A 40979-nucleotide genomic window follows, 5' to 3' on the forward strand; every position below is an offset into this window, starting at 1 on the left:
GAAGGCGGCGTCGGCGGCGAGGAGGACGAGTTCGTCCTTGCTGGTGACGTACCGGTACACGGACATCGCGGAGACGCCGAGCCGGGCGGCGACGGCGCGCATCGAGAGGGCGGCGAGCCCTTCGGCGTCGGCGATCTCCAGGGCCGCGTGGATCAGTCGGTCGCGGCTGAACTCCACAGACGTGGTGGCGGGTTGGGACGTCGATGGGGCGGTGGCGACCACGGTGCCGATCCTGGGGTGGGCCTCCACCAGGCCTTCCTGGCGCAGCACGGTGAGGGCCTTGGTGGCGGTGGCGAGGGCGACGCCCCAGTCCTGGGCGAGCCGCCGGTTGGAGGGGACGCGGTCGCCGGGGGCGAGTTCGCCGCTGGTGATGCGGCGCCGGAGGTCGGCGGCGATGCGCCGGAACGGCGGGTCCGTCTCGGGGGCCATGGTGTCGTCCTTCTCCGCCGTCGTCGCCGTGACTGTACTAGCGCAGACGCTACCAGGGAGGATCGCCGGATTCGGCCCGCTGTACTAGCTCAGATAGCGCTTTTACCTGCATGTTTGTACGTTGCAAGCACAGTCTGTACGTCGTACATTCAGAGACCTCGCGGCGTACGGGAACGCCGCGCCGACACCCTTGGGGGCCCACGCGTGCAGAACGTCCTCGTCTCCGGCGGCGGAATCGCCGGTACCGTCCTCGCCCACTGGCTGGCCCGCCGCGGCTTCGCGCCGACGGTCGTCGAGCAGGCCCCCGCCCCGCGCTCCGGCGGTCAGGCGATCGACATCCGCGGCACCGCCCTCGACGTGATCGACCGGATGGGCCTCACCGAGCGGGTGCGCGCCGTCCGCACCCGGATGCGCGGCATGTCCGTGCTCGACGCCGACGGCACCGAGGTGCACCGCTCGACCGAGGCGACGTTCAGCAGCGGCCGGCTCGACAGCGGGGACGTCGAGCTGCTGCGCAGCGACCTGCTCACTCTCCTGCACCAACACGCCCTGGACGGCGTCGAGTTCGTCCACGGCGACAGCATCGCCGCACTGCGCGAGGACGAGCGCGGCGTGCACGCCTCCTTCACCCACGGGCAGCCCCGCACCTTCGACCTGGTGGTCGGCGCCGACGGCCTCCACTCGCGCGTGCGCCGGCTGGCCTTCGGCCCGGAGGGGGAGTTCCTGCGCCCGCTCGGCACCCACCTCGCGGTCTTCTCCGCCGACAACTTCCTCGGCCTGGCGGACTGGCAGCTCTGGCAGCGCGACGGCGACGCCGGCTACGGCGTCTACCCGGTGCGCGGCAACCGCGAGCTGCGGGTCTGCTTCGGCTGGGCGGACGACGCGCCCGCCGAGCGCGACCCCGCGGCGGCGCGCGAGCGGGTCGCCGAGCGGATGGGCGCGCTGCGCTGGGAGACGCCGCGCCTGCTGGACGCGCTGCACCGCTCGACCGACTTCTACGCCGACGTGATGGCCCAGGTCCACCTGGACGCGTGGTCCACCGGCCGCACCGTCCTGGTCGGCGACGCCGGCTACTGCGCCTCCCCGCTCTCCGGCCAGGGCACCGGCCTCGCCCTGGTCGGCGCCTACGTCCTCGCCGACGAGCTCGCCGCAGGGCCGGACCACCGCGCCGCCTTCGCGCGCTACGAGCGGCGGATGCGCCCGTTCGTCGCCCTCAACCAGGCCCTCGCCACCGAGAACCCCGGCGGCCCGGCGGCCGAGGAGTCGGTCGAGCGGGCGAAGAACGCGATCACCCTGGACGCCGCGTAGGCCCCCGCAGCGGGTGCGGGGCGGGCACGGGGCGGGGGGTGCGGGTGCCGGGCACCCCGCTCCGGCCCGATACCCTTGGGTTTCATGACCGAGGTATCCCGTCCCGTCCGCGTCCGTTTCGCTCCGAGCCCCACCGGCATGTTCCACGTCGGCGGTGCCCGCTCGGCGCTCTACAACTGGGCGACGGCACGACAGCAGGGCGGTGTCTTCGTCCTGCGGATCGAGGACACCGACGCAGCCCGCAACAAGCCCGAGTGGACCGACGGCATCATCAGTGCCCTCGCCGCGATCGGCATCCACGAGGGCGACCCGGGCTTCGAGGGCCCGTACTTCCAGTCCGCCAACGCCGACAGCCACCGCGCCGCCGCCGAGAAGCTGTACGCGGCCGGCCGGGCCTACTACTGCGACTGCACCCGCGAGCAGGCCGCCGAGCGCTCCGGCTCCGCCCAGACCGGCTACGACGGCTTCTGCCGCGAGCGGGGCCTGGAGTACGCCGAGGGCCGCGCGCTGCGCTTCCGCACCCCGGACGAGGGCACCACCGTCGTGGTGGACCTCATCCGCGGTGAGCCGGCCTTCCCGAACTCCGCGATCGAGGACTTCGTCATCGCCCGCGGTGACGGCAGCCCGGTGTTCCTGCTGGCCAACGTGGTCGACGACCTGGAGCAGGGCGTCACGGAGGTCATCCGCGGCGAGGAGCACCTGTCGAACACCCCGAAGCAGCAGCTGCTGTGGGAGGCGCTCGGCGCCGTCCCGCCGGTCTGGGCGCACCTGCCGGTGATCGTCAACGAGAAGCGGCAGAAGCTGTCCAAGCGCCGTGACAAGGTGGCGCTGGAGGACTACCTGGCCGAGGGCTACCTGCCCGAGGCGATGGTGAACTACCTGATGCTGCTGGGCTGGGGCCCGAAGGACGACGTCGAGATCCGTCCGTACGCCGAGCTGGAGCAGCTGTTCCGGATCTCCGAGGTGAACGCGGCCTCGGCCTTCTTCGACGTGCAGAAGCTGCGCTCGTTCAACGGCGAGTACATCCGCGCGCTGTCGGTGGACGCGTTCATCGACGCGACCGCGCCGTACCTGGCCGCCGACCGGGCGCCGTGGCCGGCCGAGTCCTTCGACGCCGCGGCCTACGCCGAGCTGGCGCCGCTCGCGCAGTCCCGGATCGCGGTGCTGAGCGAGATCGTCGAGCAGGTCGACTTCCTGTTCCTGGCCGAGCCGGTCCAGGACGAGCAGTCGTGGGCGAAGGCGATGAAGAACAAGGACGTCGCGCTCGCCCTGCTGGGCACCGCCCGCGAGAAGCTCGCCGCGCTGGAGGCCTGGCAGGCCGCCGCGCTGAAGGAGGAGCTGGAGGCCGTGGCCGCCGAGCACGGGCTGAAGCTGGGCAAGGCGCAGGCGCCGATCCGGGTCGCGGTCACCGGCCGCACGGTGGGCCTGCCGCTGTTCGAGTCGCTGGAGGTGCTGGGCCGCGAGCGGACCCTGGCCCGTCTGGACGCGGCGGCGGAGCGCCTGGCTGCCTGACGCGCACGGCAACGCCTTCCGAGGGCCGTACTCCGCTGGTGCGGGGTGCGGCCCTCGGGCGTGCTCGGGGCCCTGGCGAAGTGGAAATTGACCCATGATTTCGAAAGGAGAATGCACCTCGGAGACGGTCGATCGCGTCCCTAGAGTGATCATCACAAGGTCGCGGCAGGGGAGCCGGGACCGCCCGAGACCGGGGAGACCACCGTGAACGCCGCACCGCTGAAGCCGCTGCTGACCCGCGCTGCCACCGCCGAGACCACCAGCGACCCGAGCAGCGTGATGACCCTGCTCGCCGACTGCGGCACCGACGGCAGCCCGATCACCAGCTACCGCTCCACCTTCGCCAAGGGCGCGGTCGGCGCGCCGGCCCACTTCCACACCCGGGCCTCCGAGCTGTTCTTCGTGATCGGCGGCTCGCTCCAGGTCCTGCTGGACGAGAAGGTCGAACTGCTCGGCGCCGGTGACTTCCTGCTCGTCCCGCCGCACACCCCGCACGCCTTCGCCGCCGCCCCCGGCTCCGAGGCCGACGTCCTGTTCGTCTTCACCCCGGGCATGCCGCGCTTCGACTACCTGCGCCTGCTCGGCCGGGTGATGCGGGGCGAGGCGAGCCCGCAGGAGATCAAGGACTCCTCCGAGCGGTACGACAACCACTACGTGGAGAGCCCGCTGTGGCGCGCCACCCTGGAGGCGGCGGCCGGTGCCGAGGTGTGAGGCCGGCACGGTTGCGCAGGAAGTCGGACCGGCCGACTTCCTGCGCGGCGGGTCCTACTTGACGTACACGGAGGAGCCGAACTCCTGGGTCGTCCCGCCACCGGGGGGAACGACCGCGATCACGTTGCCGGTACAGTTCGGGCCGCTGTACACGAGGGCGAACCCGTCGGTCTCGTTGAACACGATGAGCGGGGCGATCGTCGAGTTGTAGCAGCCGCTCGGGTTGGTGATGACCGTGTCCGGCGCGATGACGAGTTCTCCGGTGGCGGCGAGGGCCGTGGTGGGCAGGGCGAGGGCCGCGGTCCCGGCGGCGGCGAGGGTGCCGAGAACGGTCGCGAGACGTCGCATGGATGCTGCTCCTTGGGGGAGAGGGGGTGGGTGCCGGGGCGTCGGTGCCCCGAACACAACGTCTCCGCCGCCAGGAGTGGCCGCAATCCGCGCGCGCCGAGCGGGCGATACGCATGCATACGAATGGGTGCGGGCGGCTACCGGCTGCGAAAGTGGGTGTCCGGGAAGTCGGCGGGCTCGCGCAGCACGAGCGTGGACAGCACGGGCCAGTGCGCCGTCAGCCCGGTCACCACGATGCAGCCGGTCTCGTGGGGGAACCTGGGGAGGCGGGTGCCGAAGCAGTCCTGGCGGTGGTGGACGTGCACGGGGATCCGCAGGGGGCCGAGCCGCGCGTCCCGGCTGAGGTAGGGGACCCGGCCGACGTCCTCGGCGGGCCGGTCACTGTTGACCAGGAAGGTGTGCAACTCCTCGGTCGGATCGAGGTATTGCGGAAGGTGCGGGTGCTCGGGCGACGAGCGGACGGTCGACACCGTGGCCACCGGTCCGCCGCCCGGAAGGTGGTAGCCGACGTCGATCCGGTACACGAAGCCGTCGACGCCCTGCCGCCCCACGGTGACGACCCACTCGGCGGGCGCGTCCCGCAGGACGGCCGCCGGCTCACCGAACGCCAGCGCCGTCTCCCGGTCGGTGGGAATCCGGAAGCCCTTCGGCGGCCTGCCTCGGAACACCCTTGCCTCCTCGACTGGTTGGGCGACCCGAGCCTAGTGGTCGGCGGGCCGGGGGAAGGCGGCCCGGAGGATGCGCTCGCCGACCGGGTTCATGCCCGAGCCCTTGGCGTCGGTCGCGTTGACCGAGTAGACGAGGGTGCGGGACAGGTCCCTGGTCGCCGCGACGAGCGTGCTGTAACCGGGCCGGGATCCGGTCTTGAGCCAGATGACCTGCCCGGAGGCCTCGTCGTGGTAGCGCTGGAGCCCCGCGCTCATCACGGCGCCCTCGATGTCCGGCACGGTGAACATCTCCCGCTCCAGGAGCGGCTGGGGCACGAGCTTGCCGCTGAACAGCGCGACGAGGAACCTCTCCAGGTCCGCGGTGGTGGAGATCATGTCGCCCGCCGCCCAGCGGTCCGACATGTTCCACTCGGTCGCGTCCACGAGCCTGCCGTCCGCGAGCCGCTGGTAGCCCCGGTTGTGGGCGCCCTGGATGCGGGGGTCGGGGCCGCCGGGGAAGGAGGTGTGCCGCATGCCGGCCGGGCGGAGGATGCGCACCTGCGCTTGGTGTTCGTAGGTGTCCCCGGTGATCCTCTCGATCAGCAGGCCGAGGACCGTGTAGTCGATGTTGCTGTACCGCTGCTTCCTGCCCGGGCCTTCTCCCGCTCCCCGGTGGGCCCTTGGCGACCGACGCCGCGACGACGTCCTCGGGGCGCAGCGTCCGGAAGCGGTTCTCGTAGCCCTCGGCGTTCTCCGGTCCCAGGGAGGAACCCGGCTGGAGTCCGCTGGTGAAGGTGAGCAACTGCCGTACGGTGATCGGCTCGAAGGCATCGGTCAGCAGGCCGGGCAGGTACTGCTGGACGGTGCCGCCCAGGTCCACCCTGCCCTCGGCGGCGAGCTGCAGGACGACGGCCGAGGTGACCACCTTGGTGGTGGACCCGGCCCGGAACCGGGCCTCCTCCACCGCCCTGCGGCCGCTCTCCAGATCGTGCACCCCCGCGCTCCCGCGCCAGCTCCCGTCGCTGCCGCCGACACGTACGAGCGCCGCCGTCGCGTCCGCGCCGGGGAGCCCGAGCAGGGCGTCCTCCAGCGACTCCACGTCCTGGCCGGGAAGCCGGCTCGCCGCAGCCTGCGCGGTGGCCACGACGGTCAGCGGAACAGCGGTACCGAGGCCCAGTACGAGCGCGGCGGCAAGGGCGGTGCGGACGCGGATACTCACGTGGCGCTCCAGGGGGTGAACCGACTTGTTCGTACCGAGCCATCCTGCGAAGCGTGAGGAGGCCCCGGATCATCACGAAGGATGACGCCACCCCTGAGAGCCCCCTCATTCAACTGCGCCTGGCAGCAGCGCCGTTGTCGGGCTGACCGAGGTGTGCACCACGCCGGAGGCCCCGGCCGTGCGGAGGCTTCCGCGCGGCCGGGCCCATCCGATCCCGTGGTGCGGGGCGGGAGGTTGCCGGGGGTGCGACCCCGAAGGCAGTCGCCGACGGCGGACACGCGCGGCGACACCTGGGCGGTGTGTAACATAAATGGTACGCTCTGGTGGAGGTTGATGGAGGGAGTGGCACGTGATGACCCAAGGCGCCTTTTGGGACGACCTCATTCGGGATCTTCAGGACCCCGACTTCCTTCGCGAGTACGTGGTTGAGTCGATGCGGATCGCCACGATCGACCGCATCGTCAACGAGCTCGACGAGGCTCGCGAAGCGGCCGACCTCTCGAAGGCGGCCCTGGCGAGAGCCATCAGCGCGGAACCGGCGGTTGTTCGGCGCCTCTTCTCGGCAGGGCACGTGAATCCGACCTTGGGGACGCTCGCGGAGGTCGCGGCGGCCCTGGGAATGCGCATTACGTTGGAGCCACTGCCCGATGCCGAGCGTGAGTCGATCACCACTCCACTCCTGGACGGGCAGGCGGCGGACGTGCAAACGCTGGCGGAGCACCTGACCGCCATGCGCGAGACGAAGTCCCATTCTCGCTCCGCCGCCTGACCCCGCCCGGACGCTAGAGCGTCGAACGAGGGTTGCGTTTCCGGTATTCGGAGCCGAGTTCCCGGACATCCTCGTAGTCGGTATCCGACAGTACGGTTTTGAAGGGTCTGTCCAGTCCGGAGACGACCACGAGCAAGGGCTTCGCAGCCCCGGCGGCCTCGTAGTCGAGGAGGCAGAAGAGCCGGTAGTGGTGTCTCTTCGGCCCGTCCACCCGGACCTCGAACCAGCCGGCCATGTCGCCCTTCATGGCCTCCCAGTAGCCGCCACCGGCAAAGTGCTTCGGGGGTGCGGCCGCGACGGCGACGAGCACGGCGCGCATCTTGGCCCTGACGCCGGGCGGGCAGACCTCGTTCAGGAAAGCTCTCCCCGGAGCCTGCTGCTCGGGATCATCGTCATGATGGCGTTGGAAGTAGACCACTTCAAGCTCGTCATCACTCGACGGTTTGGCCTTCACTTGAGGATGCGCCACGGGGGGTTTCGTCCGGCGCCGATCTCGTGAATCTGGTGTCACAGCTGGATCATCTCGCAACGGGCCAGGCGTGGCCGACTGTTGTGGCGAACCAGTACTCCTCCATCCACCGGCAATCCGGAAGCCTGTGAAGGCGGTTGTGGCATCGACTCGGCCGCGCGGAAGCCTCCGCGCGGCTGGAGGTCGGGGCAAGTCGCCCGTTGGGGGAAGATCAGGCGGGGGCGAGCTTCGGTGATGCGGCGCCAGATGGAACATCTGCTGGAGGTTGGCGAGCGGCCCAACATCAGTATTCAGGTGGCGCCCTTCGGCTGCGTGCCGAGCAGGCGTCCCGCCACTTCAATGTTCCTGATGGAGATGCCGGATGGCACCGAGTGGCTTTACTCGGAGAGCCTCTACCGCGGGCACTTCAGTGATTCGCCGTCGGTCGTCGCGGAGCATCGGGGTGACTATGACCTGCTGCGCGGACACGTACTCTCGGTGAGCGACTCTCGGGCGCTGATCGCCGATGCGATGGAGGAGTACCGGTATGAGGAGCGTCAATCTCAGCGCGGCGGTGTGGCGGACGAGCAGTTACAGCGCAGATCACGGGGGCGAGTGCGTCGAGGTGGCCCTCGTCTCCTCCCTCCCCGGCGTCGTTCCGGTGCGTGACTCCAAGGACCCCTCCGGGCCGGTCCTCCTCTTCACCTCCGCCTCCTGGCAGTCCTTCCTCACCTCCCTCCGGGACGGCTCCCTCCCCGTTGGTTAGGACCACCCCTGGGGATGGGCTACTATTTACCCATCACCCAGTTGCGCGGGTGGCGGAATAGGCAGACGCGCTGGATTCAGGTTCCAGTGCCCGAAAGGGCGTGGGGGTTCAACTCCCCCCTCGCGCACAAATGAACGGCCGGTCGATCTTCGGATCGACCGGCCGTTCTGTTCTTCAGGCCCGGAGGAACACCACGCCCGCCACGGCCACTGCCGCGAGCACGGCGATCACCAGGGCGTGGATCCTCACGTCCCACTTCTCCGAGCGGCGTTCCGCGGCCGGGTCCAGGGTGAACTCGGCCGGGTCCGCAGCCGTGTAGTGGACCGTGACATCACGGCCGTACGCGTCGGCGGGGTCCGGAAGGTTCGACGTGCAGTGGGCCGTGACGACGGCGCCCTCGCGGGTGACGAACGACACCACCGGGGTGATCGTGGTCCTGGTGTGGCCGTCGTCCTCGTCGACGGTGACGTCCTTCAGGACGGCGACGATCCGCCCCGGTGCGGTCTCCATCACGGCCAGCCTGCCGAGGCGGTCGTTCCCGGCGCGCACCGCCCCGGGCAGCTGAACGGCACCGAGCAGCGCCAACGGCCCGCCGGCACCGATCAGCGCCCACGGCCACCCCCAGTCGACCGCGGCGAGGACCACCAGCCCGACGTAGGCCAGGAAGGCCGCGCAGCTCGGCCGGCCCAGCCCGCGCGTGGGCTTCTCGGGGACGTTGGAGAACCGGTAGGCGTGCGGTCTGCCCCGCGGATGGTTGAGCCCGACCTCCCGGCCCTCCCACGCCACGGTGATCATCTCGCCGCGCTCACCGTCGTTCGTCACGACGATGTCCTGCCCGGAGGCCGGGTCGCGATAGGAGACGACCACCGATATCCCGCCGTCCCGGGACCCACCGTGCCGGGGTACCCGCACCCGCTCGATCCGCGCCGTGAGCCGGACGGTCCGCTGCGCCTTGGTCACACCGGCCAGAGACATACCGGCCCCGGTCACCGCCGCCGCACCCCACACCGCACACCACAGCACCAGTGACTCGTGCCACCCCATGCGCTCTCCTCCGGCCGATCCGATCCGATCCGGTCAACTGCCGTTGCGCCGGAGTACTGTGCCCTGCCCGTCCGCCTCCAGGCTTCCGGTGCCGCCGTCACCGGTCACCACGACCCTGAGCGCGAGCGAGCCGGTGACGCCGTCGGCGGTCAGCTGCCAGCTGCGCGGGGAATCGACGCCGAGGGTGCTCCTGGCCTCCTCGACCAGCGCGGCCACACGATCGAAGGGCAGCGAACGCGGGTCGAACCCGGAGGTCCGCACGCCGGTGGGGGAGAAGACGACCGTCAGCAGCCGGTCCTGCACGACGACGGTGAGTGCCTGGCGCGTCTCCCCGTCCTGCGTCAACGACTCCACGGCCCTGCGAAGTTCGCCGTGATCGAGCATCGACCGGCCCGGACCGAGGGTGACCGTGCCGGTCGCCGATGTCACGGTGGTCGTGGACGAGGTGGAAGCGGACGGCTTCGGGGCGGTGCTGCTCGCGTCGGGGCCGAACAGGTCGGCGCGGAAGAGCAGGAGCACGGCGCCCACGCCGAGCAGCAGGCCGAGAAGAGTGAGAAACCCGCCGGCACGGCCCGTCGGGGGATCGTCCTTCATGACCGGACCGGGCGCCGAGTCCAGGTACGCGCCGGCCGCCCGTTCCTCCCAGGCCGGCGTCGGCCGCTTCACGATCCGGCACTTCCACGGCCGGTCCGGCGGGTACTCGACCACCACGATCCCGCGCGGGCGGTAGTCGGGAAGCTCCACGAGGTTGATGCCCTGTCGGATCTCGACGCGGTACGCCGGCGCGTCGTCCGGTGCGACGGTCAGCTCGAACCGCACCGGCACATCACTGGTGTCGCTCCCGACGGCCTCCAGGCTCTCGATCATCGCGAGCGCCGTGCGCGGCGCAACGGCCTCTTCGCGGGAGCGGCGCGGCAGGGTGCAGAGGTGGAGGACCAGGCCGTAGACCGCAGGCAGAACCAGGCCGATGATGATCAGCGGTGCCTTCCCGACGACGCATCCGCTGATGAACGCGGTCAGCGACACCCCGGTCACGCCACCTGTCAGGAATCCCCGTGCGAGGCCGGCAGGCCTGGTGCGCGTGGGTGGCGCGACCGCGGTGATCGTCATACGGCTGATTGTGCACGTCACGGGTGACGGCCGACAGACCCGAAGACTGTCGGGTCGGTCGGCCACGCTACTGCGCGGGCGATGCGGCTCAGCGGCAGAGGGCGGTGTCCACGACGTCTTCGAGGTGCGCCGTGACCGCCTCGTCCGTGGGGACGGTGGTCACCGCGATGTTGACGGCGCGCCCGTCGTCCGTCGCTCCGCCCCGGGTCTCGTAGCCCGGGATGTCGCCGCCGTGCCCCCAGTAGACCCCGCCGCACGACAGTGGGCGGCTGATCAGCCCCAACCCGTAGCCGGCGCCGCTGTTCCCGATCGGCACGGTGGTGCGCATCTGGGCGAGCTGGGCCGCCGGGAGGAGGCGGCCGGCGAGGAGGGCGGCGAAGAACTGGTTGAGGTCGGCGTTGGTGGAGACCATCTGGCCCGCCGCCCAGGCCACCGAGGGGTCCAGTTCCGTGATGTCGCGCAGGGGTTCGGCCGCCGACTCCCGGTAGTACCCCTTCGGGTGGGCTTCCCGGACGGTCCGGTCGCCGGCGGTGGGGAAGTAGGTGTGCCGCAGCCCGAGGGGCTGGAGCACACGCCGCCCGATCTCCTCGGCGATCGGGCGGCCGGTTACCTTCTGGACGATCAGACCGACCAGCACGTAGTTGGTGCTGCTGTACGCGAACCTCGCCCCGGGCGCGAAGTCGGCCTTGTGCTGGAAGGCGATGTCCAGGATGTCGCGCGGCTCGTAGTAGCGGCTGCGGATCTCCGACTCGCTGATGTAGCCCTCGTACTCGGGCAGTCCGCTGGTGTGCTGGAGGAGCTGACGCACGGTGATGTGCCGGCCGTCGATCCCGTCCCCGCGCACCAGGCCCGGCAGGTAGCTGTCGACGGCGGCGTCGAGGTCGACCTTCCCTTCGCCGACCAGCTGCAGCGCGACCACCGCGGTGAACGTCTTGGTGTTGCTGCCGATCCGGACCTGGCCGTCCCCGGGCACCTTCGCGCCGGTGGCCAGGTCGCCGACGCCCGCCGTGTAGGTGCGGGTGCGGCCGGTACGGTCCTTGGCGCTCGCCAGCGCGGCGGGCAGGCCGTCGTCACGCACCAGCGCGTCGAGACCCCGCTGCACGGTGTCGGGCCGGCCGACGGCGGGTGCGGCGGACGCGGCCGGCGGCGCGAGGACACCCGCCGTCAGGGCGGCGACGGCCACCGCGGCGGCGGCCGACAGGGAACGAAGCCTCAGCCTCGACTGCTCACGCATGGGTCAACTCCTGGGAATCGCTGGGAGAAGTGGTAGCGGCACGATCATGGGATCCGGGGCCTGCGGCGCACATCGCGGAAAGGCGGGAAAGCGCGATCCCTCGATCGGGGGAGGCCCCCGGCGAGATGCCCGCCCATACTGGCGATCATGATCAGGGGAATCCGGCCGCTGCTGAGCGGCTCCACGTACACGGGCGTGCTGTTCGCCCTCTGCGGCGCGTTGGCGAGCCTTCCGCTGCTGCCGTTCGCCACGCTGCCGGCGTTGCTGTGGAGTTCGGCTCCGTACGCGGTGCAGGCCGTGCTGACCCTGCTGGCCTGGTCGTTGCTGCTCGGCCTGGTCGGCCTGGCCCGCACCACACGGCGGGTGCTGATCGTGTCCGCCCGCCGAGCGCTGAGAGTGCCGCTGCCGGATCCGGCGGCCGGCAGCCGGTCCGCCGCGGACCGGCTGCGGACCCCGGTCTGGCTGGTGCTGCTCGTGGCGCTGGGGTGGACGGGCGCGCCGACGGCCGGGCTGTTGCTGCTCCTGGGCCTGTCGCTGCCGGGGAACTGGCTCGGCGGTACGGCGCGGCTGAAGCTGTTCGACCGGTCGACGGATCTGGCGGACGGCTGGTGGAGCTGGCCGGCGGCGGCCGGCTGCCTGCTGCTGGCGGCGGTGGTGTGCGGGGTGGTGACGGGCGTGCTGCGGTGGACGGCGCCCCGGCTGCTGGGCCCGTCGGCGGCCGAGCGGCTGGCGCTGGCGGCCGAACGGGAGCAGCTGCTGGCCGAACGCAACCGGCTGGCCCATGAGTTGCACGACTCCATCGGGCACACCCTGACGGCGGCCACCATCCAGGCCGCGGTGGCGGGCGAGGTGCTCGCCGTGGACCCGGTGGCGGCGCGGGCGGCCATGCGCAGCATCGAGGAGTCGACCCGGGCCGCGCTGGAGGACCTGGACTACGTGCTGGGCGTGCTGCGCGAGGAGGAGGCGGGGACGGCGCCGGTCCGCACCCTGGCCGACCTGCCCGAACTGCTGGACCGGCTGCGGCACGCGGGCGCGATGGTGGAACCGGAGCTGTCGGGCGAGTGGGCGCAGGTGCAGGGCACGGTCTCCCGGGCGGCGTACCGGATCCTCCAGGAGGGGCTGACCAACGCCCTGCGGCACGGGGCGGGCGGTCCGATCGAGGTCCGGGTGGTGGCGGGGCCGGACGCGCTGGAGCTCCGCGTGGTCAACCGGACCGGGGCGGTGGCCACCGGCAGGAATCAGCGGGCCTTCCCGACGTCCGGGCACGGCCTGCCCGGGCTGGCCGAGCGGGTGCGGCTGCTGCACGGCGAGTTCGAGGCCGGGCCGGACGGGCCGCAGCACTGGCGGCTGGCGGTCCGGCTGCCGGTACGGGTGTCGGCGTGATCCACCCGGAGGCGACCGGCCCCGGCGGCGACCGCGTAACGCTGCTGATCGCGGACGACGACGAGATCACCCGCAGCGGACTGCGTATGCTGCTCGCGGCACAGCCGGGGATCACCGTGGTCGGAGAGGCCGCCGACGGCATCGAGGCGGTGGAGCAGGCACGACGGCTGCGGCCGGACGTGGTCCTGATGGACGTGCGGATGCCGCGCCTCAACGGGATCGAGGCTACCCGGCAGCTGCTGGCCGCCGGGTCCACCGAGTGCGCCGAACCGCCGAAGGTCGTGGTGATCACCACCTTCGAGAACGACGGCTACGTCACCGCCGCGCTCGGCGCCGGGGCCAGCGGCTTCGTGCTCAAGCGGCTCCCGGTCCGGCAGATCGCCGAGGCGGTGCGGGTGGTGGCCGCGGGGGAGGCGATCCTCTTCCCGGCGGCGCTGCGCCGGATGGTCGCCGCCCGCCCGCTGGACTCCGCCGAGGCGCTGCCGAAGGCGGCGCTGACGGGACGGGAGGAGGAGGTGCTGCGGCTGATGGCCACCGGCCTGTCCAATCCGGAGATCGCGCAGTCGCTGGTGGTGAGCCTGGAGACGGTGAAGACGCACGTCGGCAACGTGCTGACCAAGCTCGGCGCGCAGAACCGGACCCACGCCGTGGTGATCGCGTACGAGTCGGGCCTGGTGGTGCCGGGGTTCGCCGGCTGACCCGCCGCGCGGAGAGCGGCCGGTCGCTCCCCGAACCGACCGGCCGCTCCTGTTCCAGGTCGTGCCGCTCAGCCGAGCGGCAGCTTCAGGAGGGCTTCCTCCCTGCTCAGGGAGGTGACGGTGGTCCTGCCGGTGCCAACCTCGCCGCCGACGAAGGAGTAGAGCCGGTCGCGGCTGTTGACGACCAGGGCGAGCCGGTGGCCGTCGCCCAGGTCGTAGGCGGCGGGCTGGAGCGTCCAGTCGACGGTCCGTTCCGTGCCGGCGCTCAGACCGGTGACGGTGAGGGGCTCGTGGGTGATGATCCGGGCGGAGCCGTCCGGGTCGAGGTCGAAGAGGTAGGCGACCAGGGACGCGGCGTCGCCCGCTTCGACGCCCACGGCGAGCCGGAGCGTGGCGGCGCCGCGGATCCGGCGCCCGCCCGCCAGCGCCTCGGTGGACCAGACGAGCAGCCGGTCGCGCTCGAAGCCGGCCGGGTCGTAGGCCTTCGGGTTGCCGAACCACTCCTTCTGCCCGGTCTCCATGATGTCGTCCATCGCGGTGGCGCTGGTCTCGCTCCCGGCGGTGAACGTGCGGCTCCAGCCCGCGGACGGCTTGTCGGACAGGGCTCCGTCGCCGTTGCCGTTGGTGCCGCTCAGGTACCAGGCCTCGGTGTCGGTGGTGGCCTCGGACCAGGAATCGAGGGGTTCGCGCCGGGCCGCCTTGGTGATCCGCCTGCCGCCGCCGATGGCCGGGGCGGTGTCGTAGGTGAACATCACCTGGCTGTTGACCACCGGCCAGTTCGGCACCTCGTTGGCCTTGCCGAGCAGGTGGTGGTCGAGCCAGGCGAAGGTCTCCAGCGTCGGCGTCAGCGAGCCGACGAAGGGCGTTCCGCTCGGGAAGCCGGTGATGCCGAGGCCTTCCGGGGCGCCGTGGTCGCCGATCCACAGGTTCAGGTGCTTGGGGACGGTGAGCTTCTCGAAGGTGGCGATCGCCTCACCGGCCGGGAACAGGCTCTCGTGCCAGGTGTTCGAGTAGAAGGTGGGGACGCCCTGGGAGTTGGTGAGGTCGACGTAGGTCTCCGGGGAGCGTGCGTGGCCCCAGCGCACCACCTCCTCCATCTCCTGCCCCTTCAGGAAGTTCTGGAGGATGCGCCAGGTCTCCTCGTCGAACCTTTCGTGTTCCTTGCCCTCCTCGGCTCCGGTGAACTTGATCAGCAGCTCCACGGCCTTGAGGTGCCGGGTGCCGTGGTCGTAGAGGCTGGTGGCCAGGTTGCCCCAGGTGCTCAGGGCGGCCACGGCGGAGACCCGGTTCTGCTGGTCGTGCGCGGCGACCAGCTGGCTGATCCCAGAGCCGTAGGACAGGCCCAGGAACCCGACCTTGCTCGGGGAGAACAGCCCCTCCGCGTGGTCGATCACCAGCGACCCGTCCTCCCAGTCGTCCCGCCCGGCGACGCCGATGAAGCCGTTGGAGCTGTAGAGCTCGCCCGGCGCGCCGAACCCCCGGGGGGTGTACGCCAGCACGTGGTAGCCGCGGGCGGCCAGGGAGAGGTAGCCGACCAGGAACGGCAGCCAGCCGTACGGGTTCCAGCCGGCGGGCACGATCACGACCGGGCGCGGCTCGGAGGTCTTCTGCTCGATCGCGAACGCGGAGAGGCTGACCTCCTCCGTCACGGGGATGCGCGGGAAGGTGACCCCGGCATCCCGCAGGATCTGCTCCACCAGCTTCCGCAGGTCCTCGGGGAGCGCGGCGGCCGGGGCCGTGCCCTGGAGGGCGGCGAGCAGCGCCCGGGCGATGGCGAGCACCGCCGGGTTGATGTCGAGGCTCGCGCCGCGCCAGATCCCGTTGGCGGCGATGTCGGCGAGTGTCGCATCGGTGATCGCCGCGGTCGGCTCTCCGCCCTCAGTGGTCATGTGAACTGCCCTTTCCTGGAAGGTCGGGACGCCCGATGGGGGCGCCGTCCAGGCGGATCATGGACCCGAGGGGAGGGCCGGAAACCGAAGGGCCGTCAGCTGCACTCGAACGAGTGAGGGGAGCTGACTCCGCGCCCTCAGGCCGTTCAGTACCGGGTCCGCCAGACGCTCCGGCAGGTGCGGTCCGACCGGGCGGGGCCGAGCAGGGCGCGGGTCTGGAGCGGGGCGCGGGTCTGGAGCGGGGCGCAGAGCAGTTCCAGGGCCAGTGCCGTGTCGGTGCCCGGCGGGAGCTCACCGCGCTCGACGGCCCGGGCCGTGATCGTCCCCTGGCTGGAAGAGACCCTGATCGGCTGACCCGGAGGCCCTGCGGGCGCGGCGCCACCGCGCCCGCAGGGCCGGTCGCCCGCGCTCGTCAGGACCGGCCCCGGTCGGTGAACTCGGCGGCCGTGGAGCCACCGGGGACCAGCCGAGCACGTCCCGCAGGAGCAGCACCGCCCGCTGGCGGGGCGGCAGGTGCTGGACGGCCACCACGAAGGCCAGCTCGACGGTCTCCCTGGCGACGACCACCGCCTCCGGTTCCGCCTCCCGGGCGGCCACCGGCTCCAACAGCCGGTCCGGGAAGGGATGCAGCCAGGCCACCTCGGCCGGCCGGCCGCCCCCGTCGGGCTTCGGCCGCCGAGGATGCCGGTCGAGGAAGTCCAGGCAGGCGTTGGTGGCGATCCGGTACAGCCAGGCCCGGAGGGAGGAGCGTCCCCGGAAGCTCGCACGGTAGCGCCACGCCCGGAGCAGCGCCTCCTGCACCAGGTCCTCGGCCTCGTCGTAGGAGCGCAGCATCCGGTAGCAGTGCACCCGCAGCTCCGACCGGTACCGCTCGGGCCTCCGCGGCGAACGCCTCGCCGTCCACGCCCACCGCCCCGTCCGACATCCCGAGTACCCCCCGCCCCTCGGGGACGACCCTCTCACGGGCGCCGGCCCGGACGGCGCCGGGGCGGCGTCCCGGGCGTCACAGCGCGTCGCTGTCCGCCAGTTGCTCCAGACGATCGACGACCGCGCCGAGGATCCCGTTCTCCTCGGCGGCTTCGAGGTGGCCGCCGGCGAAGCGGTCGAGCCGCAGGTGGGCGGTGGCGATCCGGCGAAGCGTGGTGGCGTCGGCCGAGGCGATGAACTCGGGGTCGGAGATCCGGCCGTCCTGGTACGGGGCCCAGTTCATCCAGTCGAACCCGGGCTCGGTCAGGCCGCGCGCCGAGGCCCCGACGGCGAACTCCGCCACGGGCGTCATGCCCAGCGCGGGCGGCGCCGCCCCGGGCTCCCGCTCCGCGCGGTGGTAGAGCGCGACGATCTCGCGGGCGGTGTCGGGCGTCAGTTCAGGCATCGGGGGATCCTCCGCGCAGGGGGGTCGGGGCCATGCTCCGTTCACCTCGGGCTCGCTCGATGGGCGTGAATGGGGGAGGAACCCCCGGAACACTCGGGAGGCTACGAGTGCGGTGGCGGGAGGGGCGCCGCCACGCCGTGCGGTCGGGTCGTGCGCCGTCCGAACGGGTCGTGCCCGGGAAGCGGACCGGCCCCCCGCGTTCGTGCGGGGGGCCGGGCTCACCGTGGGGATCCGGTCACTGGGTGACCGTGCGGAAGAGCCAGTGGAGTCGGGCGGTGGCGGCTCCGGGGCGGGTGATGGTGACCGTGTCGACCAGGGTGCTGCGGGTCAGGTCGAGGTGGTCGTAGGGGCTGGCGAAGTTGGACAGCAGCGTTCCGTTGGGGCCGTCGTCGGTCTTGCACCACAGGTAGCCGTTGTCATTGGGGCGGTAGGCGCCCATGGTGACGTAGTCGCCGTTCTGCGGGGCCTGGGGGTGGGCCGCCGTGGAGTTGACGTACTGGCGGCCGTAGACGAGGTAGACGCAGTTGTCGGCGCCGTCCGGGCCCGCGGAGATGGCGCTGAACCGCTGGTGGTTCCCGTGCGAGTCCGGGGCCAGGTAGACGGGGTAGGGCGCGACCTCCAGGTCGTCGACCGAGAGCGCCGGGGCCGAGCCGCCGGAGTCCGTCGCGACGATCTCGGTGAGCCGGGTGCTCTCCTGGGGGTCCTGGAGGAACCAGAGCTGGGCGGCCGAGCCGTCCTGGTCACGGGCCACGATGCCGAGGCCCGGGCCGAGGTCGGTGAGGAACTGGCGGGTGACGTAGTTCTGCAGGGTCCAGGTGCCGTCGCCCTGGGGGACCGGCTGCCAGAGCTGGTCGAGCGCCGCGTTCGGCCACAGCACCGTCCGTGCGTCGCGGGCTCCGCCCTCCTGGCCGAGGTAGCGGCCGGCGTAGGGCGCGTTGGCGTGGAACAGGCGGTAGAAGCCGCTGTACTCCGGGTCGGGCGACAGGTTGAACACCTGCGTCTGGATACCGGCCGGGTTGATCGGCTGGTCACTGACCGCGTGGGTGCTGCTGCCGGGGGCGGCCACGTTGGTGGTGGCGGCGTTGCGCAGCACGGCGGGGCTCTGCACCGGCACCGTCACGGTCTGGGACCGTGGCGGGTTCGGCAGGTTGCCGACCTCCATCACGACGGGGTAGTGGTCCGACAGCAGCATCTGTCCGACCCGGTTCATTCCCAGGACGCTGGGGTTCGTGTTGCCGACGGGAACGGCCACGTAGTCGAGGACGCGGTCCGGGGTGTTCGAGTTCAGGCGCCGGACGGTCGGATGGGTCGGCAGCGCGGGGGCGTGCACCGTGAACTCGCCGGCGACCGCGGTGGCCAGCGACCTGTCCGCTTCGTTCGGATTGGCCGGGGGCAGCGGCGCGCGGTTGTAGTCGCCGAGGGCGATCCAGGGCAGCGGGCTCTGGTTGGGGCCCGCGGTGGCCATCCGCTGCCGGATGTTGCGCAGCAGCCCGGGGTCGTCGTTGCCGCTGCCCGAGAGGCCGTGCACCGTGAAGTACACGACGCCGTCGACGTTGACGCCGAGCGCGGGCCGGCCGGTGAAGCCGTTGTCCCGCCCCGCCTCGATGACGTACACGTCCTGCGGCTGGACCCGGGTACGGCTCAGGATGGCCAGGTTGACCCGGCCCGTGTCGGTGTTGGGGTCGGTGTCCGTGTGCAGCCAGTACAGGTAGCCCTGCGGCCTGGCGCCCGTTCCGCCGTACCGGTACTCGCGGACCGGGGGTGTGCGGCCGGCCCAGTCGAAGAAGACCGGCGGGTTCTGCGGGATGTCCTGCTCGAACCCGGCGCCGCTCGGCGGGGCACCGGCCTCCTGGAGGGCGATGATGTCGGCCTGGTTCTGCCGTGCCAGCTGGTTCACCCCCAGCGTGTACTTGCTCTCGTAGGCGGAGGAGTCCTCGCCCGTCCCGCCGCCGGTGCCCGCGCCCTGCATGTTCCAGGTGGCGATCGTGCGGCGGTTGCCCGCACGGGGGTCGAGATCACCGCCGGTGTCCCGCAGGAACAGCGACGGCCGCTTGCCGACGTCGGCGGGGACGACGCCCTGGCCGGTGAAGTCGAGGGTCTCCCGGCCGGTCCAGTCCGGGATCGCCTGGCCGCCCTGGCTCAGCGGCTGGAACGTGCTCGGGGAGCCGTTGGCGGAGCCGAACTGGAAGGCGGTGCCGGACTGGGTGCCGTACGGGGTGTAGGGCACGTACGGTCCGCCCGGTGCCGTCTGCTTGACCATCGTGTTGTTGTAGAAGACGTTCTGCGGGCCCGAGGAGCCGGACCACTTGACCGCCTTGGGGCCGGCCGCCCACCAGACCGGGTACCACGTCCCCTCGTCGATCTCGCCGCCCTCGCCGCCGCAGTTGGTCGTGCAGCTGCCCGAGCGGTGCTCGTAGGGGACGCGCAGGGTGTTCTGCTCGAACAGGTTGTTGTGCTCCCACCCGCCGTGCAGGTTGAGGTCGGAGTCGAGGTCGTTGCGGAAGGCGACGTTGCCGCCGGCCGACCACTGGAAGGTGAAGTGGCGCAGGTTGCGGCTGAGGTTGTAGGCGTACAGCGAGTCCCAGACCCGGCTGCCGCGCAGGTAGCCGTTGCCGCCCTTGCCCTTGTTCCAGGCGCCGTCGAAGCTGTTGCGCTCGATCTGGACGTTGCGGGCGTCCTCGGTGACGATCGGGTGCGAGCCGGTCATCTCGGCCTTCAGCCCGCGGGCCCAGTCGTTGGCGGCCCACTTGAAGACGATGCCGTGCATCGCGTACTCGGGCGCCATGTTGCCGTAGTTGTGTACGGCCTGGGCGGGGGTCAGGTCGTAGGTGCCGCCGCCGAGCTTGGGCAGGCCGTTCATGTCCTGGGTGAAGGCGAAGTCCTCGAAGCCGACACCCTCGACCACCTTCAGCGGGGTGACCTTGCTGGCGTAGGGCTTGTCGCCGAGCGGGGTGGAGCCGTCCGAGGTGGAGTCGACCGGCAGGTCCCACTCCAGCGGGCGGTCCAGGGTGACCGTCTTCGCCGCGGCGTCGATCGCGTTGACCCGGAACATCTGCTGCCGCATGTGGAGGTTGTCCATCTGGCTGCGGTCGGAGACGCCCTGCTGCTCGTAGAACTTGACGCTGTTGGCCGCGCCGACCCAGACGTAGCCGCCCAGGGAGAACTTCTTCATGTCGGCCTTGGGGTCCAGCTGCACGACGTCCTGGCCCTGCCGGCCCGCCCAGCCCGGGTCGGCCGTCTTGGCGGCGACCTTGATGCCGGAGGCCCAGTGCTGGTTGACGCTGCCCTCGAAGATGTCCTTGCGGTTCGCCGGGGCGGCGGCCCAGTCGTCCTGGTAGCGCTCGGCGATGTCCCGGGTCTGGACCCGGAACAGGCCGCGGCCCGGCCAGATCCAGCCGCCGGTGCCGACGTCGCTGCCACTGCCGGCCTTCATGCTGTCCTGGTCCCAGCGGCCGTTGACCAGGGTGTCGTAGCGGGTGTTGACGTCGGGCCGGAACACCAGGCGGGTGCCGCCGGCGCCGGAGCCCTGGCCGCGCAGGACGAGGAAGTCGGCGTCCACGTAGATCTGCCGGGAGACGTCGATCCGGCCGGCCGGCAGGGAGATCAGCGAGAGGCTGTTGAAGTTGGCGCCCGGCGAGCAGTTGGCCTTGATGTCGTCGATCGCCCGCTGCAGGCCGGTGGTGTCGTCGGCGCCGTCGTCCGCCCGCACGCCGTACTGGGAGGCGAGCCGGTCGGGGGTGATGCGGCAATCGGCGTTCGTGGTCAGGTCGCCGTCGCCGGGCAGCGGCCGGCCGCCGCGGAAGCCCACCCGGGACCAGTCGGGCATGCCGGGGGCCGGTCCGGTGCGGTTGGCGTAGCTCAGGTCCGGGCCCTCGGCTCCGGGACCGGCCGTGACGGAGCCGGCCGGGGCCGCGGAGGCCGGTGCCGCCGGGGCGAGCGCCGGGAGGGTGAGGGAGAGCAGCAGGCCGGACAGCAGCGCGGCCGATGGTCGTAGACGTTTCACGGGACCTCGTTCCGGGGGGTCGCAGAAGTGCCCCCGGCTCCTTGGACGAGACGGGGGCGGTGTGCTGGACGGTCCGGTCCGCCGGGAGTGGTGCCCGCGGACCGGCGACGACTAGCTAGTTGTTGAAGCAGCCGAACCGCAGGCTGGAGATCCGGTCGTTCTTGTAGTAGTCGGAGCCGCCCGCGTCGTAGTCGCCCTTGGTGCCCCAGCTCCAGGCCTGGGCGTAGTCGACCTGGGACGGGTGCAGCTCGCCGTAGGGGTCGTCCCAGAACTCGACCGAGCACTGCGAGTTGTTGATCCAGGAGGACACCTGGTTGTCGGCCAGGACCCCGTTCAGGAAGTGGACCTGGTTCAGCCGCACGATCAGGCTGCCGCTGCCGGCGGGGGGCGGGGTCACGATCGCCTTCGAACCCGTGCCGCCGCTGTTCTGGTAGAGGCAGAGCGCCCAGCCCGGGCACCCGTCGTACGGGGGGTTGGCGGCGGAGGCCGGCGCGGCCGACAGGAACATCATCGCCCCGGCGATCGCGCCCGCGACGGCGGTGGTCGCCAGCTTGAAGGATTTGAGGGCCATGGTGGAACTCGCTTTCGGGGTCTGCCCACGGCTGTGACGCGGGCGGGTGACAGTACTCGTGCGCGGCGGGCCCCGGGCCGGGCTCGCCGCACCACGAGACTGCCCGTGCGGGGGAGGCGGCGGCATCAGTCAAATGACTGCGGACTGCCGGGCACCTGACGGGGCGACACGTCGCGGCGGGAAACGGCCCAGAAACATGGGATGTCGCCGCACCCGCCAGGGCGGCGAGGATGCGGTCCAGGCCGTCCGTCGCCGAACGGGTGCCGGGCGCCGGCGATTCCGTCCTCCCGAAGGAGCGTTCTTCCCATGAGTCTTCGCCGATCGGTCTCCGCGGTGGCCACCGTGGCGGTGCTCGCCCCGCTGCTGGCGCTGGCCGCCGGAACCGCGCAGGCCGCGCAGGGGCCCGCCACCGACCCCGGACCCGTGACCGCCGTGGCACCCGCACCCGACTTCACGATCCTGCCGTCGAACCCCTCGATGCTGCAGCTCTCGCGGAAGCAGCAGTGCATGGCCGCGTACAACGTCAACTACTGGGTCGGCGGCGGGCCGTTCGCCGTCACCCAGCTGAAGCTCTGTCTCAGCGCGCCGACCACCCTCGCGACCGGCGCGCAGATCTTCTTCGCCGGTGACGCGAACTACGTCCCGATCGATCCCGTCCACGTCCCGACCGGGCCCGTCATCCCGACCGGGCCCGTGACCGACCCGGACGGGCCCGTCCTCGTCCCGGACGGGCCTGTGCTCGACCCGGCCCTTCCCGCCGTCCCCTGATCCGGGGAACCGGACCGGCCGTGCGGCGGCGCGGCCGGGTCCGGCCCGGTGGTTGCCGTCGGCCCGGCGGCCGTCGTCGGCTCAGTAGCCGGCGGTGAACCGGCGCTGGACGAAGCGGGGCAGTTCCGCCTCGTCCACCAGCGCGACCGCGGCGTCCTCCGCCGAGATCCGGCTTCGGCCGTCGGCGTCCAGTACGACCTGGTCGCCGCCGATCCGGAAGCGGCCGGTGCGCTCGCCGGGGCCGATCTGCTCGGCGGGGCTGAAGTACGTCCAGAGCCGGTTGGACAGGCGCAGCACGTCCAGCGCCTCCCGGTGGCCGCGCACGGCGGCGCCGTACTCGCGGGGCAGGCCGAGTTCGTCCAGCGCGGCGTGCAGGAGCTCGTCGTGGTCGGCGCGGACGACGCCAGGCTCGATCTCCAGGCTGCCGGCGCCGCCGATGACGATCAGCCGGGTGCGGGGGTGGCTCTCCAGCGCCTTGAGCAGCGACCGGGCGGCGGCCGCGTAGACGGTCGGGTCGGCGATCGAGCGCCGGACGGTGTCGGCGAAGTCCTTCGCCGCGTTGCCGGGCTGGAAGCCGCTGATCAGGACGTCCAGGCCGGGCAGGACGGCGGCGACGCCCGCCGGGTCCAGGACGTCGAGGCTCGCCCAGCTCAGGTTCTCGCGCCGGTCGGTGATCGCGGAGGCGTCCCGGCTGAACGCCGAGACGCGGTGTCCGCGCCCGAGGGCCTCGGTGACGATCCGGCTGCCGATGGTGCCGGTGGCTCCGATGATGCCGATGTGCATGGTTCTCCCCTTGGTTCATGCCACGGTCAAGGCCGAAACGGCGGATCGGGACAGCGTTTCCTCAAGCCTGCCCTTCACGCCGTGCTGGAACTATACGGCGTGAAGTTTTCGCACGGCAATCAGTGAGGTGACGCTGTAGAGTGACGCCGTGGCAGCCACCCCGAGCACCGGACGACGCGAGCGACTGCGGATCGAGACGACCGCCGAGATCAAGCGCACCGCACTGGAGTTGATGCGCTCCGGCGGTCCCGACGCGATCACCCTGCGGGCCATCGCCCGCGAGATGGGCATGACCGCCAACGCCATCTACGGCTACTTCGCCACCCGCGACGACCTGGTCACCGCCCTCGTCGCGGACGTCTACACGGCGCTCGCCGACGCCCTCGACGCCGCCTGGGCCGCTTCCGCGCAGGACGCCCCGGCGGGGCGGATCCAGGCCTGGGCGCACGCCTTCCGCAGCTGGGCGCTGGCCAACCCCGAGGGCTTCCGGCTGATCTACGGCGACCCCGTCCCCGGCTACCGCGCTCCGGAGGGCGGGGCCGCGCCCGACGCCGCCCGACGGGTCTGCGTCGGCATCGCCGCGCTCGCCGACACCGCCTGGGGCGGCGCCGCGGGTGCGGGGGCCGGTGCGGGGGCCGGTGCGGGCGACGGCTTCGACTGGGAGGACTTCGATCCCGGCCTGCTCGACAAGGTCCGCCCCGCGTTCCCCGCGCTGCCGCCGGCCGGGGTGGCCCTGGCGCTGCGGATCTGGGGCCGTCTGCACGGCCTGGTCGTGCTGGAGGTCTACGGCCACCTGCGGGCCCAGACCTCCGCGCCGGACAAGCTCTTCCAAGCCGAACTCGCCCAGTTGACCAGCTCGTTGGGGATCGAGATCTAGTGCTCTGACCGCATGGGTTCGCGGCGTTGGACGTCATGGCGGTTGGATGTGCGGTGACGTCCGATCCGACCGCTGGAGGCGCGGTGGCCGAGCCTGTCCGTGTGCGCAGACCGACCAACCAGGAAGGGCGGAAACTGCAGCGGATCGTTCGCCGCGGCAGTACGAGTTCGGTGCGCGGACCTGTCCGGCCGCATCACTAGAGTTTCGGCCGTGAGTGACGACGTTCATATGACCGCTTCGGCATCGGATCCGTCGGGGGCGGAAGGGTGGTGGACGGACCTGCCATGGCTGGTGAACGCCGATCCGGAGCGGGTTCTGGGGCTGCCGGCTTCCGATGCGGATTCCGACGCGCGACTGATGGCTGCGGTCTACCGGGCGTCGGTGGACGTACACCGGGACGCGCCACCGTGGGTGCGGCGGCAGCTGCTGGCCCTGGACGCGGCTCGGTACGGGGACCGGGAGTTGTCGGCACGGATTGCCGCCGTGTCAGTGGATGATGTCGACACCGAGCCATGGCGGGTGCTGTGGTCCACCGGCGCGCAGAGTGACCCGCACTTCCAGATGAACCCGTCCGGTCACACCGGCGGTGTTGACGCGGTGGTGACAACCTTCTCGGACGGCCGCCACGTCGTGGTCACCGGCAGCAAGGACCAGACGGTCCGGGTGCGGGACCTTGAGACCGGCCAACCGGTCGGCGGGCCGATGAGCGACTTCAACGGCAGAGTGTGGGCGGTGGCGACGGAGGTCGTGGACGGTCGGCCGTGCGTCGTCACGGCCGGCGACTGGGCGGTACTCGCGTGGGACCTGGCCACCCGCCGGCAGACGGGCGAGCTGCCGGGGATCAACGGTGAGGTGTGGTGTCTGGGCACGGCTGTCGTCCAGGGGCGACCGTGTGCGCTCGCCAGCGACGACGACGTGTCCGTGCGGGTCTGGGATCTGGCCAGTGGGGAACAGGTCGGCGAACTCACCGGACACGACGACTTCCTGATGGCCATCGACACGCTGGTGATCGATGACAGGCCCCATGCGGTGGGCTGTACGAGCGGTGGCAAGGTCTGGCAGTGGGACCTGACCACCGGACAACCGGTCGGGGAGCCCCTGCCGGGCCACGACGGCGAGGCGTGGGCGGTCGCGACAGCGGTCGTCGGCGACAGGGCCCACGCGATCACGGCGGGTTACGACGCCACCGTGCGTGTGTGGGACCTGGTCATGGGACGGGAAGTCGGCAGGCTGGTCGGCCACGAAGGCACCGTGTCCGCGGTGGTGACCGCGGCGATCGGTGGAGAACTCCGGGTCGTCACCGGTGGTTCGGATGGAACGGTGTGCCTGTGGGAGCCGGCCGCCGGGCGGCAGATCGGCCGGGAGCTGGTGTTTCCCGCGCCAGTCCATGCGCTGACCGTGACCCCGGAAGGCTCGCTCGTGGTGGGCTTCGGCGGCGACGTCGCGGTCCTGTCCCTGCATGCCGTCCCTGACTCCACTGGGCCGTGAGCCGTTGGTGCTGTGACCGGATGGTTGCTGGTTCCGGCCCGGTGATGAGGACAAAACGCGGCCAGCGGCTGCGCAACCCGGCGAACCTGTGCGGAACCCACCGGCGAGCTGGACACCGCCACCTCGGAGGAGATCCTCGACGCCCTGCGCGCCGCCAACGGCGAGCTGGGCACCACCGTGCTGATCGTCACCCACGACCCGCTGGTGGCCGAGCAGGTCCACCGCACGGTGCGGATCCGCGACGGCCGCACGTCCACGGAGGGGCTGCGCCACCCGGCCGCCCCGGGCGCCGGCGGCGGCCTCACGGCCCAGGAGCACACGGTGCCGGACCGGGTCGGCCGGCTCCAACTGCCGCGTGAGTCCACCGAGTCGCTGGGACTGGCGCACCGGGTGCGGCTGGTCCTGGCGGCCGGCCACATCGAGGTGTGGCCGGACCGGGACCAGCCGCGACCGGACGGCGCCGGGGGCTGAACACCCGGGGCCGAATGCCGGGAGCGGAACGCCCGGGGCCGAACGTCAGACCCGGTCGGCCCCGGCCCCGGCGGCGCGCGCGGCGGTCAGCTCGCGGTGGGCGGCGACCAGGCGCTCGACGTCCTCGGGCGTCACGCTGTCCACGAACGCCGGGATGCGGCCGACCGGCAGGCTGCCGCCCATGGTGGTGGCGATCGGGTCGTCGGCGGGGATGCCGATGGACTCCGCCATCGTCTGCATCGCCGCGCCGATGATCTGCGCCCCGACCGGGTCGGCCAGCCACTCGCCGAGGGTGGACTCCGCGGTGAGCTCGGGGACGTGGCCGTCACCGGGGCAGCCGACCGTGGTGCGCAGCCGCAGGTCCCGGGAGGACGCGCCGATCCGCAGCTCGAACTCGCCGCCATCGACCCGCCAGCGGTGGTCGCGCACCGACCAGTGGGCGAAGGAGCGCTCGTCCAGCGCGATGGTCAGCCGGGCGCTCTCGCCGGGCTCCAGGTGGACCTTGGCGAAGCCCTTCAGCTCGTGCTCGGGGCGGCGCAGCCGCGGGGCGCACTCGTGCACGTACAGCTGGGCGACCTCGGCGCCGGCCCGGGTGCCGGTGTTGGTGACCGTGAACGAGACGTCGAAGCGGTTGGTCCCGGTGGGCGTCACCTCCAGGCCGTCGTAGCCGAAGGTGGTGTAGCTCAGGCCGTGGCCGAAGGGGTGGGCGACCGGCAGGCCCAGGGTGTCGTAGTACCGGTAGCCGACGTACACGCCCTCGCCGTAGTGGACCTTGCCGTCCGCGCCGGGGAAGTGCAGGTGGCTGGGGTTGTCCTCCAGCCGCAGCGGGATCGTCTCGGCGAGTCGGCCCGAGGGGTTGTCGAGTCCGAACAGCAGCCGGGCGATGGCGGAGCCGCCGGCCTGGCCGAGCAGCCAGCCCTCCAGGACCGCGCCGACCCGGTCCTGCCACGGGGTGAGCCGTACCGGCGCGCCGTTGGAGAGGACCACGGTGACGTCGGCGCCGGAGGCCTCGGCGGCGGCGGTGACGGCGTCGAGCAGGGCGAGCTGGTCGGCGGGCAGGTCGATGTCCGTGCGGTCGAAGCCCTCGGACTCGTGGGTCTCGGGCAGGCCGAGGAAGAGCACCGCGTGCCGGGCGGCGCGCACCGCCTCGACGGCCTCGGCGACGAGCGCCGGGTCGGCCGCCCCGTCGAGGGTGAAGCCGGGGGCGAAGCGGATCCGCTCCGGGTCGGTGACGGTGGCGCGGATCGCGTCGAGGGCGGTGTCGAGCCGGGTGGGCACGACGTGCGAGCTGCCGCCGCCCTGGAAGCGCGGGCTGCGGGCGAACTCGCCGACGACGGCGATGGTTCCGGTGCCGTCGGGGGCGAGCGGCAGCAGGCCGCCGTCGTTCTTGAGCAGCACGGCGCACTGCGCGGCGACGGCGCGGGCCAGCGCGTGGTGCTCGTCCTCGTCGTAGCTCCCGCCGGGCACCCGGGCGGCCGCGGTGCGCTCCAGCAGCTCCAGGACCCGCCGGGCGGCGGCGTCCAGGGCGGCCGGGTCCAGCGAGCCGTCCTCGACGGCCGCGACGACCTGCGCCTCCCGCCGGGAGGGCGGCATCTCCAGGTCGAGCCCGGCGGCGAGCGAGGCGACCCGGTCGGCGACCGCGCCCCAGTCGCTGACGACCAGGCCGTCGAAGCCCCACTCGCCGCGCAGCAGTTCGGTCAGCAGCCAGTGGTTGCGGGCGGCCGGTACACCGTTGACCGCGTTGTAGGCGGCCATCACGGTGGTGGGCCGGGCGGTGGTGACGATGTGCTCGAAGGCGGGCAGGTAGATCTCGCGCAGGGTGCGCTCGTCGACCTCGGCGCTCACCCGGAGCCGGTCGGTCTCCTGGCTGTTGACGGCGAAGTGCTTGAGCGAGGTGCCGACGCCCCGGGACTGCACGCCGTGCACCAGCGCGGCGCCGAGCCGGGCGGTGAGCAGCGGGTCCTCGGCGAGGTACTCGAAGTTGCGCCCGCCGAGCGGGGAGCGCTTGATGTTGACGCCGGGGCCGAGGACGACGGAGACGTTCTTGGCGACGGCCTCCAGCGCGATGGCCCGGCCGACCCGCTCGGCGAGCGCCGGGTCCCAGGAGGAGCCGAGGGCGCAGGCGGGCGGGTAGCAGGTGGACGGCTCGCTGGTGCCGATGCCGAGGGCGTCGCCGTCCTCGGGCTGCTTGCGCAGGCCGTGCGGGCCGTCGGCGAGCATGATGCCCTCGACGCCGGCCTCGGGCAGGGCGCGGGTGTGCCAGAAGTCGCCGCCGGAGGTCAGCGCGGCCTGCTGCTCGGTGCTCAGGGCGGGGTGGTGGCTCTGCTCGGTCATGGGTGTGCTCCTTCTGTTGTCGATGGCGCGGGTCAGGCCCCGGCGACGGGCAGGACGCGGCTGCGGCCGGCGGCGCCCAGCCAGGCGGCGGACGGCTTCGGGGTGCGGACGAAGGTCTCCCGGTCCACCGCGATCAGGCCGAAGGTGGGGAGGAAGCTGCCCCACTCGTAGTTGTCCAGGGCGCTCCAGTGGAAGTAGCCGTGCACGTCGACGCCGTCGGCCATGGCGGCGGCCATGCCCTCCAGGGCGCCCGCGGTGTAGGCGACGCGGCGGGTGTCGTCGGCGGTGGCGATGCCGTTCTCGGTGACGATCAGCGGTACGCCGGGCGCGGTGGCGGCGGTGTGGCGCAGCGCGTCGCCGAGCGCGCCGGGGTAGAACTCCCAGCCCGTGAGGGTGCGTTCGACGTCCTCGGGGACCGGCAGCGGGCCGTCCGCCCCGATCAGGGTGCGGGTGTAGGACTGTACGCCGAGCCAGTCGTCGCCGCGGGCCGCCTCCAGGAAGACGTCCTCGCGCGGACGCAGGTACGCGGCGCGCGCCTGCTCGGCGCCCTCGACGCCGGGCAGCGCGTGGCTGACCTGGTTGGCCACCGACCAGCCGGTCCGCACGTGCGGCGCCCGGGACTTGACCGCCTCGACGGCCAGCCGGTGGGCCCGGACCAGGGCCTCGGTGGTCCGCGGGTCCGGCGCCGGCAGGCCGGCCGGCGGGAGGGACAGCTCGGAGGGGTCGACGCGGCCGAGCATCAGGTCGAGCAGCGGGGCCATGGTGGCGACCATGTTCGGCTCGTTGATGGTGCAGACGTGGTCCACGCCGTCGGCGTAGACAGGCGCGGCGGTCTCGACGAAGCGGGCGAACAGCTCGCCCGCGTCCGGGGCGGCCCAGCCGCCGCGCTCGGCGAACCAGCGCGGCGAGGTGAAGTGGTGCAGGGTCACCATCGGCCGCAGGCCCCGCTCGTGGGCGCCCTCCACCATCCGCCGGTAGTGGGCGAGGGCGGCGCGCGAGAACTCGCCGGGCTCGGGCTCGATCCGGGCCCACTCGATGCTGAACCGGTAGTCGGTGAAGCCGAGTTCGGCGAGCAGGTCCATGTCCTCGCGCCAGCGGTGGTAGCTGTCGCAGGCGTCGCCGCTGGGCTCCTTGATGTGGCCGCCCTCGCCGGCGGCGCGCTCCAGCGGCCACCAGTCGCTGGTGGTGTTGCCGCCCTCGGTCTGGTGGGCGGAGGTGGAGGCGCCCCAGAGGAAGCCCTCGGGCAGGGAGGTGATCGGCGCGTCGCTCATGACGGGTCTCTCTTCCGTGGTGCGGTCCGCCGGCCGGGCCGGCCGCGTTTGCGCGGGGGTGCCCCACCATAAGCACGAAAACATGACAGGGCAATGCTTTCGCCGCCGAAAACCTGGCATCGATATGTTTTTGTGGCGTGCCCGGTAGGATCCGCCCATGAGCAAGCCTCGGGGGCCGTACGCCAAGACCTCGGCCAAGCGGCAGCAGATCATCGACGCCGCCCTCGCCGCCTACGCGGAGGCCGGCAGCCGCAACGTCTCGCTGCGCGACATCGCCCAGCGGGTCGGGATGACCTACGCCGGGGTCATGCACCACTTCGGCAGCAAGGAGGCCCTGCTCACGGCCGTCCTGGAGGCCCGGGACGCGGTGGCCGCGGAACGCTTCGGACCCGACCCCGACGGCACCGGACTGCCGCACTCGGAGATCCTGCGGCACAACGCGTCCACCCCGGGGCTGGTCAAGCTCTTCGTCGACCTCGCGGCGGCGGCGGCCGAACCCGACCATCCCGCGCACGACTTCTTCGAGCAGCGCTACGCGGACCTCCGCGCCCGGCTCGCGGAGCGCATCGAGCGGAACGTCGCCGACGGGGTGGACCCGGCCTGGCTCGCCCGGATCTTCATCGCCGCCGTCGACGGCATCCAGCTCCAGTGGCTGCTCGACCCGGAGATCGACATGGCCGCCGACATCGAGCGGCTCGGCGAGCTCCTGATCGGCCCGCGGTGGGCCACCGACCCCGCCGGGCGGCGCCCGACGCCGGACACCCCCGCGGAGTAGCGCCCGGCGCCGTTGTGCTCGGCGTCGTCGTGCCCGGCGTCGTCGTGCTCGGCGGCCCTCGTGGTGGTCGGTGCTCGCACCCCCCTGGGGCGGGACGGGGCGCCGTCCTGTGGCATCCGGGATATCCGGTCGGCACGGTGTCCGGCGATCGCTAGAATCCGGCTGCCTACGAACTCTGTGATCGTCATATGAGTTGAGGCCGTAGAACATGAGGGGGCATCAATGAAGTTGCTGCCATCGGGCAGCCGCGGGGGACAGGGCCGAAGAAGGAAGCGCATCGCCGCTCCGGGCGCCCTGTTGCTCGCCGTCCTGGCGACGCTGGTGGGCCAGGCCGGCCCCGCCGTCGCCGTGGCGCCGCCGCCGGCGGCCACCGCCTCGCCGCAGCCGGGCGCCGACGCCACCGCGCGGACGCCGAGTGCCGCTCCCACCGCCGGGCCGACGGCCGCGCCGCCGGTGGACCCGAAGGCCGAGGCCGCGGCCGCCGCCCGCGAACTCCAGCAGGCCGACCCGACCGGCCCCTGCCCGACGGCGCTCACGGCCGGCGCGGTCGCCGAGTGCGCGGTCGAACCGGGCAAGCCGCAGTCGTTCTCCCTCACCCTGCCCCAGCCCCAGGACGTGCTGTTCGTCCGGGTCCTGACCGCCACCGGCTCGCCGCGCTGGACCTTGCGCGCGCCCGACGGCACGGCGCCGACCTGCGAGGACCAGTCCGGCGGGATGCGCCGCTGCGTCACCACGCAGGCGGGCGACCACACCCTCCAGGTCACCCAGGACTACGGCGTGGCGGGCGGCCTCTCCATCTCGTACCTGCCGCTGCTCGCGCCCGGGGCCTGCCGGACGGTGAGCGCCGCCGACCTCTCGCTCGCCGCACCGACCGCGTTCCACGGCTCGCTGCCGACCGGTTCCGCCGGTGAGTGCTACGTCGCCGCCGACCTCGCGGCCGGGGACCAGCTGCGGACCCGCGTCAGCGCCTACTCCGCCGCCCGCGCCCTCTACGACGCGACCGGCCGGCAGATCTGCTTCGGTACCAACAGCTGGGACTCCTTCCGGCTGGACTGCACGACGGCCGGCCAGGCGCCGTTCCGGTTCACGGTGCAGGCCGGCTACGGCTCGACGCAGGCGTACGACCTCACCATGGCACGCCTCGCCAGCACCCAGGGCTGCGTGCTCGTGGAGCCGCAGGCCTACGGCACCTCCCCGGACCTGGGCCAGGTCGCCCGCTGCCGCACGCTGCGGATCACGGAGAAGGACAAGTACTACCTCGCCGCCGTCACCGCGGCGGGCGGCACCGCGCTCACCGGCGAGCTGTTCGCGCCCGACCGGAGCCGGCTGAACGTCGGCTGCACAGCGGCCTACACCTGTGAGCTGACCCCGGGCGACCACACCTGGGTGGTCGACCCGGGTACCCCCGCCGACCAGGGCTTCGGCCTGGTCCTGCGTTCGGCCGGGGAGACCAGGGGCTGCGCGGCGACCGGTGACAGCGGACTGGTGTCCGGCCCGGCGACCGGCTCCTTCGGCGCCACCGGGCAGGCTTCCTGCCTCCTCCTGCCCACCGCCACCGGCACCGGCGTCTACCTGCTCAACCAGCCGCCGAAGGACATGACCGGGGCCGGTTTCACGGTGCTCGACGCGGTCGGCGCGAAGCAGTGCGAGAACCCCTTCGCGTACGGCACCACGATCTGCAAGCTGACCGGGACGGCGCCGTTCCGCGTGCTGCCGACCGGTGCGCCGACCGAGACGTACCGGCTGGTGGTCCACCGCACCGGTGAGACGGCCGGCTGCACGGCCTGGCCGCGCAGCGCCTTCGACGGCGGCTGGGGCGCGGAGGTCACGCCCACCGAGGCCGTGCCGCAGATCTGCCTCGGCCTGCCGGCCGGTCAGCACAGCACCGCCGAGGCCGTCGACTACACGAACGCCACCAACACCGGCGGCGCCTCGCTGCAGGTGGTCGACCCGCAGGGCGACGTGGTCTGCCAGGGCGGCGCCTTCACCTGCGCCTTCACCGACGGCGTGTCCTACACGGCGCTGCTGGCGGGCCGCTACGACGACGGCTACAAGCTGGCCCGACGGGACATCTCGCCGACCGCGAACTGCCTCACCCCGAGCTCGACCACGGTCGGCGGCCGCTCGCTGCCGCTGGACCTGGGCTCGGCGCTGGACGCCCGCTGCATCCGGGTGTCCGCCGCCGCCACCGACCGGCTCTGGCTGAGCGCCCGGTCGACCGCGGGCCGCTACGACCCCACGGTGCAGCTCCAGGTCGCGGACGGCAGCGGCCGCACGGTCTGCGTCCAGTTCGGCTACGCCTGCAAGGTCACCGGCTCGACCTCGTACACGATGGTCGTGCTCGCGGCCGGCTACAAGGGCGGCGCCCCGATCCACACCAACGTGGACACCTGGCGGGTGGGCACCGCGGACGGGTGGGCCCCGGAGTGCACCGCCCGTCCGGTCTCGGTGTCGGGCTTCCCGCTGCGCAGCGGGGTGCTCACCGAATCGTCGACGGCGTACTGCGCGGTGGTCGACATGAAGCCGTCGCAGTCCTTCAACGTCTTCGGTACCGCCTCGGTGGGATCGGGGGAGAAGCCCCTGGTGCACCTCATGGGGCCGGGGACGTGGGACGAGTCCACGCCCGCCTACACCTGCAGCACCAACTCCGGTGAGTTCGGCGGCCGGTGCAACTCCGCCTACAACGCGGTCGCCGGGCAGGCGGTCCTGCTGGTCACCCCCGGCAACTCCGTCACGCCGGTCGAGTACACCCTCCAGGGCGTGTGCGACCGCTTCTACTCCACCTGCAGCGGCCAGCCGGCCCCCGTCAGGCTGACCTCGGTCAGCCCCGCCACCGGTGCGGCCGGGACCTCGGTCCAGGTCGCGGTCCGCGGCTCCGGCCTCACCCTGGGCAGCAAGCTGCGGCTGGCCGGCAACGGAGCCTCGTACCCGTACGACCTCAAGCCGATCTCGGTGAACCCCGAGGGCACCGAGGCGCACGTCCTGTTCGACACCAGGGGCCTCCAGCCGGGGGCGTACGACGTGGTGCTCGACAACGGGGGCATCGGTGTCACCCTCGCCAAGGGCTTCACTGTGACGCCCGAGCAGGCCGCGGCCAAGGGCCGGTTCGTGCCGGTCTCGCCGGCGCGGATCCTGAACACCGTGCTGGGGGTCGGCGCGCCGGCCGGCCGGGTCGGCCAGGGCGGCGTGGTGCCGCTCCAGGTCGCCGGTGCGGGCGGGGTCCCGGTCACCGGGGCGACGGCGGTCGTGATGAACGTGACGGCCGTCAACCCGACCCGCACCAGCGCCGTCTCGGCGTACCCGAGCGGCCAGAAGGTGCCGGACCTGCCGACGGTGAGCTTCGCGGCCGGGCAGAACGTCACCAACCTGGTGACGGTGCCGCTGGCCAACGGCAGGGTCGACCTGCGCAACGCCTGGGGCGAGGTCGACCTCGGGGTGGACGTCGTCGGCTACTACACCGACAGCACCACCCAGGGCTCCCTGCTGAGCCCGGTGTCGCCGACCCGCATCCTGAACACCGTGCTCGGGGTCGGCGCGCCGGCCGGCCGGGTCGGCTGGGGCGGCGTGGTGCCGCTCAAGGTGACCGGCGTGGCCGGGGTGCCGACGAGCGGGGTGACGGCGGTCGTGATGAGCGTGACGGCCGTCAATCCGACCCGGACCGGCTTCGTGACGGCGTACCCGCACGGCGAGTCGGTGCCGGACGCCTCGGTGGTCAACTTCGCGGCCGGGCAGAACGTGTCGAACCTGGTGACGGTCCCGGTCGGGGCGGACGGCAGGGTCGACCTGTACAACGCCTGGGGTGAGATCGACCTCGGGGTCGACATCGTCGGCTACTACGGCGCCTCGGGTGCCACCTACTCGCCGGCGAACCTGGTGCGGCTGCTGGACACCCGCACCGGCGAGGGCGCCCGGATCGGCACCCTGGGCGGGAACGGAGACCTGCTCAGCGTGCGGGTGGACGGCGTCGAGGGCGTGCCCTCGACCGGGGTGACCTCGGTGCTGATGAACGTCACCGTGGTGTGGCCGACCGACACCAGCTTCCTGACGGTCTATCCGCACGGACAGGACCGTCCGGACGCCTCGAACATCAACTACCGCCCGGGTGAGGTCGTCTCCACGCTGGTGATGGTCCCGGTGGTGGACGGACGCGTGTCGTTCGCCAACCAGTGGGGCAGCACCGACGTGGTCGCCGACCTGATCGGCTGGTTCTCGGTCTGACGACCGGTCGCCTGATCGACACCGCGCCGCCCGGGGCTCCCGGGCGGCGCGGTTCGTTCTTCGGCCGACGCGCGGACGCGGGCCCGCCCGAGTGGGCGGACCCGCGTCGCGGTGCCGGTGGTCCTACTTGTTGATGCAGACGTTGCCGAAGGCCGGGTTGGCCAGCCCGATGATGTCGATCGAGTTGCCACAGAGGTTGATCGGGATGTGGACCGGGATCTGGATCTGGTTGCCGGACAGGACGCCGGGGGAGTTGGCGGCGATGCCCTCGGCGACGGAGTCGGCGGCGGCGGTGCCGCCGCCGGCCAGCAGGGCGGCCGACGCGAGGATGCCGGCGGCGAGGGCGGTGCGAGTGCGCATGTCTCTCCTTGTGAGGGGATGAGTTGGCAGATCAGAGCACCATCACACCGGTGAGGGGTGGCGATCCCGGCGCATTGCTCGCAACGAGGGCGTGTCTTCGCCACCGCCCGCCGTACGGGGTGCGCCGATCGGCGCACGGGGTCTGTCAGCCGACCGGCGGGAGGTCCTGCTCGGCCCAGATGGTCTTGCCCTGGCGGGTGTAGCGGCTGCCCCAGCGGGTGGTGAGCTGGGCGACCAGGTAGAGACCGCGGCCGCCCTCGTCCGTCAGGCGGGCGCGGCGCATCCGGGGCTGGGTGGCGCTGGGGTCGGAGACCTCGCAGGTGAGCCGTTCGGCGCGGATGAGGCGCACGCCCACCGGACCGCCCGCGTAGCGGATCGCGTTGGTGACCAGCTCGCTCAGCACCAGTTCGGTGGTGAACGCCAGCTCCTCCAGCCCCCAGGCCAGCAACTGCGCGGTCGCGGCCTCCCGGACCCGCGCGACCGCCGCCGGGTCCGCCTCCAGCGTCCAGCCCGCGGTGTCCTCCGGCGGCACCGCCCGGGTCCGGGCCAGCAGCAGGGTGACGTCGTCGGTGAGCCGGTGGGCCGGGAGGTCGGCGACGAGGTCCCGGCCGAGCTCGCGCAGCGCGGCGCCGGCCGGGGGCACGGAGCCGTCCGGCGGGGCGGCCGCGGCGGCGAGCCGGTGGGACAGCTCGTCCATGCCCTCCTCCAGGTCGTCCGCGTACCCGAGCAGCAGCCCGTCGGTGTACAGCGCCAGCAGGCTGCCGGGTTCGAGGTCGACCTCGGTCACCTCGAACGGCAGCCCGCTCACGCCGAGCGGCGGCCCGGGCCGCAGCGGCACGTACCGCACCCGGCCGTCCGGTGCCGCGACGGCGGGCGGCGGGTGGCCCGCCGAGGCCATCGCGCAGCGTCGTGACACCGGGTCGTACACCGCGTACACGCAGGTGGCGCCGAACGGCACGGTCTGCTGGTCGTCGGGGGTGTCGTGGGCACCGTCGCTCCACGCGCCGTGGCTCACCGGGGGCAGGGTGGCCGCGGTCGCCCCGGGCTCCGCGCCGGGGCCGTCCTCCTCCTCGTCCGGCCGTTCGGCCTCCACCATCAGCTGGGCGACCAGGTCGTCGAGGTGGACCAGCAGTTCGTCCGGCTCCAGGTCGAGATCGGCCAGGGTCCGGACGGCGGTCCGCAGCCGGCCCATGGTCGCGCTGGCGGCCAGCCCGTGGCCGACCACGTCCCCCGCGACCAGCGCGACCCGGGCGGAGGACAGCGGGATCACGTCGAACCAGTCGCCGCCGATCCCGCTCGCCGTGTCGGTGGGCAGGTAGACGCTGGCGGTGGAGACGGCGGTGGTCTCGGCCAGCGAGGGCGGCAGCAGGCTGCGCTGGAGGCCGACGGCGGCGCGGTGCTCGCGCGCGTAGCGGCGGGCGTTGTCCAGGGCGAGGGCGGCGCGGTCGGCGATCTCGCGCAGCAGCTCCAGGTCGGCCGGCAGGTACGGCGGCCGGTGCGGGGCGCGGTGGACGCTCACCCGGCCGAGCAGACTGCCGCCGGCGCGCAGCGGGACGGTCATCGACGGCGGGAACGCGGTGTGGGTGGTCTGCTCGCCGGGGTCGGCGTGCAGGGTCACCCCGGTGGGCGGGGGCGCCGGGATCCCCGCTCCGTCGGCCTCGGCCCTGGCCGTGCTCGCGACCGCGGTGCGGCGCAGCGGCACCCGGCCGTCCCGGCCCGGGGACGGCTCCCCGCCGGTGAACACGGCCTCGGCGACGTCGATCACCGCGAGGTCGGCGAGCCCGGGCACCGATCCGTCGCCCGCCGAGGGCCCGCCCGGGGCGGACGGTGTGGCGGAGGGCGGGGCCGCGGCGACCGACGTGGCCGACGGGGACGGCGGGGCGAGTACGGCGGCCAGCTCCTCCACCGTCCCGGTGACCGACAGCGAGCCGCCGACGGCCGCCGTCGCCCGGTGCAGCAGGGCGAGCCGCTCGGCGGACCGGTGCAGCTCGGTGACGTCGGTGAACAGCGCGGTCACCCCGATGACCTGCCCGTCGGGGGACTGCAGCCGGAACGCCGAGATCGCCATCACCGCCCCGCCGGCCGGGTCCTCGATGGTGCGGACGATCTCCTCCGCGCCGATCAGCGGCCGGCCGGTGCGCAGCACGTCCTGCAGCCCGCGTTCGACGGCGGCGGCGTCCTGCGCCTCCAGGAAGTCGCCGAGGCGCCGCCCGCGCAGGTCCGGCGGCAGGCCGCTGTAGGGGAGCAGATGGGTGTTGGTGCGTATCAGGCGCAGCCGCTCGTCGAAGACGGCCAGGCCGACCCGGTCCTGGAGGAACAGCTCGCGGGTGAAGGCCTGGTCCTGGCGCGAGCGGGCGATCAGCGCGGTGGGGGCGGCGAGCACGAAGTACCGGGGGGCGCCGGTGCCCGCCGGGCCCGGCGGGGGGTCCTCCGCGGGCGCGTTCAGCGGCAGCACCTGGTAGGAGAGCGCGAGCCGTTCGCCCCGGCCGGAGCGCAGCACCGCCTCGCCGGACCAGCCCTCGGCCTGCTGCTCCGCGGTGAGTTCGGACATCGCCGGCCACCCCGAGGGGTCGTCGAGCAGGTCGTGCACCGGCCGGCCGTGGACCTGGGCGGCACCGAGGGCGAGCAGCCGTTCCGCCTCCGGGGTCCAGCGGACGATGCGGCCGTCCGCGTCGAGCAGGGCGCCCATGGCGTTGACGACGAAGGGGGATCGGCCGCGGTACAGGGCGTCCGCCGTGTCCATCCGGTCCGCTCCTCTCCGTCGGCGGGTTCGCTGCCGCGACCCCTCCATCATCCCCCGGCCCGGCGAGCCCGCCAGTTTCCCGGCGGCGACAGCGCGCTGCACGGGGGGTTCTCGGGCGTCCACTCTTATTGTAATCTCCGTCAATAAGCGGGGCCGGCGGGTTCCCGCGCAGGCCACGCACCTGACGGAGGCAGCCATGGCTCACCCGGCGGAACGCATCCCCACCCGGACCCGCACCGCGGCCGACGACGACGTCGCGAAGCGGCTCCTCGACTCGGCCGCGACCCTCTCCTACGACCCGTCCGTCGAGATCGACTGGGACGCCCCGCTCCCGCCCGGGCACTACGGGCTCAACCCCGAGTGGAGCACCCTCTACGGAACCCCGCTCTGGGCCGAGATGACCGAGGAGCAGCGGGTCACCCTCACCCGCCACGAGGTCGGCTCGATCATGACCACCGGCATCTGGTTCGAGATGATCCTGCAGCAGATGGTGCTGCGCGACCAGTACCTCAAGGACCCCGGCAGCGCCGGGTTCCGCTTCGCGCTCACCGAGATCGCCGACGAGTGCCGCCACTCGATCATGTTCGCCCGCGCCTGCGAGCGGATGGGCGTCCCGCAGTACCGGCCGAACCGGCTCGTCGCCCAGGCCGGGCGTGCCTACAAGTCCCTCGCCCGGGGCGAACTCGCCTACGGCGGCATCCTGGTGGCCGAGGAGGTGCTGGACGTCATGCAGCGTGACTGGATGCGCGGCGAGAACGTCCTCGACATCGTCCGCGGGACCTCCCGGATCCACGTGGTCGAGGAGTCCCGGCACATGAAGTTCGCCCGCCAGGAGATCCGCGAACGGCTGCGCGGAGCCGGCGCCCTGCGCCGTCGCAACGCCGCCTTCGGCATCGCGGCCGGCGCCTTCGTCATCGTCACCAGCATGGTTCACCCGTCCGTGTACAAGGCCGCCGGGCTGGACGTCGCCCGGGCGCTCGCCGAGGTCCGGGCCAGCGAGCACCGGCGCGCCATGATGCGCACCAGCAGCCGCCACCTGATGGCCTTCCTCGCCGAGAACGGCCTGATCACCGGTCCGGCGGCCAAGCTCTACCGGCGCATCCACATGCTCTGACCCACCTCCCACGCCCCGCCCGTCCGCCCCAGCCCCAGCGCAGCGAGGACCCCACCCCCGCCATGGCCTACGCGATCACCCGCACCTGCTGCAACGACGCCTCGTGCGTGTCCGTCTGCCCCGTCAACTGCATCCACCCCACCCCGGACGAGCCGGACTTCGGCCGCACCGACATGCTCTACATCGACCCGGCCGCCTGCATCGACTGCGGCGCCTGCGCGGACGCCTGCCCGGTGGACGCGGTCTTCCCGGTCGACCGGCTGACGGGGCCCGACGCCGCCCACGCCGAGCTCAACCGCGACTTCTTCCGCGACCACCCCGCCGACCACGCCTGGGGCGCGCCCGTCTTCCCGCGCAGCCTGCCCGCCGGCCTCGACCTCGGGCCCGGCCCGCTGCGGGTCGCCGTCGTCGGCACCGGGCCGTCCGCGAGCTACACCGCGCAGGCGCTGCTGCGCTCCACCGGCGCCGAGGTCACCATGCTCGACCGGCTGCCGGTGGCCGGCGGGCTGCTGCGGTACGGGGTCGCCCCGGACCACCAGTCGACCAAGCGGATCGCCGAGAGCTTCGCGTCCGTCTTCCACGACCCGCGGCTGCGGGTCCACCTCAACGTCGAGGTCGGCACCGACCTCGGCCACGCCGAACTCGCCGCCCACCACCACGCGGTGGTGTACGCGGTCGGGGCCGCCGCCGACCGCCGGCTCGGGGTGCCCGGCGAGGACCTGCCCGGCAGCCTTCCCGCCACCACCTTCGTCCGCTGGTACAACGCCGAACCGACGGTGCCGGCCGACGCGGTGACCCTGTCCGGCGGGCCGGGGAGCGGCGCCGACCGGGCGGTGGTGATCGGCAACGGCAACGTCGCGGTCGACATCGCGCGGATCCTGCTCTCCGACCCCGACCGGCTCGCCGCCACCGACATCGCCGACCACGCGCTCGCCGCACTGCGCGGCAGCGCGGTCCGCGAGGTCGTCCTGCTCGCCCGGCGCGGGCCCGAGAACGCCGCGTGGAGCGCGCCCGAGTTCCTCGCCCTCACCCGACTCCCGGGCGTGGACGTCGTGGTGGACGACCGTCCGGAGGTCCGCGGCGCGGCGCTGCCGGCCGGCGTCCCGCTGGAGCGCGTCGACACCGGCGCGCCGCCCCGGCCCGGGCGGCGGATCGTGCTGCGCTTCCACGCCGCGCCCGCCGAACTCCTCGGCGACGGCCGGGTCGAGGCGGTCCGCCTCGCCGGCACCGGCGAACTCCTGCGTACCGCCCTGGTCGTGCGCTCCATCGGCCACCGCGGCGTGCCCGTCCCCGGACTGCCCTTCGACGACACCGCCGGCAGCGTCCCGCACACCGGCGGCCGCGTCCTCGACCCGGCGACCGGCCGGCCGCTGCCCGGCACCTACCTGGTCGGCTGGGCCAAGCGCGGACCCTCCGGCGGCATCGGCGCCAACCGCGCCTGCGCCGAGGAGACCGTGCACGCCCTGATGGACGACGCCGTCGCGGGCACCCTGCCCGTCCCCACCGCCGACCGCAGGTCCTTCGACCGCCTGGTCCGCACCCGCCGCCCCGACGCCCTCGGCCTGCGTCAGCTGCGCGCCATCGACCGCGCCGAACGCGCCCGCGGCGAGGCCACCGGCCGCCCCCGCGTCAAACTCCCCACCGTCCCCGCCCTGCTCGCCGCCGCCCGCCGCTGAACCCCGGGCGACCCCGCGCCCCTCGGGGCCCGACGAGCAGCGGCGCGATCCGGAACTCGGCGTCGCCGACGCGGTACCCCAGCGTCATCCCGGACAGCGTCGTCGAGGAAGACCGGCAGGAGGTCGGACACTCAACTCCTCCCACTCCGGGAAGAGTTCGCCGACCGGAAGTCGGATGGCCTGCTCTTCGGTCCGGCCGACAAGCTCAGCTGAAGAGGACGCCGAGGTCGAGGGGGGTGATCAGGTAGGTGTCCGTGGCCGGGTCGTGGGCGTGGAGGAGGGCGGTGCGGCCGGCCGGGACGGCGGGGTCGCCGGGCGGGGTGCGGACGGCGAGGAGGGCGGGGGAGCCGTCGTCGGTGGTGGTCTCGGCCCAGCCGGAGACGGTGTCGGCGCCGCCCGGGAGGACCGCGCAGACGCGGCCGACCAAGGGGAAGGGCTCGGAAGCGAGGAGGTCCCCCGGCAGTTCGTCGGGAAGCTCCCCGGAGACGGCGTCGACGTGGGGATCGGCGCCGCACCCCCCGCTCCGGGTGCCGGTGGGGCGGGCGGGGCCCGGGCCCCCCCCCCCGCCAGCAACCACCCCCCCCCGCCCACCCCCCCGGCCACCCCGGAAAGGGCCGCCCCCGCGACCCCGCCCAAACCC

General features: G+C 73.0%; 33 protein-coding genes, 1 tRNA gene and 2 pseudogenes (1 of these 36 cut by a window edge). 17 read left to right on the forward strand and 19 right to left on the reverse strand.

The genetic code is table 11. The features are described from left to right. Nucleotides 1-429 carry the start of a GntR family transcriptional regulator gene (locus ACFU9E_RS13310; protein WP_380683645.1) on the reverse strand. Its footprint begins 501 nt before the window's first position, so 429 of the gene's 930 nt are visible here — the first part of the coding sequence; the start codon lies at nucleotides 427-429; the stop codon falls past the left edge of the window. 204 nt (nucleotides 430-633) lie between these two features. Here ACFU9E_RS13310 and ACFU9E_RS13315 point away from each other — a divergent pair, with 204 nt between their 5' ends. From ACFU9E_RS13315 to ACFU9E_RS13325, 3 genes are all read left to right on the forward strand, one after another. After that, nucleotides 634-1737 carry an FAD-dependent monooxygenase gene (locus tag ACFU9E_RS13315; protein WP_380683647.1) on the forward strand — a complete coding sequence of 368 codons (1104 nt, stop codon included), beginning with the start codon at nucleotides 634-636 and terminating at the stop codon, nucleotides 1735-1737. A 138-nt stretch (nucleotides 1738-1875) separates the two neighbouring features. Further along, nucleotides 1876-3249 carry a glutamate--tRNA ligase gene (gene gltX, locus ACFU9E_RS13320; protein ID WP_380683655.1) on the forward strand — a complete coding sequence of 458 codons (1374 nt, stop codon included), beginning with the start codon at nucleotides 1876-1878 and terminating at the stop codon, nucleotides 3247-3249. Nucleotides 3250-3453: 204 nt separating this feature from the next. Further along, entirely contained in the window at nucleotides 3454-3960 is a 507-nt protein-coding gene (locus ACFU9E_RS13325; protein ID WP_380683648.1) for a cupin domain-containing protein, read from the forward strand. Between the two features lie 54 nt (nucleotides 3961-4014). On the opposite strand, the gene ACFU9E_RS13330 is transcribed toward ACFU9E_RS13325, so the two are convergent. The 3 genes and pseudogenes from ACFU9E_RS13330 to ACFU9E_RS13340 form a co-directional block, all read right to left on the reverse strand. Then, nucleotides 4015-4308 carry a hypothetical protein gene (locus tag ACFU9E_RS13330; RefSeq protein WP_380683649.1) on the reverse strand — a complete coding sequence of 98 codons (294 nt, stop codon included), beginning with the start codon at nucleotides 4306-4308 and terminating at the stop codon, nucleotides 4015-4017. Nucleotides 4309-4445: 137 nt separating this feature from the next. Further along, a complete protein-coding gene (locus tag ACFU9E_RS13335; protein WP_380683650.1) occupies nucleotides 4446-4976 on the reverse strand; it encodes a hypothetical protein in 531 nt (176 codons plus the stop codon). 33 nt (nucleotides 4977-5009) lie between these two features. Continuing rightward, a pseudogene (locus ACFU9E_RS13340) lies at nucleotides 5010-6186 on the reverse strand (serine hydrolase domain-containing protein). A gap of 340 nt (nucleotides 6187-6526) precedes the next feature. Here ACFU9E_RS13340 and ACFU9E_RS13345 point away from each other — a divergent pair. Beyond that, nucleotides 6527-6943 carry a helix-turn-helix domain-containing protein gene (locus ACFU9E_RS13345; RefSeq protein WP_380683651.1) on the forward strand — a complete coding sequence of 139 codons (417 nt, stop codon included), beginning with the start codon at nucleotides 6527-6529 and terminating at the stop codon, nucleotides 6941-6943. Nucleotides 6944-6956: 13 nt separating this feature from the next. Here the strand turns inward: ACFU9E_RS13345 and ACFU9E_RS13350 are convergent, their stop codons facing one another. Beyond that, entirely contained in the window at nucleotides 6957-7397 is a 441-nt protein-coding gene (locus ACFU9E_RS13350) for a hypothetical protein (RefSeq protein ID WP_380683652.1), read from the reverse strand. 246 nt (nucleotides 7398-7643) lie between these two features. Here ACFU9E_RS13350 and ACFU9E_RS13355 point away from each other — a divergent pair. The 3 genes and pseudogenes from ACFU9E_RS13355 to ACFU9E_RS13365 form a co-directional block, all read left to right on the forward strand. Further along, nucleotides 7644-7904 (forward strand): annotated as a pseudogene (locus ACFU9E_RS13355) (Scr1 family TA system antitoxin-like transcriptional regulator); the annotation flags it as partial. Nucleotides 7905-7938: 34 nt separating this feature from the next. Beyond that, the gene (locus ACFU9E_RS13360) at nucleotides 7939-8157 is read left to right on the forward strand and encodes a DUF397 domain-containing protein (protein WP_380683653.1); all 219 of its coding nucleotides are present in this window, start codon (nucleotides 7939-7941) and stop codon (nucleotides 8155-8157) included. A 43-nt stretch (nucleotides 8158-8200) separates the two neighbouring features. After that, nucleotides 8201-8284, forward strand: a tRNA-Leu gene (locus tag ACFU9E_RS13365). Nucleotides 8285-8331: 47 nt separating this feature from the next. On the opposite strand, the gene ACFU9E_RS13370 is transcribed toward ACFU9E_RS13365, so the two are convergent. From ACFU9E_RS13370 to ACFU9E_RS13380, 3 genes are all read right to left on the reverse strand, one after another. Next, on the reverse strand, nucleotides 8332-9201 hold the full coding sequence (locus ACFU9E_RS13370; RefSeq protein ID WP_380686999.1) for a DUF3592 domain-containing protein: 870 nt from the start codon (nucleotides 9199-9201) through the stop codon (nucleotides 8332-8334). A gap of 33 nt (nucleotides 9202-9234) precedes the next feature. Then, nucleotides 9235-10311, reverse strand: coding sequence for a hypothetical protein (locus ACFU9E_RS13375; RefSeq protein ID WP_380686997.1), 1077 nt, complete (start codon nucleotides 10309-10311; stop codon nucleotides 9235-9237). A gap of 88 nt (nucleotides 10312-10399) precedes the next feature. After that, nucleotides 10400-11545 carry a serine hydrolase domain-containing protein gene (locus tag ACFU9E_RS13380; RefSeq protein ID WP_380686994.1) on the reverse strand — a complete coding sequence of 382 codons (1146 nt, stop codon included), beginning with the start codon at nucleotides 11543-11545 and terminating at the stop codon, nucleotides 10400-10402. A 147-nt stretch (nucleotides 11546-11692) separates the two neighbouring features. On the opposite strand from ACFU9E_RS13380, the gene ACFU9E_RS13385 reads away from it, so the two are divergent. Then, nucleotides 11693-12928, forward strand: a complete 1236-nt coding sequence (locus ACFU9E_RS13385) for a sensor histidine kinase (protein WP_380686992.1) — start codon at nucleotides 11693-11695, stop codon at nucleotides 12926-12928. Further along, entirely contained in the window at nucleotides 12928-13626 is a 699-nt protein-coding gene (locus ACFU9E_RS13390) for a response regulator (protein WP_380687001.1), read from the forward strand. Before ACFU9E_RS13385 ends, ACFU9E_RS13390 begins: the two co-directional genes overlap by 1 nt. A 68-nt stretch (nucleotides 13627-13694) precedes the next feature. Here ACFU9E_RS13390 and ACFU9E_RS13395 read toward each other — a convergent pair whose 3' ends face one another. From ACFU9E_RS13395 to ACFU9E_RS13415, 5 genes are all read right to left on the reverse strand, one after another. Continuing rightward, entirely contained in the window at nucleotides 13695-15515 is a 1821-nt protein-coding gene (locus ACFU9E_RS13395) for a CocE/NonD family hydrolase (protein WP_380686990.1), read from the reverse strand. Between the two features lie 291 nt (nucleotides 15516-15806). Next, nucleotides 15807-16364 (reverse strand): sigma-70 family RNA polymerase sigma factor, encoded by a 558-nt coding sequence (locus ACFU9E_RS13400; protein WP_380715003.1) that lies wholly within the window; start codon nucleotides 16362-16364, stop codon nucleotides 15807-15809. A gap of 154 nt (nucleotides 16365-16518) precedes the next feature. Beyond that, a complete protein-coding gene (locus tag ACFU9E_RS13405) occupies nucleotides 16519-16887 on the reverse strand; it encodes a DUF6508 domain-containing protein (RefSeq protein WP_380685489.1) in 369 nt (122 codons plus the stop codon). Between the two features lie 235 nt (nucleotides 16888-17122). After that, nucleotides 17123-20890 (reverse strand): endonuclease/exonuclease/phosphatase family protein, encoded by a 3768-nt coding sequence (locus ACFU9E_RS13410; protein ID WP_380685487.1) that lies wholly within the window; start codon nucleotides 20888-20890, stop codon nucleotides 17123-17125. Nucleotides 20891-21005: 115 nt separating this feature from the next. Continuing rightward, nucleotides 21006-21461 (reverse strand): peptidase inhibitor family I36 protein, encoded by a 456-nt coding sequence (locus ACFU9E_RS13415; RefSeq protein WP_355368467.1) that lies wholly within the window; start codon nucleotides 21459-21461, stop codon nucleotides 21006-21008. A gap of 306 nt (nucleotides 21462-21767) precedes the next feature. Here ACFU9E_RS13415 and ACFU9E_RS13420 point away from each other — a divergent pair, with 306 nt between their 5' ends. Continuing rightward, nucleotides 21768-22229: a hypothetical protein gene (locus ACFU9E_RS13420; protein ID WP_380685485.1), complete on the forward strand. Its 462-nt coding sequence runs from the start codon at nucleotides 21768-21770 to the stop codon at nucleotides 22227-22229. A gap of 81 nt (nucleotides 22230-22310) precedes the next feature. Here the strand turns inward: ACFU9E_RS13420 and ACFU9E_RS13425 are convergent, their stop codons facing one another. Beyond that, a complete protein-coding gene (locus tag ACFU9E_RS13425; protein ID WP_380685483.1) occupies nucleotides 22311-23012 on the reverse strand; it encodes an NAD(P)-dependent oxidoreductase in 702 nt (233 codons plus the stop codon). 148 nt (nucleotides 23013-23160) lie between these two features. Between ACFU9E_RS13425 and ACFU9E_RS13430 the strand changes: the two genes are divergently transcribed. From ACFU9E_RS13430 to ACFU9E_RS13440, 3 genes are all read left to right on the forward strand, one after another. Then, on the forward strand, nucleotides 23161-23889 hold the full coding sequence (locus ACFU9E_RS13430) for a TetR/AcrR family transcriptional regulator (protein ID WP_380685481.1): 729 nt from the start codon (nucleotides 23161-23163) through the stop codon (nucleotides 23887-23889). 210 nt (nucleotides 23890-24099) lie between these two features. Continuing rightward, the gene (locus tag ACFU9E_RS13435; protein WP_380685479.1) at nucleotides 24100-25377 is read left to right on the forward strand and encodes a WD40 repeat domain-containing protein; all 1278 of its coding nucleotides are present in this window, start codon (nucleotides 24100-24102) and stop codon (nucleotides 25375-25377) included. Between the two features lie 177 nt (nucleotides 25378-25554). Continuing rightward, nucleotides 25555-25848 carry a hypothetical protein gene (locus ACFU9E_RS13440; RefSeq protein WP_380715004.1) on the forward strand — a complete coding sequence of 98 codons (294 nt, stop codon included), beginning with the start codon at nucleotides 25555-25557 and terminating at the stop codon, nucleotides 25846-25848. Between the two features lie 45 nt (nucleotides 25849-25893). Here ACFU9E_RS13440 and ACFU9E_RS13445 read toward each other — a convergent pair whose 3' ends face one another. Together ACFU9E_RS13445 and ACFU9E_RS13450 are read right to left on the reverse strand one after the other, a co-directional pair. After that, nucleotides 25894-28182 (reverse strand): glycoside hydrolase family 3 C-terminal domain-containing protein, encoded by a 2289-nt coding sequence (locus ACFU9E_RS13445; RefSeq protein WP_380686204.1) that lies wholly within the window; start codon nucleotides 28180-28182, stop codon nucleotides 25894-25896. 32 nt (nucleotides 28183-28214) lie between these two features. Further along, complete coding sequence (locus tag ACFU9E_RS13450; RefSeq protein ID WP_380686202.1) at nucleotides 28215-29453, reverse strand: glycoside hydrolase family 1 protein; 1239 nt, start codon at nucleotides 29451-29453, stop codon at nucleotides 28215-28217. A 157-nt stretch (nucleotides 29454-29610) separates the two neighbouring features. Here ACFU9E_RS13450 and ACFU9E_RS13455 point away from each other — a divergent pair, with 157 nt between their 5' ends. Continuing rightward, a complete protein-coding gene (locus ACFU9E_RS13455; RefSeq protein WP_380686200.1) occupies nucleotides 29611-30228 on the forward strand; it encodes a TetR/AcrR family transcriptional regulator in 618 nt (205 codons plus the stop codon). A 222-nt stretch (nucleotides 30229-30450) separates the two neighbouring features. Then, nucleotides 30451-34446: a hypothetical protein gene (locus ACFU9E_RS13460; protein ID WP_380686198.1), complete on the forward strand. Its 3996-nt coding sequence runs from the start codon at nucleotides 30451-30453 to the stop codon at nucleotides 34444-34446. Between the two features lie 123 nt (nucleotides 34447-34569). On the opposite strand, the gene ACFU9E_RS13465 is transcribed toward ACFU9E_RS13460, so the two are convergent. Continuing rightward, entirely contained in the window at nucleotides 34570-34806 is a 237-nt protein-coding gene (locus ACFU9E_RS13465) for a chaplin (RefSeq protein ID WP_380687748.1), read from the reverse strand. Between the two features lie 145 nt (nucleotides 34807-34951). Then, the gene (locus ACFU9E_RS13470) at nucleotides 34952-37549 is read right to left on the reverse strand and encodes a SpoIIE family protein phosphatase (protein ID WP_380687746.1); all 2598 of its coding nucleotides are present in this window, start codon (nucleotides 37547-37549) and stop codon (nucleotides 34952-34954) included. A gap of 196 nt (nucleotides 37550-37745) precedes the next feature. Here ACFU9E_RS13470 and ACFU9E_RS13475 point away from each other — a divergent pair, with 196 nt between their 5' ends. Beyond that, a complete protein-coding gene (locus ACFU9E_RS13475; RefSeq protein ID WP_380687744.1) occupies nucleotides 37746-38663 on the forward strand; it encodes a diiron oxygenase in 918 nt (305 codons plus the stop codon). A gap of 62 nt (nucleotides 38664-38725) precedes the next feature. After that, nucleotides 38726-40339, forward strand: a complete 1614-nt coding sequence (locus tag ACFU9E_RS13480) for a 4Fe-4S binding protein (protein WP_380687742.1) — start codon at nucleotides 38726-38728, stop codon at nucleotides 40337-40339. A 205-nt stretch (nucleotides 40340-40544) separates the two neighbouring features. On the opposite strand, the gene ACFU9E_RS13485 is transcribed toward ACFU9E_RS13480, so the two are convergent. Then, the gene (locus ACFU9E_RS13485; protein WP_380715006.1) at nucleotides 40545-40766 is read right to left on the reverse strand and encodes a hypothetical protein; all 222 of its coding nucleotides are present in this window, start codon (nucleotides 40764-40766) and stop codon (nucleotides 40545-40547) included. Nucleotides 40767-40979: the final 213 nt, after the last annotated feature.

It is taken from the genome of Kitasatospora sp. NPDC057595 (assembly GCF_042800875.1).
GTDB lineage: Bacteria > Actinomycetota > Actinomycetes > Streptomycetales > Streptomycetaceae > Kitasatospora.

Bases quoted from the DNA above. Each gene is read 5' to 3' on its own strand.
- ACFU9E_RS13475 (WP_380687744.1), top strand. From the start codon at position 37,746: ATGGCTCACCCGGCGGAACGCATCCCCACCCGGACCCGCACCGCGGCC.
- ACFU9E_RS13455 (WP_380686200.1), top strand. From the start codon at position 29,611: ATGAGCAAGCCTCGGGGGCCGTACGCCAAGACCTCGGCCAAGCGGCAG.
- ACFU9E_RS13420 (WP_380685485.1), top strand. From the start codon at position 21,768: ATGAGTCTTCGCCGATCGGTCTCCGCGGTGGCCACCGTGGCGGTGCTC.
- ACFU9E_RS13470 (WP_380687746.1), bottom strand. From the start codon at position 37,549: ATGGACACGGCGGACGCCCTGTACCGCGGCCGATCCCCCTTCGTCGTC.
- ACFU9E_RS13480 (WP_380687742.1), top strand. From the start codon at position 38,726: ATGGCCTACGCGATCACCCGCACCTGCTGCAACGACGCCTCGTGCGTG.
- ACFU9E_RS13460 (WP_380686198.1), top strand. From the start codon at position 30,451: ATGAAGTTGCTGCCATCGGGCAGCCGCGGGGGACAGGGCCGAAGAAGG.
- ACFU9E_RS13445 (WP_380686204.1), bottom strand. From the start codon at position 28,182: ATGACCGAGCAGAGCCACCACCCCGCCCTGAGCACCGAGCAGCAGGCC.
- ACFU9E_RS13345 (WP_380683651.1), top strand. From the start codon at position 6,527: ATGACCCAAGGCGCCTTTTGGGACGACCTCATTCGGGATCTTCAGGAC.
- gltX (WP_380683655.1), top strand. From the start codon at position 1,876: ATGTTCCACGTCGGCGGTGCCCGCTCGGCGCTCTACAACTGGGCGACG.
- ACFU9E_RS13395 (WP_380686990.1), bottom strand. From the start codon at position 15,515: ATGACCACTGAGGGCGGAGAGCCGACCGCGGCGATCACCGATGCGACA.
- ACFU9E_RS13360 (WP_380683653.1), top strand. From the start codon at position 7,939: ATGAGGAGCGTCAATCTCAGCGCGGCGGTGTGGCGGACGAGCAGTTAC.
- ACFU9E_RS13450 (WP_380686202.1), bottom strand. From the start codon at position 29,453: ATGAGCGACGCGCCGATCACCTCCCTGCCCGAGGGCTTCCTCTGGGGC.
- ACFU9E_RS13375 (WP_380686997.1), bottom strand. From the start codon at position 10,311: ATGACGATCACCGCGGTCGCGCCACCCACGCGCACCAGGCCTGCCGGC.
- ACFU9E_RS13330 (WP_380683649.1), bottom strand. From the start codon at position 4,308: ATGCGACGTCTCGCGACCGTTCTCGGCACCCTCGCCGCCGCCGGGACC.
- ACFU9E_RS13385 (WP_380686992.1), top strand. From the start codon at position 11,693: ATGATCAGGGGAATCCGGCCGCTGCTGAGCGGCTCCACGTACACGGGC.
- ACFU9E_RS13465 (WP_380687748.1), bottom strand. From the start codon at position 34,806: ATGCGCACTCGCACCGCCCTCGCCGCCGGCATCCTCGCGTCGGCCGCC.
- ACFU9E_RS13405 (WP_380685489.1), bottom strand. From the start codon at position 16,887: ATGCCTGAACTGACGCCCGACACCGCCCGCGAGATCGTCGCGCTCTAC.
- ACFU9E_RS13380 (WP_380686994.1), bottom strand. From the start codon at position 11,545: ATGCGTGAGCAGTCGAGGCTGAGGCTTCGTTCCCTGTCGGCCGCCGCC.
- ACFU9E_RS13415 (WP_355368467.1), bottom strand. From the start codon at position 21,461: ATGGCCCTCAAATCCTTCAAGCTGGCGACCACCGCCGTCGCGGGCGCG.
- ACFU9E_RS13370 (WP_380686999.1), bottom strand. From the start codon at position 9,201: ATGGGGTGGCACGAGTCACTGGTGCTGTGGTGTGCGGTGTGGGGTGCG.
- ACFU9E_RS13425 (WP_380685483.1), bottom strand. From the start codon at position 23,012: ATGCACATCGGCATCATCGGAGCCACCGGCACCATCGGCAGCCGGATC.